This window comes from Stenotrophomonas maltophilia group sp. LNF247 (assembly GCF_054083135.1).
In genome coordinates this window covers 56,389-111,937 of sequence record NZ_JBSRQL010000017.1, presented here as the reverse complement: position 1 = coordinate 111,937, position 55,549 = coordinate 56,389, and the positions used below count along the sequence as shown (strand labels likewise).

The 55,549-nt window shown below is 66.9% G+C and carries 48 protein-coding genes and 1 pseudogene (1 of these 49 cut by a window edge); 28 read left to right on the top strand and 21 right to left on the bottom strand.

The genetic code is table 11. The features are described from left to right. Nucleotides 1-225 precede the first annotated feature (225 nt). Genes ACTXG9_RS16090 through ACTXG9_RS16080 form a run of 3 tightly spaced genes read left to right on the top strand, consistent with a single transcriptional unit; the run spans nt 226 to nt 1,762 of the window. Nucleotides 226-855, top strand: coding sequence for a superoxide dismutase (locus ACTXG9_RS16090; RefSeq protein ID WP_206621420.1), 630 nt, complete (start codon nt 226-228; stop codon nt 853-855). Further along, nucleotides 852-1,430: a flavin reductase family protein gene (locus ACTXG9_RS16085; RefSeq protein ID WP_021204258.1), complete on the top strand. Its 579-nt coding sequence runs from the start codon at nt 852-854 to the stop codon at nt 1,428-1,430. Before ACTXG9_RS16090 ends, ACTXG9_RS16085 begins: the two co-directional genes overlap by 4 nt. Then, nucleotides 1,427-1,762 carry a tetratricopeptide repeat protein gene (locus ACTXG9_RS16080; RefSeq protein WP_021204259.1) on the top strand — a complete coding sequence of 112 codons (336 nt, stop codon included), beginning with the start codon at nt 1,427-1,429 and terminating at the stop codon, nt 1,760-1,762. Before ACTXG9_RS16085 ends, ACTXG9_RS16080 begins: the two co-directional genes overlap by 4 nt. Before the next feature lie 5 nt (nt 1,763-1,767). On the opposite strand, the gene ACTXG9_RS16075 is transcribed toward ACTXG9_RS16080, so the two are convergent. Together ACTXG9_RS16075 and ACTXG9_RS16070 are read right to left on the bottom strand one after the other, a co-directional pair. Beyond that, complete coding sequence (locus ACTXG9_RS16075) at nt 1,768-2,916, bottom strand: fatty acid desaturase family protein (protein ID WP_021204260.1); 1,149 nt, start codon at nt 2,914-2,916, stop codon at nt 1,768-1,770. Nucleotides 2,917-2,927: 11 nt separating this feature from the next. Continuing rightward, complete coding sequence (locus ACTXG9_RS16070; RefSeq protein WP_050563255.1) at nt 2,928-3,998, bottom strand: ferredoxin reductase; 1,071 nt, start codon at nt 3,996-3,998, stop codon at nt 2,928-2,930. A gap of 92 nt (nt 3,999-4,090) precedes the next feature. On the opposite strand from ACTXG9_RS16070, the gene fabR reads away from it, so the two are divergent. The 3 genes from fabR to ACTXG9_RS16055 all read left to right on the top strand — a co-directional run bounded on the left by fabR (nt 4,091) and on the right by ACTXG9_RS16055 (nt 7,675). Then, nucleotides 4,091-4,747, top strand: coding sequence for an HTH-type transcriptional repressor FabR (gene fabR, locus ACTXG9_RS16065; protein WP_021204261.1), 657 nt, complete (start codon nt 4,091-4,093; stop codon nt 4,745-4,747). A 230-nt stretch (nt 4,748-4,977) separates the two neighbouring features. Then, entirely contained in the window at nt 4,978-7,137 is a 2,160-nt protein-coding gene (locus ACTXG9_RS16060; RefSeq protein ID WP_456115691.1) for a TonB-dependent receptor plug domain-containing protein, read from the top strand. Next, nucleotides 7,127-7,675, top strand: coding sequence for a thioredoxin-like domain-containing protein (locus ACTXG9_RS16055; RefSeq protein ID WP_456115690.1), 549 nt, complete (start codon nt 7,127-7,129; stop codon nt 7,673-7,675). Before ACTXG9_RS16060 ends, ACTXG9_RS16055 begins: the two co-directional genes overlap by 11 nt. Nucleotides 7,676-7,782: 107 nt before the next feature. On the opposite strand, the gene mntR is transcribed toward ACTXG9_RS16055, so the two are convergent. Next, nucleotides 7,783-8,259: a manganese-binding transcriptional regulator MntR gene (mntR, locus tag ACTXG9_RS16050; protein ID WP_021204264.1), complete on the bottom strand. Its 477-nt coding sequence runs from the start codon at nt 8,257-8,259 to the stop codon at nt 7,783-7,785. 117 nt (nt 8,260-8,376) lie between these two features. On the opposite strand from mntR, the gene ACTXG9_RS16045 reads away from it, so the two are divergent. After that, nucleotides 8,377-9,708 (top strand): Nramp family divalent metal transporter, encoded by a 1,332-nt coding sequence (locus ACTXG9_RS16045; protein ID WP_235649253.1) that lies wholly within the window; start codon nt 8,377-8,379, stop codon nt 9,706-9,708. 117 nt (nt 9,709-9,825) lie between these two features. Here the strand turns inward: ACTXG9_RS16045 and ACTXG9_RS16040 are convergent, their stop codons facing one another. The 4 genes from ACTXG9_RS16040 to ACTXG9_RS16025 all read right to left on the bottom strand — a co-directional run bounded on the left by ACTXG9_RS16040 (nt 9,826) and on the right by ACTXG9_RS16025 (nt 14,120). Further along, nucleotides 9,826-10,152, bottom strand: a complete 327-nt coding sequence (locus ACTXG9_RS16040; RefSeq protein ID WP_005409967.1) for a thioredoxin family protein — start codon at nt 10,150-10,152, stop codon at nt 9,826-9,828. Continuing rightward, nucleotides 10,124-10,603, bottom strand: a complete 480-nt coding sequence (locus ACTXG9_RS16035; protein ID WP_031270765.1) for a flavodoxin — start codon at nt 10,601-10,603, stop codon at nt 10,124-10,126. Before ACTXG9_RS16035 ends, ACTXG9_RS16040 begins: the two co-directional genes overlap by 29 nt. A 13-nt stretch (nt 10,604-10,616) precedes the next feature. Further along, nucleotides 10,617-11,657: a ribonucleotide-diphosphate reductase subunit beta gene (locus ACTXG9_RS16030; protein ID WP_206621417.1), complete on the bottom strand. Its 1,041-nt coding sequence runs from the start codon at nt 11,655-11,657 to the stop codon at nt 10,617-10,619. Nucleotides 11,658-11,756: 99 nt separating this feature from the next. After that, on the bottom strand, nt 11,757-14,120 hold the full coding sequence (locus tag ACTXG9_RS16025) for a ribonucleoside-diphosphate reductase subunit alpha (protein WP_206621416.1): 2,364 nt from the start codon (nt 14,118-14,120) through the stop codon (nt 11,757-11,759). A gap of 431 nt (nt 14,121-14,551) precedes the next feature. Between ACTXG9_RS16025 and ACTXG9_RS16020 the strand changes: the two genes are divergently transcribed. Further along, nucleotides 14,552-15,529 (top strand): zinc-binding dehydrogenase, encoded by a 978-nt coding sequence (locus tag ACTXG9_RS16020; RefSeq protein ID WP_111098134.1) that lies wholly within the window; start codon nt 14,552-14,554, stop codon nt 15,527-15,529. Nucleotides 15,530-15,807: 278 nt separating this feature from the next. Beyond that, nucleotides 15,808-18,435: a TonB-dependent receptor gene (locus ACTXG9_RS16015; protein WP_111102435.1), complete on the top strand. Its 2,628-nt coding sequence runs from the start codon at nt 15,808-15,810 to the stop codon at nt 18,433-18,435. 76 nt (nt 18,436-18,511) lie between these two features. Here ACTXG9_RS16015 and betT read toward each other — a convergent pair whose 3' ends face one another. From betT to ACTXG9_RS15995, 4 genes are all read right to left on the bottom strand, one after another. Continuing rightward, nucleotides 18,512-20,491 carry a choline BCCT transporter BetT gene (gene betT, locus ACTXG9_RS16010; RefSeq protein ID WP_111098135.1) on the bottom strand — a complete coding sequence of 660 codons (1,980 nt, stop codon included), beginning with the start codon at nt 20,489-20,491 and terminating at the stop codon, nt 18,512-18,514. 196 nt (nt 20,492-20,687) lie between these two features. Next, nucleotides 20,688-21,068: a VOC family protein gene (locus ACTXG9_RS16005; protein WP_021204273.1), complete on the bottom strand. Its 381-nt coding sequence runs from the start codon at nt 21,066-21,068 to the stop codon at nt 20,688-20,690. Between the two features lie 96 nt (nt 21,069-21,164). Beyond that, the gene (locus tag ACTXG9_RS16000; protein ID WP_021204274.1) at nt 21,165-21,488 is read right to left on the bottom strand and encodes a DMT family transporter; all 324 of its coding nucleotides are present in this window, start codon (nt 21,486-21,488) and stop codon (nt 21,165-21,167) included. Beyond that, the gene (locus tag ACTXG9_RS15995; RefSeq protein ID WP_019659945.1) at nt 21,488-21,841 is read right to left on the bottom strand and encodes an SMR family transporter; all 354 of its coding nucleotides are present in this window, start codon (nt 21,839-21,841) and stop codon (nt 21,488-21,490) included. The genes ACTXG9_RS16000 and ACTXG9_RS15995 overlap by 1 nt, the downstream gene beginning before the upstream one ends. 150 nt (nt 21,842-21,991) lie before the next feature. On the opposite strand from ACTXG9_RS15995, the gene ACTXG9_RS15990 reads away from it, so the two are divergent. Then, nucleotides 21,992-22,843, top strand: a complete 852-nt coding sequence (locus ACTXG9_RS15990) for a LysR family transcriptional regulator (RefSeq protein ID WP_021204275.1) — start codon at nt 21,992-21,994, stop codon at nt 22,841-22,843. A gap of 68 nt (nt 22,844-22,911) precedes the next feature. Here the strand turns inward: ACTXG9_RS15990 and ACTXG9_RS15985 are convergent, their stop codons facing one another. Further along, entirely contained in the window at nt 22,912-23,832 is a 921-nt protein-coding gene (locus tag ACTXG9_RS15985; protein ID WP_021204276.1) for a M14 family metallopeptidase, read from the bottom strand. A 131-nt stretch (nt 23,833-23,963) separates the two neighbouring features. Between ACTXG9_RS15985 and ACTXG9_RS15980 the strand changes: the two genes are divergently transcribed. The 3 genes and pseudogenes from ACTXG9_RS15980 to ACTXG9_RS15970 all read left to right on the top strand — a co-directional run bounded on the left by ACTXG9_RS15980 (nt 23,964) and on the right by ACTXG9_RS15970 (nt 28,725). Beyond that, a complete protein-coding gene (locus ACTXG9_RS15980; protein WP_197575851.1) occupies nt 23,964-26,045 on the top strand; it encodes a TonB-dependent receptor family protein in 2,082 nt (693 codons plus the stop codon). A 62-nt stretch (nt 26,046-26,107) separates the two neighbouring features. Then, nucleotides 26,108-27,880: a chloride channel protein gene (locus tag ACTXG9_RS15975; RefSeq protein ID WP_050584657.1), complete on the top strand. Its 1,773-nt coding sequence runs from the start codon at nt 26,108-26,110 to the stop codon at nt 27,878-27,880. 128 nt (nt 27,881-28,008) lie between these two features. Continuing rightward, nucleotides 28,009-28,725: pseudogene (locus ACTXG9_RS15970) on the top strand (MgtC/SapB family protein). A gap of 72 nt (nt 28,726-28,797) precedes the next feature. On the opposite strand, the gene ACTXG9_RS15965 reads toward ACTXG9_RS15970, so the two are convergent. Then, on the bottom strand, nt 28,798-29,205 hold the full coding sequence (locus ACTXG9_RS15965) for a MerR family transcriptional regulator (protein ID WP_019659950.1): 408 nt from the start codon (nt 29,203-29,205) through the stop codon (nt 28,798-28,800). A gap of 35 nt (nt 29,206-29,240) precedes the next feature. Here ACTXG9_RS15965 and ACTXG9_RS15960 point away from each other — a divergent pair, with 35 nt between their 5' ends. Further along, nucleotides 29,241-30,095: a class I SAM-dependent methyltransferase gene (locus tag ACTXG9_RS15960; protein WP_456115689.1), complete on the top strand. Its 855-nt coding sequence runs from the start codon at nt 29,241-29,243 to the stop codon at nt 30,093-30,095. An 85-nt stretch (nt 30,096-30,180) separates the two neighbouring features. Here ACTXG9_RS15960 and ACTXG9_RS15955 read toward each other — a convergent pair whose 3' ends face one another. The 4 genes from ACTXG9_RS15955 to ACTXG9_RS15940 all read right to left on the bottom strand — a co-directional run bounded on the left by ACTXG9_RS15955 (nt 30,181) and on the right by ACTXG9_RS15940 (nt 37,714). Continuing rightward, nucleotides 30,181-30,471, bottom strand: a complete 291-nt coding sequence (locus ACTXG9_RS15955) for a DUF6959 family protein (protein ID WP_019659952.1) — start codon at nt 30,469-30,471, stop codon at nt 30,181-30,183. A 119-nt stretch (nt 30,472-30,590) separates the two neighbouring features. Continuing rightward, nucleotides 30,591-31,427: an OmpA family protein gene (locus ACTXG9_RS15950; protein WP_188250236.1), complete on the bottom strand. Its 837-nt coding sequence runs from the start codon at nt 31,425-31,427 to the stop codon at nt 30,591-30,593. A gap of 63 nt (nt 31,428-31,490) precedes the next feature. Further along, nucleotides 31,491-36,497: a YadA-like family protein gene (locus ACTXG9_RS15945; protein ID WP_456115688.1), complete on the bottom strand. Its 5,007-nt coding sequence runs from the start codon at nt 36,495-36,497 to the stop codon at nt 31,491-31,493. Between the two features lie 236 nt (nt 36,498-36,733). Further along, nucleotides 36,734-37,714, bottom strand: a complete 981-nt coding sequence (locus ACTXG9_RS15940) for an AraC family transcriptional regulator (RefSeq protein ID WP_021204283.1) — start codon at nt 37,712-37,714, stop codon at nt 36,734-36,736. 684 nt (nt 37,715-38,398) lie between these two features. Between ACTXG9_RS15940 and ACTXG9_RS15935 the strand changes: the two genes are divergently transcribed. The 13 genes from ACTXG9_RS15935 to ACTXG9_RS15875 all read left to right on the top strand — a co-directional run bounded on the left by ACTXG9_RS15935 (nt 38,399) and on the right by ACTXG9_RS15875 (nt 50,978). Further along, nucleotides 38,399-38,590 carry a Flp family type IVb pilin gene (locus ACTXG9_RS15935; RefSeq protein WP_021204284.1) on the top strand — a complete coding sequence of 64 codons (192 nt, stop codon included), beginning with the start codon at nt 38,399-38,401 and terminating at the stop codon, nt 38,588-38,590. Between the two features lie 67 nt (nt 38,591-38,657). Next, a complete protein-coding gene (locus ACTXG9_RS15930; protein WP_456115687.1) occupies nt 38,658-39,203 on the top strand; it encodes an A24 family peptidase in 546 nt (181 codons plus the stop codon). Beyond that, nucleotides 39,200-39,676, top strand: coding sequence for a TadE/TadG family type IV pilus assembly protein (locus ACTXG9_RS15925; RefSeq protein WP_058982316.1), 477 nt, complete (start codon nt 39,200-39,202; stop codon nt 39,674-39,676). Before ACTXG9_RS15930 ends, ACTXG9_RS15925 begins: the two co-directional genes overlap by 4 nt. 23 nt (nt 39,677-39,699) lie before the next feature. Next, entirely contained in the window at nt 39,700-40,737 is a 1,038-nt protein-coding gene (gene cpaB / locus ACTXG9_RS15920) for a Flp pilus assembly protein CpaB (RefSeq protein ID WP_111102425.1), read from the top strand. An 18-nt stretch (nt 40,738-40,755) separates the two neighbouring features. Beyond that, entirely contained in the window at nt 40,756-42,114 is a 1,359-nt protein-coding gene (locus ACTXG9_RS15915) for a type II and III secretion system protein family protein (RefSeq protein WP_111102426.1), read from the top strand. Nucleotides 42,115-42,141: 27 nt separating this feature from the next. Beyond that, on the top strand, nt 42,142-43,398 hold the full coding sequence (locus ACTXG9_RS15910; RefSeq protein WP_019659961.1) for an AAA family ATPase: 1,257 nt from the start codon (nt 42,142-42,144) through the stop codon (nt 43,396-43,398). Further along, complete coding sequence (locus ACTXG9_RS15905; protein WP_019659962.1) at nt 43,383-44,732, top strand: CpaF family protein; 1,350 nt, start codon at nt 43,383-43,385, stop codon at nt 44,730-44,732. The genes ACTXG9_RS15910 and ACTXG9_RS15905 overlap by 16 nt, the downstream gene beginning before the upstream one ends. Before the next feature lie 2 nt (nt 44,733-44,734). Next, entirely contained in the window at nt 44,735-45,691 is a 957-nt protein-coding gene (locus ACTXG9_RS15900; protein ID WP_019659963.1) for a type II secretion system F family protein, read from the top strand. Nucleotides 45,692-45,716: 25 nt separating this feature from the next. Further along, the gene (locus tag ACTXG9_RS15895) at nt 45,717-46,652 is read left to right on the top strand and encodes a type II secretion system F family protein (protein ID WP_111102427.1); all 936 of its coding nucleotides are present in this window, start codon (nt 45,717-45,719) and stop codon (nt 46,650-46,652) included. Continuing rightward, complete coding sequence (locus ACTXG9_RS15890) at nt 46,652-47,548, top strand: tetratricopeptide repeat protein (RefSeq protein WP_111102428.1); 897 nt, start codon at nt 46,652-46,654, stop codon at nt 47,546-47,548. The genes ACTXG9_RS15895 and ACTXG9_RS15890 overlap by 1 nt, the downstream gene beginning before the upstream one ends. Next, nucleotides 47,545-48,003, top strand: coding sequence for a DUF3613 domain-containing protein (locus ACTXG9_RS15885; protein WP_019659966.1), 459 nt, complete (start codon nt 47,545-47,547; stop codon nt 48,001-48,003). Before ACTXG9_RS15890 ends, ACTXG9_RS15885 begins: the two co-directional genes overlap by 4 nt. 8 nt (nt 48,004-48,011) lie before the next feature. Then, nucleotides 48,012-50,165: a TadG family pilus assembly protein gene (locus tag ACTXG9_RS15880; protein ID WP_206621386.1), complete on the top strand. Its 2,154-nt coding sequence runs from the start codon at nt 48,012-48,014 to the stop codon at nt 50,163-50,165. A 99-nt stretch (nt 50,166-50,264) separates the two neighbouring features. Then, nucleotides 50,265-50,978, top strand: a complete 714-nt coding sequence (locus tag ACTXG9_RS15875) for a DUF2968 domain-containing protein (protein ID WP_019659968.1) — start codon at nt 50,265-50,267, stop codon at nt 50,976-50,978. 67 nt (nt 50,979-51,045) lie between these two features. Here the strand turns inward: ACTXG9_RS15875 and ACTXG9_RS15870 are convergent, their stop codons facing one another. Further along, nucleotides 51,046-51,432 carry a hypothetical protein gene (locus tag ACTXG9_RS15870; protein WP_197575858.1) on the bottom strand — a complete coding sequence of 129 codons (387 nt, stop codon included), beginning with the start codon at nt 51,430-51,432 and terminating at the stop codon, nt 51,046-51,048. Between the two features lie 186 nt (nt 51,433-51,618). On the opposite strand from ACTXG9_RS15870, the gene ACTXG9_RS15865 reads away from it, so the two are divergent. Continuing rightward, nucleotides 51,619-52,443 carry an alpha/beta fold hydrolase gene (locus ACTXG9_RS15865; protein WP_197575859.1) on the top strand — a complete coding sequence of 275 codons (825 nt, stop codon included), beginning with the start codon at nt 51,619-51,621 and terminating at the stop codon, nt 52,441-52,443. Nucleotides 52,444-52,565: 122 nt separating this feature from the next. On the opposite strand, the gene ACTXG9_RS15860 is transcribed toward ACTXG9_RS15865, so the two are convergent. The 3 genes in view from ACTXG9_RS15860 to ACTXG9_RS15850 are tightly spaced (each overlapping or abutting the next) and all read right to left on the bottom strand, a layout consistent with a single transcriptional unit that may run on beyond the window. Further along, entirely contained in the window at nt 52,566-54,212 is a 1,647-nt protein-coding gene (locus ACTXG9_RS15860; protein WP_111098149.1) for an MFS transporter, read from the bottom strand. Continuing rightward, nucleotides 54,206-55,489 (bottom strand): alginate export family protein, encoded by a 1,284-nt coding sequence (locus tag ACTXG9_RS15855; RefSeq protein ID WP_021204295.1) that lies wholly within the window; start codon nt 55,487-55,489, stop codon nt 54,206-54,208. The genes ACTXG9_RS15860 and ACTXG9_RS15855 overlap by 7 nt, the downstream gene beginning before the upstream one ends. Next, nucleotides 55,468-55,549 carry the final stretch of an amidohydrolase gene (locus tag ACTXG9_RS15850; protein WP_456115700.1) on the bottom strand. Its footprint extends 1,766 nt past the window's final position, so only the last 82 of its 1,848 coding nucleotides appear in the window; the start codon falls outside the window, past its right edge; it ends in the stop codon at nt 55,468-55,470. Before ACTXG9_RS15850 ends, ACTXG9_RS15855 begins: the two co-directional genes overlap by 22 nt.

Sequence of the window (55,549 nt, the reverse complement as noted above, 5' to 3'; positions counted from 1 at the left end):
GAAAAGCGGGTTCGGGTAGTGCCGGCCGCTGGCCGGCACCCCGACCTTGCCGGCATGCCGGCCAGCGGCCGGCACTACCATTTCGCTCGTGCTGTCCTGCAGGAAGAATCAAAGCGATGAACGCGCACGCACCTCAATCCCGCCCCTTGACCTCAACCAATGTTGAGGTGCGATAACAGTCTCCCCACGGCCAGCCCTCTGGCCTTCCCCACGGAGATTGCTTCGATGTCGTACTCGCTTCCCCCGCTCCCCTACGCCTACGACGCCCTTGAGCCGCATTTCGATGCGCGCACGATGGACATCCACCACAGCAAGCACCACCAGGCCTACGTCAACAACCTCAACGCCGCCATCGAGCAGGCCGGCATCGCCGAGCAGCCGGTCGAGGCGCTGATCGCCAACCTCGATGCCGTGCCCGAGGCGCAGCGCGGCGCCATCCGCAACAACGGCGGCGGCCACGCCAACCACAGCCTGTTCTGGACCGTGCTCAGCACCAACGGTGGTGCGCCCGATGACGAACTGGCCGCCGTCATCGACCGTGACCTCGGCGGTTTCGATGCTTTCAAGGAGGCCTTCACCAAGGCGGCGCAGACCCGCTTCGGCAGCGGCTGGGCCTGGCTGACCAGCGATCGCGATGGCCGCCTGCAGGTGGAAAGCAGCGCCAACCAGGACAGCCCGCTGATGGGTGCAGCCGTAGGCCTGTCGGGCAACACCCCGATCCTCGCACTGGATGTCTGGGAACACGCCTACTACCTGCACTACCAGAACCGTCGCCCGGACTACATCGGTGCGTTCTTCAACATCATCAACTGGGCCGAGGTCGGCCGGCGCTACCGCCAGGCCAGGGCCTCATGAGCGGCGAAACGCTGCCGTACGCCGGGCCGTGGGCGGGGGTTTTCCCCGCCCCGGCCCCGGTGCCGTCGGTCGAGATGCCGCCGCGGGCCCTGCGGCGGCTGCTCGGCCACTTTCCTACCGGCGTGGCCATCGTCTGCACCCGCGATGCGCAGGGCAAACCCATCGGCCTGACCATCAATTCGTTCGTGCCGGTGTCATTGCAGCCGCCACTGGTGCTGTGGAACCTGGCGTTGCATGCGCAGAGCCTGTCCACCTTCCAGCGCGCCACCCGCTTTGCGATCAGCGTGCTGGCGGCCGACCAGGAAGCGCTGGCCCGGCGCTTTGCCGATCCGCAGGTCCGCAACCGCTTCGACGGCCTGGCATTGCTGGATGATGACGAGGATGCCCCACCACGCATCGCCGGTGCGGTCGCCCACCTCACCTGTACCCGCCACGCACAGTGGCCGGTGGGTGATCATCTGCTGCTGGCTGGCCGCATCATCGAAGTGCACGAGAACGGCGGCGCGCCGCTGCTGTTCCATCGTGGCCGCTTCCAGCCCGGCCCCACCGAACTGCTGGTGGAGGTGCGCGGATGAACATCGAAGCCCTGGAATGCATGCTTGCCAACGGCAAGGACGGCGCGCTGCTGCGCTTCGGCCTGGGCAAGGGTTGGCTGGATGCGGGCAACCCGGTGCGCGCGGCCACCCATCTGGGCCGGTGCGTGGTGCTTGATCCGCAGTATTCCGCGGCGTGGAAGCTGCTGGGCAAAGCCTGGCTGGCCAGTGGCCAGCCGCAGGCGGCGCGCGAAGCATGGCAACGCGGCTTGAGCGTGGCCGGCAGCAAGGGTGACCAGCAGGCACACAAGGAAATGCAGGTGTTCCTGCGCCGCCTGGACCGCGAACAGGCGGCCCTGGCGAAGGCGGGCTGAGTCGATCAGCCCGCGTTGGCCGATGCCGGTGCGGACATGATGTCCGGCATCGGCAGGCGGCGCGGCTTGCTCGGGAAAGCGTGGCGCAGGATGCGCCAGACCACCTGGCCGAACTGCTTCGGCAGCGAGCCGTTGTTGTAATGCTGGCCGTAGCGCCGGCAGATCTCCTTCACTTCCTTGGCGATGGCCGCATAGCGGTTGGCCGGCAGGTCCGGGTAGAAGTGGTGCTCGATCTGGTGGCTGAGGTTGCCCGACAGCACATTGATCAGGAAGCCGCCGCTGATGTTGGACGATCCGCGCAGCTGGCGCAGGTACCAGTGACCGCGCGATTCATTGCGCAGGCATTCCTTCGGGAAGGTTTCCGACTCGGCGGTGAAGTGGCCGCAGAAGATGATCACGTAGGTCCAGATGTTGCGCAGGCCGTTGGCCACCATGTTGCCCAGCATCACGGTGAGGAAGAACGGGCCGGCCAGCAGCGGGAAGAACACGTAGTCCTTCAGCACCTGGCGGGCCATTTTCCGCGCCACCGGGCGGGTCTGCATCCACATCGCACGGCCACTGATGCGGCCCTTCAGCCAACGGCCCAGGCGCAGGTCCTGCGCGGCCACGCCCCACTGGAACAGCAGCGCGAAGATCGGCGCGATGATCGGCTGCAGCAGGTAGAACGGCTTCCAGCGCTGTTCCGGGAAGATGCGCAGCAGGCCGTAGCCGATGTCATCGTCCATGCCACGCACGTTGGTATAGGTGTGGTGGCGGAAATTGTGGGTCTTGCGCCAGTTGTCGGCGGTGGCAACGATATCCCACTCGTAGGTGTTGCCATTGAGCTTGGGGTCGCCGGTCCAGTCGAACTGGCCGTGCATGACGTTGTGGCCCAGCTCCATGTTCTCCAGGATCTTCGACAACGCCAGCAGCAGCGTGCCAGTGATCGCGGCCGGCCACAGCAGCGGCATCCAGAACAGCGGCGAGAATGCTGCCAGGAACAGCAGGCCACGGCCACCCACGCCGAACCATCGCACGGCGGCAGCCACGCGGCGGATGTAGCGGGTATCGGAGGCGCCGAGGCTGCCGATCACACGGTCGCGGATCGCATCGAGTTCCTCACCGAAGGCATGCATCTCGGCGGTGCTCAGGGCACGGTCGGTAGCGCGGGTCATGGCAGGCGTCCTCAGAGATCCAGAGTCAGGTCGGTGGTCGGTGCGCTCACGCAGATCCGCACCGGCTGTGCCGATTCGGACTGCAGGTCGCCGGTGCGAAGGTGGCGGGTGGCGCCACTGACGCGATCACAGGTGCAGGTGTTGCAGATGCCCATGCGGCAACCGTGCTTGGGCTTGATGCCATGCGCTTCCAGGCTTTCCAGCAGCGAGCGGCCTCGCGGCACGCTCAGCTGGCGGCCACTGCGCGCAAGCGTCAGCGACACCTCGCCTTCGCTGCTGGCATCGCGCAGCGGCGCCGGCGGGGTGAAGGCTTCGGCCTGGAAGCCAGCCACCTGGTGCGCCAGGCGTTCACGCGCAGCGGCAACGAAGCCATCCGGACCGCAGGCCAACACATGGCGCTGCGCCAGCGGCGTGTCATCGCCGGCCACCTGCAGATCATGGGTATCGATGCGCGCGGCCGGCGCCTCACCCTCGCGGGTGGTCAGCAGATGTACGCGCAGGTTCGGATGCGCCGCGGCCAGCGCCTGCAGTTCATCACGGAACTGCAGATGGGCGGCGGTGCGCTCCCAATAGAACAGGTCCACCGGTGCTGCCAGCGGGCGCTGGCAGGCGTCGCGCAACAGGCTGCGCATCGGCGTGATGCCACTGCCGGCAGCCAGCAGCAGCACCGGCGCCGCGGCCGGCATATGGAACTCGCCGAAGGCGGCATCGAGGCGGAACAGTTCGCCCGGCTGTGCATGGTTTACCAGATGCTGGCTGACCCGGCCGCCATCGATCGCCTTGACGGTGATCGCCAGCTCGCGCCGACCCAGTGCGGTAGGGCTGTAGCTGCGCTGCCACAGGCGCCCCTCAATCTCGACGCCCAGGGTGACGTGCTGGCCGGCGCGCATGCCGGCCCAGTGCCGGTTGGTGCGCAGGACCAGGGTCGCCGCGCCCTCGCCGGCCGGCTCGCGCCGGACCAGTCGGGCCACCGGCTCGCGCAGGGTCCACAGGGGATTGAGCTGGCCCGCCCAGAAATCGAACAGCGACGGCGAGACCCAGCGGTACGGAGAGAACAGGGACGGACGGACGACAGCGCTCATGGGCGCACTATACGGGCGCACATACACCTGTGTATACATGTGTATATTGAACCGGATTGGGTATGATTCAGCCTCGCCCCACCGGAACCCCCATGGCCGCCGCCACTGCCTTGTCGACGTCTGAAGATGCCAACAGCCCGGCCCGCCGTACGGTGAGCCGCGAGGATCTGCTGGCCGCCGCCCTGAAGCTGATCGGGCCGCACCGCAGCCTGTCCACGCTCAGCCTGCGCGAAGTGGCACGTGAGGCCGGCATTGCGCCGAACAGCTTCTACCGGCAGTTCCGCGACATGGACGAACTGGCCGTGGCGCTGATCGACGCCGCCGGCCGCTCGCTGCGCACCATCATCGGCGAGGCCCGCCAGCGCGCCACGTCTACCGCCACCAGCGTGGTGCGCGTTTCCGTGGAGACCTTCATGGAACAGCTGCGCGCCGACGACAAGCTGCTGCACGTGCTGCTGCGCGAAGGCGCGGTCGGCTCGGACGACTTCAAGCATGCGGTCGAACGCGAACTGCACTATTTCGAAGAAGAGCTGCAGCACGACCTGGTGCGCCTGGCTGCACTGGACGGCGCCGTGCTGCATGCCCCCGAACTGGTGGCCAAGGCCATCACCCGGCTGGTGTTCGCGATGGGTGCCACCGCCATGGACCTGCCGCCGGAGAAGGATCCGGAACTGGTCGAACAGATCTCCACGATGATCCGCATGATCATCGTCGGCGCCCGGACCCCCGCCGCATTCCGCCGCGGCTGACGATCCGACCGCGCCTACACGGCAACTCCATCCTATGGACATGACCACCGGCAGGGTTGCGGTCGTTTTATGTAATGTTATAACACATGCATGATCTGACTCGACTGGTACCCAAAGCGTAATTGCCTCAGCCTCGTTATATAGCACTTGCTATATTAATAAGCCACCGCTTTCATATGCGTCAGCCAGGTCGCCCTCGCCGCCTTTCTTCTCCCAAGGACGACGCCCTCATGCCCGTTGCCACGCCCCTCTTCCATCGGCTGCCCCTGGCCGCCGCCATTGCCCTGACCGTGCCGCTGCCTGCACTGGCCGCCACCTCGAAGCCCACCGAGCTGGACCGCGTGCAGGTCAAGGTCAGCACCGCCACCCGCAGCGAACGCCTGCTATCCGATGTCCCGATCCGCACCGAAGTGCTGCGCAAGGAAGACATCGCGCTGCGCGCGGCCACCGACTTCTCGCGCGCCGCCGAGCTGATCAACGGCCTGCGCGTGGAAAGCAACTGCCAGAACTGCAACACCAGCGAAGTGCAGCTGCTGGGCCTGCCCGGTGCCTACAACCAGCTGTTGTTCGATGGCATCCCGCTGTTGTCCACGCTGGGCAGCGTGTACGGCCTGGAACAGATCCCGGCCGGGTTCGTCGACCGCGTCGAAGTGGTCAAGGGCGGCGGCTCGGCGCTGTACGGCCCGGATGCGGTGGCCGGTGTGATCAACCTGATTCCGCCGCTGCCGGCGCGCAGCGGCGGCCATGTGCAGGCCGGCGTGGATGTCCTGAAGGGCACACCGCAGAAGAATGCCGACGTGCGCCTCGACCTGGTGGCGAAAGATGCCGACGCCGGGCTTTCAGTGATTGCCCAGCGCAACTGGAACAGTGGCATCGACTACAACGGTGACGGCTACACCGAGATCACCCGCAAGAACCTCAAGGCCGGCGGGCTGCAGGCCTGGTACGCGCCCACGCCGGGCACGCGGCTGCGCCTGGACCTGCAGGTGACCGATGAAACCCGGCGTGGCGGCAATCGACTGGATCAGCCCGAATACCTGGCCAACATCGCCGAATCGCTGGATACGAAATACCGGCGCGGCAGCGTATCGTGGGATCAGGAAGTCAATGCCGACGTCGATTTCCGCCTGGCCTACGCCTTCGCCGACATCGACCGCGACAGTTTCTACGGCGGTCTTGGCGACGTGGTTACCGATCCGTCTGCACCCGGCCATGACCCGTCGCAGCTGGATCCCAACGTGGCCGGCAGCGCGGCCTCGCGTTCGTGGCGCCAATACGGCCGCACCCACAACCCGCTGCACTACATCGACAGCCAGTTGAACTGGCGGCTGGGCGCGCACGCGCTGGCCTTCGGCGTGCAGTACAAGCACGAGGCGCTGCGCGACGACAACCGCACCGGTGACGGGCAGCGCCTGGCGGTGCTGGAAGATGCAACCTTCCACAACCTGGGCACCTTCATCCAGGACGAATGGAGCCTGCGTGACAACGTCGACCTGGTACTGGGCGCACGCGTGGACAAGAGCTCGGAACTGGACAGCGCGGTGTTCTCGCCGCGCATCGCCCTGGCCTGGCAGGCCACGCCCAACCTGAAATGGCGCGCCGGCATCGCCACCGGCTTCCGTGCACCGGAGATCTTCGTCGAGGACGTGCACGTCGATACGCTGGGTGGCGAGCAGGTGCGCGTGCGCAACACCGATGGCCTGAAGGAAGAGCGCGCGTTGACCACCCTGTTCGGCTTCGACTGGCGCTCGGACCCGGCCAATCCAGTGTGGAGCTGGGATGCTACCGCCTCCTATGCACGCATCCGCGACACCTTCGCGCTGGGCGAGATCCAGCGCGGCGATGACGGACAACTGAGCCAGCTGCGCTACAACGCCTCCGGCTCCAACGTGCTGGGGGCGGAAACCAACCTCGGCTGGCAGCCGTCGCCGCAGTGGCGCCTGACCGCCGGTGCCTCGTGGTACCGCTCGCGCTTCCGCGAACCGCAGCGCATCTTCGACGACACCGGCGACGGTGGCGACACCATCATCGAAAGCCGCGACTACCTGAAGACCCCGCGCTGGACCGGCCTGGCGCAGCTCAGCTGGATGCCCGCCGAGCCGTGGGAAACCTTCGTCGCGCTGCGCCATACCGGGCCGATGTCGGTGCTGAACAACCGGTTGGGCGAGCTGCACCGTACGCGTTCCTTCCTGGTCACCGATCTTGGTGCTCGCTGGCACCGCCATCTGGGCGCGCAGGCGCAGCAGGAAGTGTCGGTGGCCGCGGGTGTCAAGAACGTGTTCGATCAGCGCCAGAAAGATCTGGAAGTGGGCGCGCTGCGTGACAGCGACTATGTCTACGGGCCGCGCTTCGCGCGTTCGTGGTACGTCAACCTGCGCTATGCGTTCTGAAGCTCTGCGAGCGTTGTTGCTGGCCTGTGCCGTGCTGCTGGCCGCACCCGCAATGGCTGCGGACCTGCACGCGCAGGTCTCGGCCTCGCTGATGCGGCCGGAACAGCGCTCGCTGCGACCGATGCAATGGACACAGCCGCCGAAACTGGTGGCGCTGTACTTCGGTGCCGACTGGTGTGCACCGTGCCATGCCTTCGTACCCACGCTGCGCAGCGTGCGTGATGCCCTGCGCCAAGCCGGCGCCGATACCGAAGCGGTGTACGTCAGCCAGGATGAGAGCGAGAGCGCGCTGCGCCGCTACATGCACGCGCAGGACATGCCGTGGCCGGTGCTTGACCCGCGCCGCGCTGCGCGCATGCCGGCCCTGCAGGCATTGGCCGGGCTGGCACCGCCGAATCTGGTATTGATCGATGCCGGCGGCACGGTGCTGGCCAATGGCTGGCAAGGCCGGCGTTACCAAGGCCTGCAGCCGGTGTTGAAGGAATGGACGAAACGGGCGTGCGCGCAGGTACAGGCCCGCTGCCCGCCTGACCTGTAGCGTCGAGCCATGCTCGACGCATTCCATCACCGTGCGAACGGCAGCCGAGCATGGCTCGGCTCTACAAAAACCGGATCGCGCGAACGGCCGCCGGGCATGGCCCGGTGCTACCGATACGGCGCCTCGCCCTCGGCCTTGCGCACGAACGCCTCGAACAGCGCCAGCGTCTGCTCGCTCACATGGTGCTCGATACCCTCCGCATCACGCCGTGCCGTGTCAGGGTCCACGCCCAGCGCCAGCAGGAAACGCTCCACGGTCTGGTGCCGCTGGCGGCTGGCATGGGCCAGCGCCTCGCCTTCCGGGGTCAGGAACACGCCGCGGTACGGCCGCTGCACCACCCAACCATCACGGGCCAGGCGCCGCAGCATCTTCGCCACGGTGGGCTGGGCCACACCCAGGCGCGTGGCAATGTCGACCTGGCGGGCCTCGCCGCCATCGGCCAGCAGGTCCGAAATCAGCTCGACATAGTCCTCCACCAGTTCCATCCGGTGCGCCTCGCGCACTTGCCGGAAGCTCTCGACCTGGCGCTCGGCCTCGATCAAGGGGGTGCTTTTCAGCGATGTCGAATCGTCGGTCTTGCCCACGCCTGCGCCTGTCCTTCCGGGGTGATCCAGTGTTGAACCTGAATTCTGGACCAGTAACGCGATAAAGACGATTGTTTCACATTGCTAATGACTATAGCAGGAGCTATATTCGAACCCATGAACACCCTGGCGCCCCGCGACCCTTCGGCCTCCACCCCGGCCAGCCTGGGTGCGCTCAACGCCTCGGTTGCGGTGCCCGACAAGGGCCATTGGTGGTTCCGCCTGCTGGCCTTCCTTGGCCCGGGCTACATGATCTCGGTCGGCTACATGGACCCTGGCAACTGGGCCACCGACCTCGCCGGCGGTTCGCGCTTCGGCTACCTGCTGCTGTCGGTCATCCTCATTTCCAACCTGATGGCGGTGATCCTGCAGGCGCTGTCGGCGCGGCTCGGCATCGCCACCGGCATGGACCTGGCGCAGGCCTGCCGCGCGCGGTACCCGAAGCCGGTGAACCTGGCGCTGTGGGCGCTGTGCGAGGCAGCGATCATCGCCTGCGACCTGGCCGAGGTGATCGGCACCGCGATCGCATTGAAGCTGCTGTTCGACCTGCCGCTGCTGTGGGGCGCGGTGATCACCGCGCTGGATACGCTGCTGGTCCTGCTGCTGATGAACCGCGGCTTCCGTGCGCTGGAAGCCTTCGTGATCGCGCTGCTGATGGTGATCTTCGCCTGCTTCATGGTGCAGATCGCGATGGCTGCGCCGCCAGTGATGGCGGTGCTGGGCGGCTTCATTCCGCGCGCGCAGGTGGTGACCGATCCGCACGCGCTGTACATCGCGATCGGCATCATCGGTGCCACGGTGATGCCGCACAATCTCTACCTGCATTCGTCCATCGTGCAGACCCGCGCCTACCCGCGTACCAATGAAGGCCGTCGCAGCGCGCTGCGCTGGGCGGTGACCGACAGCACCCTCGCGCTGACGCTGGCACTGTTCATCAACGCCAGCATCCTGATCCTGGCGGCGGCGGTGTTCCATGCCAATGGCCGTTTCGATGTGGAAGACATCGAGCAGGCGCACCAGCTGCTGGCGCCGATGCTGGGCGTGGGCGCGGCGGCGACGTTGTTTGCGATCGCGTTGCTGGCCTCCGGCCTGAACTCGACGGTGACCGCGACGCTGGCCGGCCAGATCGTGATGGAAGGTTTCCTGCACCTGCGAATGCCGCCGTGGCTGCGACGGCTGATCACCCGCGCACTGGCGATCATTCCGGTGGTGGTGGTGATCCTGCTGTTTGGCGACCAGGGCGCGGTGAAGCTGCTGGTGCTGAGCCAGGTGGTGCTGTCAATGCAGCTGCCGTTCGCGATCATCCCGCTGGTGCGGATCGTGACCGACAAGGTGACGATGGGGGCGCTGGTGGCACCGCGCTGGCTGGGCGCGATCGCCTGGGTGATCGCGCTGGTGATCGTGGTTTTGAACGTGAAGCTGCTGGTGGATACCTTCAGCGGAGCCTGACGCCAAACCACGGACCCTGCCCCGGTAGATCCACGCCATGCGTGGATACCTTGTAGAGTCGAGCCATGTTCGACTCATCGCTCACCGTGCGAACGGCAGCCGAGCATGGGCTCGGCTCTACAAATGCAACGCGATCGCGGCCTCGATCTGCTGCGGTGACTGGAACCCTGCCAGGCGCGTGCGCTCATCACCGTCACGGAACAGGGACAGCGTCGGCGTCTGCCGCAGTCCCAGCTCCCTGAAGAACGCCTCACCCAGCACCTCCAGCTGCACGCGCAGCAGGGTCGTGCCCTGCCCCGCCACGCTGTTGGCCACGCGATGCAACGACATCTCCAGCATCCGGCAGCCCGGGCACTGGTCCTTGTGGAAATCCACCAGCACCCGCGGATGTTCGGCCAGCAGCTGCTGGAACTGCTCAGGCGTGGTGGCGTCGATGATCTGCATCGGTGTTGCTCCAGTAGTGGGCCAGGACCGTATCGGTCCAGGCGTCGATGGCTGCGGCGTGACGCTCGCCATGCGGCATCTGCTCGATCTCGAGCGGCGGATAGTCGCTGCGGAAATAGCGGATCAGCCGGTGCACGGCGCCGCAGTAGTACTCCTGCCCCCACTGCGTTTCACCGGTGCCGAACACCGCCAGCTGCCGTGGCCGCTCGCCGCGCTCGGCGATGCCGGCCACCCATGCCTTCATCTCCGCCGGCGTGCGGCCGGCGTTGTCGGTCCAGCAGCCCAGCAGCACCAGGTCGGCCTCATCGGCCGCCAGCGGCGGTGCCTGGCGCAGGTCGTCGGCCTCCTGCCAGTACACCGCATGACCGGCAACGCGGCAGCGTTCGGCAATCTGCCGGCCGAGTTCGCGGGTGTTGCCGCTCAGGGAGGCGACCACCACCAGGATGCTCAGCACGGCGCCAGGCTCAGAGATCGTCGAAGCCGTTGTCGACGTTGGTCTTCTTGTAACTTGCATTGCGCATCTCGAAGAAGTCGGTCTTGGTCTCGGTGAAGTTGTCGGCGTAGGCCTTGATCCACGGCATCACGTTGTCGGTGGTGTCGATGTACAGGCGCTCGATGCCGAGCATGCCGGCCATCTTGTTGGCGCGGTACTTCACGTAGCGCACCATCTCGTCCACGTCGATGCCGTCGATACCATCCAGCACCTCCGACGACCACTGCGTCTCCAGCTCGATGGCATGCTCGAACGATTGGTGTACGTAGGCGGTCAGCTCGTTGGTCTGCAGCTCCGGGTTTTCGCCGACGATGGCGCGGATCACCTCGCTGATGAACTTGGTGTGGGCCAGCTCGTCGCGGTTGATGAAGCTGATGATCTTGCCGGTGCCGTTCATGCGGTTCTGCCGCACCATGTTGTAGAAGTACGCGAACCCGGAATAGAAATTGATGCCCTCCAGGATCGAGGACTGGATCAACGACTTGAGCAGGGTCTCGGCGGTCTTCTCGCGCATGAAATCGTCATACGCCCCCATGATCGGCGCATTGCGCTTGATGATGGTCGGGTGGGTGCGGGCGATCTCGAAGATGCGGTTCTGGTTCGGCAGGTCGGTGATCGAGGCCAGCACATAGCTGTAACTCTCGTTGTGGATCACTTCCTGCTGGCCGATGATCGCGGCATTGGCGTGCGCGGCCGGGTCGGTGATGTACTCGGCGACGTTGTAGATGAAACGGGTCTGCGGTGAGTCGAGCGTGGCCAGCAGGCCGATGATCGAATCGTAGGCGTTCTTTTCACGTGCGTTGAGCTCGCCGTACTGGCGGGCATCGAGCTTCATGTCGACCTCGTCGGGAATCCAGAAGTTGGTCGACAGCTCCTTGTAGGCCCGATAGAAGGACGGATACGGGATATCGTTCCAGTTGAGGATGCCGCTGGTACGGCCGTTGATGATGCCGGTGCTGCGGTTGGGATGGCGCGGTTCGAGGATCTTGATGCGGTCGAGGGGGGTTGCCATGGTCTTACCTGCAGGGGGTAGCGCCGGGCCATGCCCGGCGGAATGTGCGACGGCCGCGCGATGCGCTCGCCGGGCGTGGCCCGGCGCTACCGTGGATGGTCAGCTGGCGCACCACTCGCAATCGCTGATGTCGATGTCGTTGGAGCGCACGTAGTAGGTGGTCTTCAGGCCTTCGCGCCAGGCGCTCAGGTGCAGCTCCAGCAGGGTGCTAGCGCGGATCGTGCTCGGCACATACAGGTTGAAGCTGATCGACTGGTCGACATGGCGCTGGCGGCGCGCGTTCTGGCGCACGCTGGCGAACTGGTCGACCTTGTACGCCCCCTTCTCGTAGTACGGCCAGGTTTCCAGCGACAGGCCCGGAGCCGCCACCGGCCGCCGGAAGTCCTTCTTTTCCTCGTAGTAGAACGCGCTGTAGATAGGGTCGATCGACGCGGTGGAACCGGCAATCTGCGCGGTGCTCATGTTCGGCGCGACGGCCAGCAGCCAGCCGTTACGCAGGCCGTGCGTGGCAACCTCGCGGGCCAGGCTGTCCCACGCGGCGCCGCTGTAGCCGCGGTCACTGAAATAGCGTCCGTTGTGCCAATCGCTGCCGGCGAACATCGGGTAGCTGCCCTTCTCCTTCGCCAGCTGCGCGCTGGCCTGGATGGTCAGGAAGTTGATGCGCTCGTAGAGACGGTCGGCCAAATCCTCGGCATCCGGTGACTCCCACTGGATCGCCTGCTGCGCCAGCAGGTGGTGCCAACCGAACGTGCCCAGGCCGATGGCGCGGTACTTGCGGTTGGTGATGGTGGCCTGCGGCACCGGCAGCGCGTTGAGGTCAATCACGTTGTCGAGCATGCGCACCTGGATCGGGATCAGGCGCTCCAGCACGTCGGTGGCCAGCAGGTCATCCGGCGCACTGATTGCCCGGCCGAGGTTGATCGAGGACAGGTTGCAGACCACGAAGTCACCGGCGCGGCGCGTGGTGACGATCTGGTCGCCGCTGACGATCTCCTGGATCATCCGCGTCGGGCTCATGTTCTGCAGGATCTCGGTGCATAGATTGCTGGAATAGATCATGCCCGCGTGCTTGTTCGGGTTCCGGCGGTTGACCTCGTCGCGGTAGAACAGGAACGGATTGCCGGTCTCCAACTGGCTGAGCATGATCCGCTTGAACAGATCGATCGCCTTCACCGTTCGGCGGCTGATGCGCTCATCGGCCACCAGTTCGGCATAGCGGTCGCGGAAGCTGCCCGCGCCGCGCGTCTCATCGTAGAAGTCCTGCAGGTACCAGCCCTTGGCCTGCTTCACCTCGTGCGGGTCGAACAGGTACCAGTCGGCGCGGCGCTCGACCGCTTCCATGAACAGGTCGGGCACGCACACCGAGGTGAACACATCGTGCGCGCGCAGGCGCTGGTCGCCGTTGTTCAGGCGCAGATCCAGGAAGGCCTCGATATCGCGGTGCCAGATGTCCAGGTACACCGCCACCGCGCCCTTGCGCTGGCCAAGCTGGTCGACCGACACCGCGGTGTTGTTGAGCTGCTTGATCCACGGCACCACGCCGCCGGAGGAATTGGCCACGCCCCGTATCGGCGCGCCGCTGCTGCGCACATAGCCCAGGTAGGCGCCGACGCCGCCACCGTGCTTGGACACGCGGGCGATATCGGTGTTGGAGTCATAGATGCCCTGCAGGCTGTCGTCCACCGTGTCGATGAAGCAGCTGGACAGCTGGCCGCCGACCTTGCCGGCGTTGGCCAGGGTCGGCGTGGCCACCGTCATGTACAGGTTGGACAGCGCCCAGTACGCCTCACCGACCAGCTGCATGCGCCGTTCGCGCGGCTTTTCCTCCTGCATCAGGTACAGCGCAATGGTCAGCCAGCGCTCCTGCGGCAGTTCGTAGACCTCGCGGCTGCGATCGCTGGCCAGGTAGCGCGTGGCCAGCAGGTACAGGCCGTTGTACGCGAACAGGCGGTCGCGTTCCGGGTCGATCATCTCGCCGGCCTGCTGCAGCTCTTCCTTGGAATAGCAGCGCAGGATGTCGTTGCTGTAGATGCCGCGGTCAGCCAGGCTCTCCTGCAGGCCCACATACGAACCGTACTTCAGGCCGACATCGTAGAAGCGGTTGCGGCTGGCGCGCTTGTACAGGCGACGCAGGTAGATGCGCGCGGCAAACTGTTCCCACTCGGGTGCAACCAGGTCCACCCGCGATTCGGCCTCACGGATCAGCAGATCGACCAGGTCGTCGGCGCTGATGCTCGGTTTGCGCTCGACCATCGCCTGCACCACGCGGCGATAGTCGCTCACGTCCAGCTGCGGGAACTCGGCATGCACGGCGTCGATGCTGCGCTGCAGGCGCTCGGCCTCGAACGGCAGGCGGCGGTTGCCGGCCTCCTTGGTGATCCAGGTCGGCACGCGCTCGCCACCGGCGCGCAAGGCGTCGCCGGCGCCGGCCAGATCGGCCACGCGGAAGGTACTGTCGGTCATGGTGGTGAAACTCCAGGCTCGCACGCGCGTTGGCGGTCGATGCCATGGCGGCCCTGAACGCGATACCGGCGCACGGGGCGAACGGGTGGATTGCCAGGGCACGGGAACGTAGGTCGTCGGCATCTGCCTGCGCCTGCGGCCGGTATCCGGGCCGTGGGGGCGACCTGCGTCCGCACGATGGCGGCCGCGTCGACACGGCGAGCCTTCAGGGGCGGGCCGCGGGACGTTTGCTGCATGTCCGGCGGCGGCGGCTGACCGGGAGTGACGGCCACAACATAGTGGGGACATCTCGAACCGTCAACACAAGATGCGGTAATCAGCACATGTCGCGACGATCAGTCGCAGGATGCCGTGTTGCAGCAGCGACGCCTTGTCGACATGCCCTGCGTCCCCAGTTCGGTACAACATCCACTTTCCCCGGAACACCGCCCATGCGCGCTGCCCAGTACTCCTCCTTCGGCAACCCGGCCGACGTCCTCGCCATTGCCGATGCCGCCCTGCCCGAGCCTGGTCCCGGCGAGGTGCGCATCCGCACCGTGCTGGCCTCGATCCACAATCACGACCTGCTGACCGTGCGCGGGCTGTATGGCTACAAGCCGACGCTGCCGGCGATTGGCGGCAGCGAAGCATTGGGCGTGGTCGACGCACTGGGCGACGGCGTCGACGGCCTGCAGATCGGCCAACGCGTCGCCGCAGCCTCGGTACACGGTACCTGGGCCGAAGCGTTCATTGCACCGGCACGCATGGTCATTCCGATGCCGGAGGCGATTCCGGACGAGATGGCCGCACAGTTGATCGCGATGCCGCTGAGCGCGCTGATGCTGCTGGAATTCCTGCACGTCGAGCCGGGCCAGTGGATCGTGCAGAACACCGCCAACGGCGCGGTCGGCAAGTCGCTGGCCATGTTGGCAAAGGCGCGTGGCGTGCATGTGGCCAACCTGGTGCGCAACGCCGATGCGGTCGCGCAGTTGCAGGCGCTGGGCATCGATCATGTGTTCGACACCTCGGTGGACGGCTGGAAGGATCGCGTTCGTGAAGCGACCGGCGAAGCACAGGCGGCGGCCGCCGTGGATTCCATCGGCGGCGACGCCAGCGGTGACCTGGTCGACCTGCTCGGCCACCACGGCACGCTGGTGTCGTTCGGGGTGATGAGCGGCGAACCGATGCGCATCCCGGCCGGCGGCCTGATCTACAAGGAGGCCACGGTGAAGGGCTTCTGGGGCAGCAAGGTCAGCCAGGCGATGGCCGTGGAGGACAAGCGCCGGCTGGTTGGCGAACTGCTGAAGCGTGCGGCGAGCGGCGAACTGACCTTGCCGGTGGAGCAGATCTTCGCGCTGGACGACATCGCCCAGGCGGCGAAGGCCGGGGCCGGTTCGGGCCGCAACGGCAAGGTGCTGCTGCGGCCTTGATGGGCTGGCATTGCCTTCTGTAGAGCCGAGCCATGCTCGGCTGTTTCCGGCCAGTGTGTGGAGCCGAGCGTAGGCTCGGCTCTACAGGGGCGTGCGGACCAACGGTCCGCACCCACCAAAGATCGGTCCGGCACCCACCGAGTGGGTCTGCTCCAACGGAGGCACCGACTTTCGTTAAGAACCTGTGATGTATAACTGAATGCGCTTTCGTCATTGGAAGGCGCATGTACCTGCATGCGGTACTGACGGCTCCTCCCCCGTTCGGCGTTGTCGCTTCCATGTACCGCACCACCCTGAACCTGCTTGCCGGCGCCATCGCGCTGAGCCTCACCGCTGGCACTGCCAGCGCCGCTGAAACCGCCGATGCCGGCAAGGACAGCACCACCCTCGGCGCCGTGCTGGTGACCGGCTCCAACATCAAGCGCAGCGATACCGCCGGGCCGAACCCGGTGCAGATCGTCAGCCGTGAACAGATCGAGCAGACCGGCCGCTCCACCCTCACCGACGTGCTGCGCAACCTGTCGGCCAATGCCGGCAACAGCTTCGACGAGCAGTACACCGGCAGCTTCGCCGCCGGCTCGGCCTCGATCGGCCTGCGTGGCCTGTCGCCGAAGAACACACTGGTGCTGGTCAACGGCTATCGCGTCTCCAACTTCGGCTTCGCGCTCAATACCCAGGACACCTTCGTTGACCTCAACGCGCTGCCGATCAGCGCGGTCGAACGCATCGAAGTGCTGAAGGACGGTGCCTCGGCGGTGTACGGCTCCGATGCCATCGCCGGCGTCATCAATATCATCCTGCGCAAGAACTTCCAGGGCGTGGAAGTGGGCGGCGGCTTCGGTACCGCCACACAGGGCGGCCTGGACGAACGCAAGGCCAACCTGCTGGCCGGCTTCGGCGACCTGGAGCAGCAGGGCTGGAACGTGCTGTTCGGGCTGGACCTGCTCAAGCGTGATCGCCTCGACGCCGACCAGCGCGCCTATACCCGCAGCGGCGATTTCCGCGACAAGCCCGGCGGACGCCTGGCCGGCTGGTCCACCGCCGGTGGCAATTGGCTGTCCAACCCGCGCGCGCCGCAACCGTTCGCCAACTGCCCGGATGGCAGCCAGCTGCGTCCCTACAGCGATTTCGGCAGCACCCTGCCCGGCCAGGCCTGCGCCTTCAATGCACAACCATTCAAGACCCTGCAACCCGGCGCCGAGCGCCTGCAGGCCTCGTTGAGCGCGACCTACCGCTTCAATGACAGCGTGGAGGCCTTCGCCGATGTGCTGTACAGCCACAACGAGGCCGACCAGATCTTCAGCGCGCCGCTGACCGTCGGCCCCGGCCTGCGCGCCTACAACCCGGCCACCGGCACGCTGATCGACGTGCCGGCGGTGCTGCCGGTCGGCCATCCCAACAACCCTGGCAGCACGCCACTGCCGTTCGAGTACACCTTCTTCGACCTCGGCCCGCGCCTGAAGGACAACACGCAGGTTTTCTACCGTGCCCTGGCGGGCGTGCGCGGCAGCGGCGAACGCTGGGACTGGGAAGTGGCAGCGCTGACCTCGCAGAGTGCACAGCGCGAGTACGTCGACAACTTCGTCAATCGCTATGCGTTCGAGCAGATCCTGCGCGATGGCAGCTACAACTTCCTCAACCCGTCCAGCACACCGGGCGCGCTGGATGCACTGCGCCTGCAGACCAAGCGCCCCGGCTGGTACAAGCTGCACGCGTTGAATGTGAAGGCCTCGACCTCGCTGTGGGAGATGCCGGCCGGTGCGGTCGGCTTCGCCTGGGGTGCCGAGTTCCGCAAGGAATCGCTGGACGCGCGCACCAGTGCGCAGGTGCTGTCGGGCACCGAACTGCGTCCGGCCATCAACGTGGTCAATGGCGAGCGCCAGGTCAGCGCCGCCTATGCCGAACTGAGCGTGCCGCTGCACCGCACGCTGGAACTGCAGGTTGCGGGCCGCGGCGACCACTACGATGACTTCGGCAAGGCGTTCTCGCCGAAGGTGGCATTGCGCTGGCAGCCGCTGGACAGCCTGCTGCTGCGTGGTTCGTTCTCGCGTGGCTTCCGCGCCCCCTCGCTGCCGGAGATCGCGCCGGGCCAGACCGTCAGCTACGGCTCGGTGATCGATCCGCTGGATCCGCTGCAACCGGGCGGCAGCCGTGGCGTGACCAATATCCGCACCGGCAACCCGGATCTGAAGGCGGAGCGCTCGCGCAATTTCAACGTGGGTGCAGTGTGGTCGCCGGATGGTGATACCAGCATCGGCGTGGACTGGTACCGCATCGAGCAGGACAACCTGGTCAAGCCGGACAGCGCGCAGTTCATCGTCGACAACCCGACGCTGTTCCCCGGTCGCGTGCAACGTGATGCGCAGGGACGCATCCAGTTCATCACCAACCAGTACGCCAACCAGGGCGAACTGACCACCTCGGGCCTGGATCTGGACGCCAGCCGCATCTTCCGTACCGACGGCTGGGGCAACTTCACCGTGGCCGGCAGCTGGACCCACCTGCTCAGTTTCAAGCAGCCGCTGGTGGCCGGCCAGTCGCCCTATGACGGGGCCGGCAACAACCGCCACGGCGCGCTGCCGCGCACCCGCGGCACCACGTCGCTGAACTGGGCGGTCGGTGACTGGAGCAGCACGCTGAGCCTGCAGTACGTGAGCGGCTACGACCAGCGCGTGGCGACGGCGACCAGCAACCCGGGCCTGCGCGACCGCGTCAAGCCGTACCACCAGCTGGACCTGTACGTGGCGTACGAAGGGATTGCCAACACCACGCTGTCGCTGTCGGTGCTGAACCTGACCGACAAGGACCCGCCGTTCGACCCGGCCGGTGGCTCCAACGGCTTCGACATCAGCCAGTACAACCTGCGCGGGCAGTTCGTCTCGCTGGGCGCGCGCTACCGGTTCTGATGCACCAACGGGGCGGCGGTGATGCGCCGCCCCGTACGCGTTGCCGGCCAGCGGCCGGCACTACCATCAATGTGCATCACCGGCTCAGGTGCAGGAACTGCAGGTGCCGTTCGTACTGGCTGATGATGTCGTTGATGATCTGCTTGCGGCTGTAGCCCACCAGGTCGTAGTCCTGGCTGCCTTCGAACAGGTGCACCTCGGCGCGGTAGTAGCGCTGGTTGCGCAGCTGCTGTGCGGCGAACGACGGGGTCAGGTAACCGCTCAGGATCACCCGGTACAGGAAGTCCTGCTGCTCGCCATGGTTGACCGTCAACTCCATGTCGCCCGCCTCGAAGCGCGTGGCCACGTCCCAGCCCTGCCCGCGCAGCTGCTCGGCCACCGCTTCCATCGCCGGCTTCACCGTGTCATCCATGAAGCGGTAGACCTGGTCGCGCACCGGGAAATGCATCGCCTGGCTCAGGCGCTGGCGCCAGCCCTGGTGATGGCGATCGTCTCCGATCAACGGCGATGGCCGGTACTGCAGCGCGCGCTTGCGGTGCGATTCGTCACTGAAGGCGCGGGTCAGCCCCCACATCATCAACAACAGGATCGCCGAGAACGGCAACGACGCCAGCACCACCGCCGATTTCAGTGCGTCGATACTGCCGGCCAGCAACAGGCCCGCGGTCAGCACCGCGATCACCGTGCCCCAGAACACCCGCAGCCAACGCGGACCATCATCCTCGGGTGCGCCGCCATGCGAGGACAGCGTGGACAACACCACCGCCCCCGAGTCAGCGGAGGTCACGAAGAAGATGAAGCTGACCAGCACTGTCACCGTGATCACCGCGCGGCTCCAGGGGTAGCCGTCCAGCAGCGCATACAGCACGGTCGGTGGATCATCCACCGCCAGCTGCGCCAACTGTTGCTGGCCGTGGTGCAGCACCTGGTCCAGCGCGCTGTTGCCGAAGATCGACAGCCACGCCAGGGTGAAACCCAGCGGGATCAGCAGCACGCCGAACACGAATTCGCGGATGGTGCGGCCGCGCGAGATGCGCGCGATGAACAGCCCGACAAAGGGCGCCCAGCCGATCCACCAGGCCCAGTAGAACACCGTCCAGCCGCCCAGCCATTCCGGTCGGCCGCCGTAGGCATACACATCGAAACTCTTGCCGACCACGCTGCCGAGGTAGTCGCCCAGGTTCTGCATCAGCGTGCCGAACAGGTACTGCGTCGGCCCGGCGAACAGCATGAACAGCACCAGCGCGATCGCCAGCAGCATGTTGATGTTGGCCATCCAGCGCACGCCCTTCTCGACGCCGGACACGGCCACGGCCACGGCCGCGCCCATCATGCTGACCACCAGGATGATCTGCACCAGGTTGGAGTGCGGAATGTCGAACAGGTGCGAGAGGCCGGCATTGAGGTGCAGCACACCGAAGCCCATGTCGGCACCGATGCCGAATACGGTGGCGACGATGCCCAGCGCGTCCACGGTGTAGCCGATCGGGCCATTGATGCGCTTGCCGATCAGCGGGTACAGCGCCGAGCGCAGGGCCAGTGGCAGGTTGTGGCGATAGGCGAAGTAGGCCATCGCCATCGCCGCCAGCGCGAACACGCCCCAGCCGTGCAGGCCCCAGTGCAGGAACAGCAGCTGCATGGCCTGGCGCGCGCCAGCCTCGCCTGCGGCCGGATCGCCCTGCGGCGGCTGCAGGTAGTGGGTCAGCGGTTCGGATACGCAGAAGAAGAACAGGGTGATGCTGATGCCGGCGGCGAACAGCATGCCGGCCCATGAGAGGTAACTGAACTCCGGCTCGTCATGGTCGGCACCCAGCTTGATGCCACCGTACTTGGACAGCGCCACGCCCACCACGAACACCAGGTACAGGGTCATGGCCAGCAGGTAGTACCAGCCGACGTTGAGGGCGGCCCAGTCCTGTGCCTTGAGCAGAAGGCGGCCCGCGCCGAGCGGAAACAGGCTGACGAACAGCGCGAACGCCACGACAACGATCGCCGCGAAGGCGAACACAGGCCGAAGGGTGCGCACCGGGGATTGTTGCGGCTCCAGTACTTCCATGGGGCGGCGTTCTCCGGTAGATCAAAGGGTTAGCCGACCGATTCTGGCTGAACCGCAGTGGACAGAGCATGAAGTTGCGGCCTGTGGTCGCAGGCCCGTCCGCTCATTCCGTGGTATCACGCGCGCGCTGCGACGCACCCTTGCTTGCGCGGGCCGCGCGCACCGCCTGCGGCGCGGCCACGCGCATCCTGTCCGATCACGACATTACATGCACCGCACACAGCTTGTTGCCATCCGGGTCACGCAGATAGGCCAGGAACACCTGCCGACCGGACATGTTGCGGACGCCGGGCGGATCTTCGATGGCGGTACCACCGTGAGCCACTCCAGCTTCCTGCCAGGCACGCACGGCCTCTGCACTGCCCAGACTGAAACCGATGGTGCCACCGTTGGCATGGCACGCTGGCTGCCCATCGATCGGCGCGGTTACACCGAACATCCGTCCATCCTTGAAGTACAGCAGCCGTCCCTTCTCGTCGAATACGCCCGCACGCGCGGCCATCGCAGCGAACAGGGCGTCGTAGAAGCGACGCGCGGCATCCATGTCGTTCGTTCCTACGGTGATGTGGCTGAACATGCGGGCACTCCATGTGGAAAACCGCAGTGTCGATGAGCGCGGGCGACTTCGCAAATCGCTGCATCATCGCCGCCCCGCTCGCGACCGGGCGTGCTGCTACTTGGCGGTGCTGAGCAGCAGTACCGCCGCCGTGACCAGGGCGATGCCAACCCAGCCGATCAGCCGCAGGCGGTTACCGAACAGCAGGCGGCCGCAAGTGGCGGTACCGATCACGCCGATTGCACCCCACATCGCATAGGCGGTGGCCAGGTCCATGTAGCGCACCGCCTGGCCCAGCAGGGCGAAGGCGATCCAGACCATGACGACCGCGCCGACGCCCCAGCGCCAGCGGCGGAAGCCCTCCGACTTGGCGACCATCATGTTGGCGGCAACGTCGATCAGCGCGGAACAGATCACGAAAAACAGGGCCAGGGTATTCATCAGTGCGCCTCCCCGAGGGTGACACAGACGATGCCGACCACCGCCAGCACGAGGCCGGCCAGCTGCTGCAGCGACAGACTCTCGCCAAACACGGTGAGGCCGACCACGGTCAGCAGGGTCAGGCCCAGGCCTTCCCACACCGCATAGGCGACACCGACCGCGATGCGGCGGACCGACAGGGCCAGGAAGTAATAGGACAGCGCCAACGCGCCGGCCATGATCAGGTAGCCGGTCCAGCCACCATCGCGGGCGGCATGGGCCATGAACGAGGTGCCGACCACTTCGGCAACGATCGCCACGGTCAGGCAGGCCCAGGCGACCAGCGCGCCACGGGCGGGAACAGTACGGGACATGTGAAACTCCTTGCGGGACGCGGACAGCGCCCCGCCCTCAGTAGATCCACGCCATGCGTGGATGCCCCGCAGACAGGGGCGACGGCGGACAGTATCATCGCCTTTTACGGTCGATTCAAAATGGATACCATCGATAGGAGCGATGGATCAATGCCCTATTCCCCTGAATCCCTGCAGGCGTTCGTCGAAGCGGCCGCGCTCGGATCGTTCTCGGCGGCGGCGCGTCGCCTGCGCAAGACCCAATCGACGGTCAGCACCGCCATCGCCCACCTGGAGGCGGACCTGGGCGTCAGCCTGTTCGACCGCAGTGGACGCTACCCGCAGCTGACCGAAGCCGGGCGCCAGGTGCTCGCCCATGCCCAGGAAATCCTCGCCGCCGATACCCGCCTGCAGCAGTTGAGCGTGCGGCTGGCCGCCCCGGTCGAAGCGCGGCTGACCGTGGTGTTCTCCGACGTGTATCAGCTCGACCCGGAGCAGCGCGTGTTGCAGCGCTTTGCCGAAGCGTTCCCCGAGATCGAACTGGAATGGCTGGATGCCGAAGGCGAAGACGTGCTGGAACTGGTCGGCAGTGGTCGCGCAGCGCTGGGCCTGCTGCCGCGCCAGGAAAGCTACCCGGACGGTCTGGTGGCACGGCCGTTGGCCCATCACAGCGAACTGTCGGTGTATGTGGCGCGCGACCATGCGCTGGCCGACGCCGGCCGTCGCGCAGCTTCCCAGCTGGCACGGTACCGGCAGGTGCGATTGAGCGCGGAGGTCGACCATGCGCGGGCGGTTACCGGGCTGGCGTGGACCGCCACCGACTACCTGATGGTGATGGAGATGGCCGAGGATGGCATCGGCTGGGCCGAGCTGCCCCGCGCATTGGTGCAGCGCTACGACCGCGGGCAACTGGTGGAACTGACCCTGCCCGGGTGGCCGCGGCGCATCCACAGCGACCTGCTGTGGCGCCGCGACACGCCGCCGGGGCCAGCGGCGCTGTGGTGGGCCGACGCGTTGGGGTGAGGTAGCGCCGGCCGCTGGCCGGCAATCCTGTTGTCGCGTGGTTGCCGGCCAGCGGCCGGCACTACCGGTCAACGATGGGCGAGCGCGTAATCCAGCGACGCGCACACCGCTGCCACCTGGGCGTCGTTGCACTGCTGCGGGGTCGCCCGCGGGCTGTCCGGGTAGACCTCGGTGGTGGTGGTGTAGGTCGCACCGGTGATGCCGGCACACAGGCCCAGCTTCACCAGCGGGTACTCGATCACGCCGTGGGCCACCACCGGCGAACCGATGATCTCGCCCTTGTCGTCGGCCGGCGCGATGTGGGTGACCTTCTCCACCGCGGCGATGACTGCCTGCTGGAACGCCGCCTGCGGGTTCTCGCTGTCGTCCACCAAGTAGAAGCCATCGGGAATCAGGCCCGGCTCGAACGGTTTGCCGTCACGCGCGGCCAGCGCCGGGCGGAACTCGCTCTCGTCGCTGTCGGTGGTCTCGTGGAGGTCGATGTGCAGCACGAACTGGTCCTTGATCGGTGCGATCAGCTCCATCAGCGCGGTCGACTCGCGGGCCGGGCCATCGGCGCGGAAATTGCGGTTCGGGTCGATCGCATCGAAGTTCCAGCGGTTGATGCGCTCGAAGCCCCACGGATTCACGCACGGCGCCACCAGCAGATTGGCCTTGCCGGCGTAGTCGGCGGCGTGCTTTTCGAGGAATTCCAGCGCGCCCATCACGCCGCTGGTCTCATAACCGTGCACGCCACCGGTAACCAGGGCAGCCGGCAGCACCGGGTTCCAATCGCGGCTGCGCAGGGCGAACAGAGTGTAGGTCTCGCCAGCGTAGTCGAGCTGGCCATAGGCCACCTTGTCGAAGCGCGATGCCAGCGCCTCGATGCGGGGCAGCACCTCCTCGTCATAGCGACGCAGGCGCTGCTGGCGGCCACGCCACACCTCCCGTTCCGCCGCTCCCCACGGCTGGCCAGGGGTTCCGACGGGGTAGAAAGCGGCTTGGGACATGGCAGATCTCAGCGAGTCAGTAAGCAATCGCCCACTCTATCACCGGGGCATCGGCATGAACCGGAGGCGCATTCCAATAGCGAATGGAATCAGCAATAATTCTCATTTACGACCTTCCACAGCCTGCACCGATGCCCATCCTCGCCCTGCAACCGCCCCGCCTGCCCCTGGCCGCCGCCCTCGCCCTGTGCCTGCTCCCGACCACCCGTGCCTTCGCCCAGGACGGCGCCACCACGCTGGACAGCATCCAGGTCGCCGGCAGCTGGCTGGGTACCGGCCTGCATGACAGCGTCAAGCGCTTTGCCGGCGCGCGCACCGTGGTCGACCGCCAGCGCATCGAGGCCAGCGGCGCGGCCAGCATCGGCGATGCCATGCGCCGTATTCCGGGTGTGCAGGTCACCGACAACTCCGGCACGGCCGGCAGCTCGGTCTCGCTCAACATCGGCGTGCGCGGACTGACCGGGCGCTACTCGCCGCGCTCGACCGTACTGCTGGACGGCGTTCCGCTGGCGGTGGCGCCGTATGGCCAGCCACAGCTGTCGTTCGCACCGACCAGCCTGTCCAACATCGAATCGATCGACGTGGTGCGCGGCGGCGGCGCGGTGCGCTACGGGCCGCAGAACGTCGGTGGCATCATCAACTTCAGCACCCGCGCCATTCCCACCGAGGCCGGCCTGCACGGCGAAGCCGGCGTGCGCTACACCGCCTACGACCATGGCGGCGGCGACAGCGCCCAGTACAACGCCTTCCTCGGCGGCACCGGCGACAACGGCTTGGGCGCAGCCCTGCTGTACTCCGGCCAGGACGGCCGCGGCTGGCGCCAGGGCAGCGATGACCGCTTCAACGATCTCGCACTGAAGTTCGCCTACGCCATCGACGAACAGCAGGAGCTGCGTGCCAAGCTGTCCTACTACGACGTGCGCTCGTTGACCCCGGGCGGCCTGACCCGTGCGCAGTACGAGGCCGATCCGTTCCAGAACACCCGGCCGACCGATTTCTGGAAGGGCCACCGCACCGGCATCGACCTGGGCTACACCAACACGCTGTCGGCCAACAGCGAGTTCGAGGTGCTGGCCTATTACAACGAGAGCACCCGTGCCAGCTCGCTGATCAACGCCGCCAACACCCAGTTGACCGTGCAGCCGCGCGACTACCGCGTGCTTGGCATCGAGCCGCGCTATACCCAGCGCCTGCACTGGGGCAGCGCGGTGCATGACATCACCGCCGGCTACCGCTTCCTGCGCGAGCGCGGCAACGACCGCAGCTACACCGTCGCCCGCCGCACCGGCGCGGCCAGTGCCACCACCCGCTTCGACAACGCCACCGACGCGCACGCCTTCTACATCGACGACCGCATTGCGATCGGCCAGTGGCGGATCACGCCGGGCGTGCGCATGGAATGGATCGACATGGACCGCCGCCAGGCCGGAGGCACGGCGACCTTCAGCAGCCGCAACGACAAGGCCCTGCCCTCGCTCAACATCGCCTACCTGCTGACGCCGCAGCTGACCGTGTTCGGCAACTACACCACCTCGTTCGGACCGGTACAGAACATCCAGCTCAATTCGCAGACCGCCAGCAATCCGCTGAACCCGGAAGTGGCCAAGACCACCGAGCTGGGCGCACGCTGGCAGGATGGGGCACTGCGCGCGGAAGTGACCGTGTTCAAGATGCGCTTCGACAACCAGATCCTGCAGGTGCCGGGCATCACCCCGCCCACCTTCCAGAACATTGGTGCCACCGACCACAAGGGTGTGGAGAGCGCACTGGAGTACCACTTCGCCGAGGACGGCGCGCTGGCCGGGCTGGAGCTGTACGCCAACTACACCTGGACCAAGGCGATCCAGCAGTCCGGCGACAACCGTGGCCTGGACGTGCCGTTCTACTCGCGCGACACCGACAGCATCGGCGCCCGCTACGCGCTGGCCGGCTGGACCTTCAACGTCTCCAGCACCCACCAGAGCGGCCAGTTCTCCGACGCCGCCAACACCTGGGCCGAGAGCGCTGACGCGCGCGTGGGACGCGTGCCGGGCGTACGCCTGTGGAATGCCCAAGTGGCCTGGCAGGTGCCGGGGCTGGGTAACAGCGAGATCGCGCTGGGCGTGAACAACCTGGCCGACAAGCGCTGGTACACCCGCAACGTCGATGGCAACGCAGGCCGCATGGTGGCCGCGCCGCGCACCTTCTACGTACAGGGCCGCTACCGCTTCTGAGCCGGTAGCCGCCCGATGCGGTGACGGTGGCGCTCACGGTGGCGGCGTATCATGCCGCCACCATGTCTTCGCCCGTTCCGCCATCGCGCCTGCATCTGGCCTTCCAGGGCCTGCGCCTGCGGCTGCGCGGCAGCGACCTGTGGTTCATCGCGCTGGCGCTGCTGGTTGGCCTGATCGCCGGCTACCTGACCCTGCTGCAGTCGGGCATCGCGCGCTGGCTGCAGGGCACGTTGTATGGGCTGGACGACGGCATGCGGCTGAGCTCCCTGCCCTCGCTGACCTGGACCGCGCTACTGGTGCTGCCACTGGGCGGGCTGCTGGTCGGCCTGGTCAGCCTGGCGGCGACGCGACTGAAACGGCCACTGCTCGATGCGGTGGAAGCCAATGCGCTGCACGGCGGCCGCATGTCGATGCGCGACAACCTGATCGTGCTGACCCAGACCCTGCTGTCCAACGGCTGCGGCGCGTCGGTCGGCCTTGAGGCTTCGTATACGCAGATGGGCGCGGGCAGCGGCTCGCAGCTGGGCCGGGTGATGCGCCTGCGTCGCAACGACGTGCGCATCCTGGTCGGTGCCGGTGCCGCCGGTGCCATCGCCGCTGCGTTTGGTGCGCCGCTAGCCGGTGCGTTCTACGCCTTCGAGATCGTCATCGGCGCCTACACCCCCGCTGCGCTGGCACCGGTGGCCGTGGCCGCACTGGCCGGTGCGTTCGTGGCCGATCAGGCCGGCATCGAGGCTTACCTGCTGCCCGCCGCTTCGACCATAGACGTACGCGCCGCCGACTACGCCATTTACGGACTGCTGGGCTGCTGCTGCGCGATGGTCGGCATTGTCATCATGCGCCTGATCGCGTCCATTGAAGGGAGGGTCAAGCGCAGCCCGTTGCCGCTGTGGGGCCGCCCGGTGGTGGGTGGCCTGCTGCTGATCCCGCTGGCCCTGGCCAGTCCGCAGGTGCTGTCGTCCGGCCATGGCGCGCTGCACCTGGACCTGACTACCCACCTGCCGTTGATCTGGATCGGCGGCCTGCTGACCCTGAAGTGCCTGGCCTCGGGCATCTCGCTGGGCTTCGGCTTCCGTGGCGGCCTGTTCTTCGCCTCGCTGTTCATGGGCACCCTGGTCGGCGCCCTGTTCGCCGGCCTGCTGGCGATGGCCACCGGCGTGCCGGTAATCGACGCCACGTCCGCCGCGCTGGCCGGCATGGCAGCGTTGGCCGCGGCGGTGGTCGGCGCGCCAATGACCATGGCCATGCTGGTGCTGGAAGGCACGCACGATTTCCTGCTGACCAGCGTGGTGATGAGCGCGGTACTGGTGTCCAGCACGCTGGTGCGGCAGTGGTTCGGCTACTCGTTCTCGACCTGGCGCATGCACCTGCGCGGCGAGACCATCAAGAGCGCCCGCGACGTGGGCTGGGTGCAGAACCTCAACGCCGGCCGGCTGATGCGCAAGGGCGTGGCCACTACTCCGGCCGATCTCGATGCCGCCGCGTTCCGCCAGCGCTTCCCGCTGGGCTCGGGCAGCCGGGTGATCCTGATCGACAGCGAGGGCCACTACGCTGGCATCGTGCAGATTCCACGGGTCTACGGCGATGGCGTGAAACCGGAGACCATGATCGGCGAGCTGGCCGAGAACCGTGACGTTTCACTGTCGCCGGCCGCGGACGTGGTCAGCGTGATGCAGCGTTTCGACCAGACCCAGGCCGACGAACTGGCGGTGGTCGGCGCCGACGGCCAGGTGCTGGGCGTCGTCTCCGAAGCCTTCGTGCGCAAGCGCTACGCCGAGGAACTGGACAAGCGCCAGCGCGAGCTGATGGGCGAGCGCGTCGAGGACACCGACTGACCCCGCAAAAAGGGGACGGAGGGGATTAAGTCGTTTCTGGCACGCTGACTAACCACGCGTGGCGTGGACCGCTGGAAATCCACGCATGGCGTGGATCTACTGTCACCTCGACCGGGTAGACTCCGGCCATGCGCTTCATTGAGACCTTCCAGGCCGGTCCCTTCGCCGACACCGTGGTCAGCCTGCTGGCCGCTTTCGTACTGGGCACGCTCATCGGCGCCGAACGCCAGTACCGGCAGCGCACCGCCGGCCTGCGCACCAACGTGCTGGTGGCCGTCGGCGCCGCTGCCTTCGTCGACCTGGGCATGCGCATCGCCGGCAGCGCCGAGGCGGTGCGGGTGATCTCCTACGTGGTCTCCGGCGTCGGCTTCCTTGGCGCCGGCGTGATCATGAAGGAAGGCATGAACGTGCGCGGCCTGAACACCGCCGCCACCCTGTGATGCTCTGCGGCGGTAGGCAGCTGCACCGGCGCGGACATGCTGGCCGAAGGCGTGCTGCTGACCGTGCTGATCATCGCCGGAAACACCCTGCTGCGGCCGCTGGTGAATGCGATCAACCGCATTCCGATCAATGAGGCCGCCACCGAGGCGACCTACGAAGTGCGCCTGAGCGTGGATGCCGAAGCCGTGCCGCGCGTGCGCGAGCGCCTGGTCGATGCGCTGGAAGCGGCGCAGTATCCGGTGGGCGATGTGCAGTTGGTCGAGCATGCCGACGCGCCTACCGATGTGATCGCGGTGCTGGTCAGTACGGCGGTGAGTGCCGATGAACTGGACGTGGTGCTGGCACGGATGGAGCAGGTGCCGGGCGTGCTGCATGCCACCTGGGAAGTCAGTACCCGCGATTGATTCCATCCACGCATGGCGTGGATCTACCGAGGTCGTGGTGAAGTAGATCCACGCCATGCGTGGATGCTTCTCTCACCGACCCGCCATGCGCTGCTGCGCACGTAGCAGTTTCTGGAACGAACCGCACTTCCGGGCGTCCTCCGCCTGCGGGCAGGCCGCCGCGCGCTGCAGGTGCCGGCGCACCCGTTGCAGCCGGGTGATCTGCCGCTGCAGCACATCGGCCTGCGCCAGCAGGGCCTCCCGGTCCAGGGAGATGCACCCGCGCTGCAGTGGCAGCGATGCCCCGATCTGCTGCAGCGACAGACCGGCCGCCTGGCCGAGGCCGATCAACGCGAGCCGTTCCAGCACCTGCTCGTCGTACTGCCGGCGCAGGCCGCGACGGCCCAGTGCCTGCAGCAGCCCAAGTTGTTCGTAGTAGCGCAGGGTCGAGGCCGGCACGCCGCTGCGCTTGACCACCTCGCCAATATCCAGTTCGCGCACGGGCTTGACCTCAAGTGACCTTCAAGCGCCAACCTATGGGCAACTACCCACCGAGGCAAGGCCATGGCCAGCCCCCCCCCCTTGATCAGAACGCCCTGTGGAACGGCCCTGGCGGCCAGGTCTGGGTTGCGCAGCAGGCCCTTCTCGATGGCCTGTTTCAGCCGATGGCCGACCTGCTCGTGGCCGAACTTCCGGAAACCGTCACGCAACTGCTCGACATCGGCTGCGGTACCGGGGCCAGCCTGCTGGCATCAGCCGCCGCACGCCCGTCGGCGCACTGCACCGGCCTGGACATCTCCGCGCCGATGCTGGCGCTGGCCCGTCAACGCGCCGAGGCGGCAGGGCTGGACGCAGACTTCATCGTCGCCGACGCACAGCAGCATCCGTTGCCCACCGCGCACTTCGACTGGATCCAATCTCGGTTGGGCGTGATGTTCTTCGAGGATACCGGTGCGGCCTTCGCCAACCTGCACCGCGCCACGCGGCCCGGTGCCGGCCTGCGTTTCATTGCCTGGCGCAGCGCTGACGAGAATCCATTCATGACCACGGCCGAGCGCGCGATCGGCGATGCGCTTGAGCTTCCGCCGCGCGCACCCGGTGCCCCGGGACAGTTCGCCTTCGCAGATGGCCAACGCGTGCAGCGCCTGTTGCAGGCTGCCGGCTGGAAGGATGTGGAGGTGGTTGCGGTGGACCTTCCGTGTTCGATCGCACGCGATGAGCTGCCGACCTACGTCGGCCAGCTGGGCCCGGTGGGCCAGGCGCTGCGGGCGCTGCCCGAAGCGGAGGCCGCCGGGCTGCGCGACCAGGCGCTGGCAGCATTCACACCATTCATCGAGGGCGATCGGGTCCGCGTGGGTGCTGCCTGCTGGTTGATCCGCGCACGCGCATGACACAGAAAAGGGAACGGAGGGGATTAAGTCGTCCATGTCCCTGCCGTGCCGGGAACGACTTAATCCCCTCCGTCCCCTTTTTCTTCTACAGTGCCTCGCCGGCGTCGGCCAGGCGCGATTCGATCAGCGCATACCACTGCTGCAACACGTCGATGAGCATGTCCAGTTCGGCGTCGGTGCGCTGTGCGCGACCACTGCGCAGGCAGGCCTGGGCTTCCTGCAGCTGGGCAAGGAAGCCGGCCACGGTGTCTGCCTGCAGGATCAGGCCTGGCAGGCGCCGCCCGGGAATGCGTACCACGGCATGGTTGCCGAGCTGGCCGTACACGCTGAGTGTGGTTTCCGTCTTCATGGAAAGAGGCAGGAATTGAGCGTTCATCGCGTGCACCGTTAGAAAACCTGAGCCGCAGGCAGGCGTGGACGACGGGGGAGACGTTGCCACGCCTGCCGGCGGTCAGGGGGGACTCGGGACCGGGGCCTGGCCCCGGTGAGGGGATTTCAGCGCGGCTGTGCCACTCCGGCGATCTGCACGCGACGGTTTGGCGCCAGGCAGGCGATCAGCGCGCGCCGATTGCGCTGCTCGCACTGCACGATCGGCTCGGCCGCGCCGCGCCCTTCGGCGCTGATGCTGGCTGCAGGCACGCCGCCCTGCACCAGCGCGCTGCGCACGGCCTCGGCGCGGCGCTGCGACAGGGTCTGGTTGTAGCTGGCACTGCCGATACGGTCGGTGTAGCCGGTCACCCGGATCGACTGCACCTGTGCGGCTTCACGCACCTGCGCCAGGATGCCCTGCACCGCCTGCTGGCCCTCGGCGCTGAGTACAGCGCTGTCGAAGCCGAACAGCGCGTCGGCAGACAGCCGCAGGGGTTGCTCCGGCAGCGGTGCCGGTGCAAGCGGCGCCGGTGGCCGCGGCGGCTCCAGCACGGCCGCGCACGATTCCGGCTTCCAGTACCCCGCCTGGGCAATGCCCTTGCTGTCAAAGCGGACCTGGAACTGGCAGGTGAAGTACTCCGCGCCCTGCGCGGTGCGGAAGTTGAACAGGTAGTTCCACTCGCGCACGCCCCACATGCCTTCATTGAAATGCGGCGTGCCCAGCAGCGTGTACAACTGCCGCTTGCTCATGCCCGGCGCGAAGCGGCGCAGGTCGGCGACGTCCGGATAGATGCCTTCCTTCAACGAGGCCCTGGAGGCCTCCGGGAACTGCACGGCGGTGGCTTCGGCAGGACCGTCCGTGGCCGGCGCATGGCTGCGGCAGGCGGCCAGCAGGCCCATCCCCAGGATCAGGCCCAGCGTAGCGGCATGTTGGCCGGCGCGGGCGATACGATGCTGTTTCATGTCATTCCCCCTGTAGACGTTTCCGCGGTACCGGGCCGCGCGTGCGGCCCGGCGGCGGAGATATCACCACTGGATGCCGGCACCGACGGCCACGCCGGCCTCGCCACGGCTGTTGGTGGAGCCGCTGAACTTGTAGATCCAGCGCCCTCCCTCGGAGACACCGGAGATACCGACCGCCACGCCCGACTCGCCGTTGTAGCTGCCGGCAGCGACCGAGGCCATGTTGCGGCCCGCTTCGCTGGGCTGCGGCAGGGCTGCGGTGGCCATCGCCGAGGCGATACCGGCCGAAGCACGGTTGTCGGTCTTGCGCAGGTCGCGCTCGAAGCCACCCATGCGCTCGTCGGTGTAGGCCTTGGACCAGTCCAGGGTCTGCGCCATCCCCGACTTCAGCTGATCCACGTTGACCGCGTCGGTACCGGCGGTGCCGGCGGCGACGTTGCGCACCGTGGTCGGGCCGCTGTTGGTGCTGCCCAGCGTGACACTGTTGTAGTTGGTCGCACCGTTCACCGTGGTGTCGTAGCGGATCGTGCCCTGCTGCGAGGCCTGCAGCTGGCGCACGTTGACCGCATCGGTGGCCTGCGAACCGTCAGCCACGTTGACGACCTGGCGTTCGGCGCCGCTGGCACCGACCGAGACCGTGTTGGCCCGGTTCGCCACCGAACCCGCCCCCAGCGCCACCGAGTTGTCGGCCTGCGCCTGCGAACCATTGCCCAGCGCGGTCGAGTTGGCACCGGCGGCGGTGGAGCCTGCACCACCGGCGGCCGAGTTGGCACCGCTGGCGGACGGATCGGCCAGGTTGTTGGTGTTGTTGGCGCGGAAGCTGCCGGCCACGTTGGTGATGTTCTGGATCTTCTGGTCGGTGTACTTCTTCGACTCATCGATGGCGTAGTTCACACCATTCTTCAGCTGGCCGACATTGGTTGCGTCGTAGGTGTCGGAGCCATCGGCAACGTGGGTGATCTTGCGCTCGCTGCCGGTGCTGCCGACCGAGACCTCACCGGCCGAGTTGCTGGCGCCGGTCTGGCCGTAGGCACCGGTGTAGCCGCTCTGCGCACCAACGCTGGCCACCGAACCGGCACCCAGGGCGACGCTGTTGCCTGCACTGGCGCTGGCACCGTTGCCGACCGCCACGCTGTTGGCACCGGCCGCACTGGCCTGCGGGCCGACCGCCACCGCTTCCGCACCGGCCGCGGTGGCTGCGGCCGCCGTCGAGTTCACCGCCAGGTAGGCACTGCCACCGCCACCGTTGGTGATGCGCTGGTTGAGGACCTTCAGCGAGCCATCGACGGCAGTGAAGGCGGCGGTGACGTTGTTGTAATCGCCGCTGCTGAAGGTGCCATCGGTGGCGATGCTGGAGATGCTGAACGTCGGCGCGGTCCACGCGTTGGTGGTGCCGTTGTAGGCAGTGGTGCCGCCGAAGTAGTTGGCGATGGTGCTGTGGGTGCTGAACAGCTGGTCGCCGGTGATGGCGTCGCTGCTGCCGGCCAGGATGCTGCCGGCGGCGACGTTGGTGATCTTCACCGCACCGCTGCCGGTGCCCGTCAGCGTCACGCTGTTGAGCACGTTGCCGCTGCCGTCGACGTCGTACTTCACGGCCAGCTTGTCGATCTCGCCGGTCTGGTCGGCCACATTGGCCAGTGAATTGCTGACCGCGTCGAAGGCGGTACCGACGTCGTTGTAGCTGCCCTTGGTCACGGTGCCGTTGGCGGCAACGTTGTTGATCGAATAGGTCGGCGCGGTCAGTACGCCGCTGGCGTTGACCGCCGCGCCACCTCCGAGGTGGGTGGCAACGGCCTGGTTGGCCGCAAACAGCTGGGCACCGTTGATGGCCTCGCTGCTGGTGGCACTGACCTGGCCCGGGCCCAGGTTGCGCAGCGTGGTGGCGGTGCCGCTCTGGCCCAGCGTGGCACTGGCGTAGTTGACGCTGCCGTCGCCGTTGAGGTCATAGCGCAGGGCGCCCTGCTCCGAGGCCTGCAGCTGGCCCAGGTTGACCGCATCGGTCGCTGCGGTACCGGCCGCCATGTTGGTGACCTGGCGCTCGGCACCGGCGGCACCGATGGATACGCTGTTGGCACGGTCAGCCAGGCTGCCGGCGCCCACCGCGATGCTGTTGGAGGCGGTGGCGCGGGCATTGGTACCAACCGCGATCGAGTCGGCGCCGGTGGCCACGGCCTCGGTACCGGTCGAGTTCACCCGCAGGTACTTGGTACCGCCGTTGCGGATATCGGTGATCTGCGTGTTGAGGTTGACCAGCGAACCATCCACCGCCGCGAAGGCATCGGTGGCGTTGGTGTACAGGCCCTGGGCGATGGCGCCGGTGGTGGAGATCGTGCTGATCTCGAACAGCGGCGCAGTGAAGGCACCGCTGGCCGGATCGAACGCGGCGCGGCCACCGAAGAAGCTGGCGATGGCGGCGTTGGTCGCAGCCAGTTGGCCACCGTTGACTGCTTCCAGGCTGCCCGCGGTGACCGCGCCGCCGGCCAGGTTGCCGATGGTGGTGGTGCCAGTGCCCGCGCCAAGCGTCACCCGACGGTAGTTCGGGTTGCCGGCACCGTCCAGGTCGTAGGTCACCGCAGCTGCCGCCACATCATCGATCAGGCTGATGGCGCCCTTCAACTGGGCCACATTGACCGCATCGGTGTTGACGCTGCCGGCAGCCACGTTGGTGATCTGGCGCTCGCCGCCACCGGCGGTGCCCACCGATACTTCGCCGGCCGAGACCTGCGGTGCAGTGAGGCCATAAGCGCTGTAGCTGGCCTGCGCGCCGCGCAGTGCAGCCGAACGGTAGCCCAGTGCGACCGAGTTCGCCTGGTTGGAGGTGGCTTCAGCACCCAGCAGGGTCTGGCCGTTGGCGGTACCGACGGCACTGTCACCGACGATCACCGAATGGCCCATGCGCGCAGCGTAGTCTGCGGTCGGGACGCCGGTCGGGTTGGTGGGATCGTTCACGCCATCGCCCGGGAAGGCAACGTTGGCATCGACCCTGGGCAGTTCGTGCCGTGCATTGGCGCCGATCACCACTTCCTTCGAACCGTTGGCGAAGGCGCCGTCACCCATCAGCACCTGGTAGTCCTGTGCCGCGTTGACGGCCCAGCAGGAGATGTCGGCCAGCGCGATGTCCAGGCACTTCGCCGCCCATTCCGGCGAATCCGTTGGCAGCAGCAGCCCGAGCAGGCCACCCGGATTGCCGTTGTTGATGTTGTAGATGTAACTGTCCGAGGTAACGCCGCCAATAAGCGTCAGGTGCGAGCTGCCGCCAGTGACGGCGCCGCCGAGGCCATTGAGGGTGCTACCGACCGGCGACAGGTTGACCACCGGCAGGCCCAGCACATTGACCGTCGAGTAGGTCTGCATCACGTTGGCGTTGCTGAGCTTGAGATTGCCGTTGCTCAGGTAGCCGTCGCCGCCGAACAGGCTGCTGGTGGTCGGCCCGATGAGCTGGCCGACATTGCCGACCAGGCCACCGGTGCCGATGATCAGGCCCGCGTTCGGGTCGGCCGGCGCCGGCGCCTTTGGGCTGGTGGGCGGTATGGCCGAGGGTTGGGTCAGGCCGAGCCCGCCAAGCGTGCCGCCGACCAGGCCGCCTACGGCACTGCCGAGATTGCCGATGGTGCCGTTGAGGTTGCCGTTGAGCAGGTTGCCTACGGCACTGCCGACATTGCCCAGCGTATCGCCCAGCAGGCCACCCAGGCCGCCGAGGCTGCCACCTGTAGCGCCGTTGAGTACACCGCCGACGGTGCTGCCCACTGCACCCGCTGTACTGTTGAGCGTGCCGCCCACGGCACCGCCAACGGCACCGACGGTGCCAACTGCATCGTTGAGCGCGCCACCGACGGTGCTGCCGACCGAACCGACCGTGCCGTTGAGTGCACCACCCACGGTTCCGCCGACTGCACCAACCGTACCAACGGCGCCGTTCACTGCACCACCCACCGCGCTACCGACAGTTCCAACGGTGCCATCGAGCGTGCTGCCCAGTGCTTCGCCTACCGTTCCAACCGTGCCGTGCAAGGCGCCGCCGACCGCACCAACCGTGTTGCCTACGGTGCCATCAAGCACGCCACCTACGGCGCCGCCTGCCGCGCCGACAACGCCGCCCACCAGGCCATCGACGCCCAGCGCGCTGTTCTGCGCCGCCACGGTCGCTTGGCCGGCCAGCTTCAGATTGCGGTCGGCCACGACTTCGTGGCCACCCGGCGCCTGCACGCGCACGTTGCCGGCAACACCGGTATCGAAGGCCGCGGTGATCGCACGATCATGAGTCTCGCCCGGCAGCTCCTCCTTGGCCGGCAGCGTGACCGCCGCCGTCGCCTTGACCTGCCCCTGGCCGTCGATATGGTGGCCCGCCAGCTTCAGCTGCGAATCCACCTTGCCGTCAACGGACGCCTTGAGGCCGGACAGCGAGCCAGCCGGTGCGCCAGCAACAGCGGCGGCCGCCTTGGCACCGGTATCGATCGAGGCCACCTCGGTACCGGCGATGCCAACGCCGGCCTTCGCCTGGGCATCCGCAGCCACACCGAGCGGCGCATGCGCGGACGGCGCAACGTTGGCCGCCAGCGATGCATCAATCTTCGCCACATGGGACGCTGCATGACCCAGCCCGACATTGGCGCGGACATCGGCAGCCAGCGCAGGAACCGCGACCTGCTTCGGCGCAGCGCTCGCCGCCAGCTTCACCTGCACGGTGGCCGGCAGCACGTCGCGTACGATCGGCAGCGAGTTCGTACTCAGCTGCAGGCCGACACGCGCGTCAGCGCTGATCGCCGGACTGCTCTGCGCCTGGCGCGATGCGGCAGCCAGCGCCACTTCCGCGTCGACCTTGACCGGCATCGGCTGCGCGTACTTCGCGGCCAGTGCCTGCAGGTCACGTAGAGACTGATTGGATTCGGACGCGCCTGCATGCCCGCTGGCCAGCGCACACAGCAGGGCCAGGGCCAGTGCGGTCGGCATCAGCAGTGCACTGCGCGGATCGCGGGCGGCGCTGCCGCCGCTGTCGCCGGTGGCCAGTTCCGAGGCCACAACCAGAGCATTGAGCTGGCGGTTCCATACACGCCGGTAGATGCGGTTCATGAGCATTTCCCCCGTAGGCGAACAACTGGAATGTCAGTGGACTTGCCGTTAGGCAGGTGACTGACATTTCAGCGTTTGCAACGGCGGTGGCGCACTTCAATCCGGCACGGCAATCGCGCATTCCGGCAAATCCACGGCCGGAATCGGCAGCCGTCTATGCAGAAGCGGCAGCATGATCGGCAAACGGATGCGCAATTCCGGCATGAATGCCGTGGAAACCCTTGCGGGACCTTGGCTCAGGCCGGCTGGCCGATCTGCGCGGGCGCGCGCATCAGGGTATCGCGCGGCAGTTCGCCGAATACCTTGCGATAATTATCAGCGAAGCGCGAGAGGTCCCAAAGCCCGCAGCTGAGCGCGATGGCCTTCACCGAGCGGCGGCTGGAATCGGCCATCGACAGGCTCCGGCAGGCGGCACACAGGCGCAGCATGGAGAGGTACCGGTTCGGCGAAGTGCCGAACAGGTCCTCGAATGCATAACGTAGGCCGCGCTCGCTGACGCCAGCGGCATCGCAGATCTCATTCATGTAGATGTTGCGGCGCAGGTTGAGCCGCATGAAATTCTCGGCACGCTGAGCAATCAGATAATGTGTGCGCCGCGCACGGCTGCAGCCCGGGCGGTCGGCGGTACCCGCGCCCAGCAGTGCCTGCACATGCTCATGCAGCAGCCGCTCGGCTTCTTCCGGCTGCAGGCCGGAACCCTGCCCCAGCTGCAGGTGCAGCTGCTGATAATGGCGCGCCAACGGCGCTGCTTCGTTGGCCAGGCTGAACAACGAAAGTGCCTGCCCAGCCGGTGGCGTGCTGCGCAGGCTCAGTTCGGTCAGCTTGCGCTGCACGCGCGCCGCCGGCACCAGCATCAGCGTCATGTGCGTGCCCGGGCTCAGGGTGAACTCGCTGATGCCCTCCGGCATCACGGTCAACGCCATACCCGCCGCAAGCGGTACACCATGGCACCAGCTCAGCGTCTCATCGGTGGCGTGCAGATAGCCGAGCATCGCCCAGTCCGGCGGCAGCATGAATCGTCCACGGCAATGGAATCCACAGCTGATGCTGCAGAACAACGCCTCCTCGTGCACGCGTGAAGCGAAGGCCGCCCGTGGCCCATTGCCATCGAGCAGTAGCAGTTCAACATCACATACACGAAGCACGCCGCTCAGCGTCGCCAGGTCGATCGACCGCAGGCCGCTGTCGTCGCTGTCTCCTACCCCACCATCGACCATGACAGTGTCGTCCCCCGATTATCCGTCGTGCGATACGGCCCCCACTGCCTGACAGGGCGCGCACCTCTCATGGAATCTCTTCCATCACCGGGATGCGCGCCGCCAACGCACGCACCCCAAAAGAAACGCGAGTACTTGAATACGAGTATGCCCGATAATTCAGCGGGGTAAACATCTGCCCCGCGTTGAACAGGATGGATACAGACGTGAAAATCATGCTGACGTGATTGGCACAGTTCTCGCATTCGACTGAAACCAAAATCACATTATCTGCACGTCGATGAATCGTTGTGCGAGCGAACGGATTTCCGTCACAGAACCCGCGTGAAAAATTAAGGACCGAAGGGATTCTGCCGAATTTGCATATAGGTTCCGGTTGCAGCCGGCCGCCATTCAGGCAAAGTCGATAACACGGTGATCCGGTCTTTGATAATGACCGCACCCAGGGGGACAGCATGACCATGCACGTATCGCTCGACACGTCGACCACCGGCCCCGCGCCGCGCGGTCGCGGTTGTGCGAACGGCGTCCCGCCTGGAAGCGATCACCCTGCTTGAGCACAGCGGGTCCATCCCGCCTTGCCTCCTCCGCCAGGACGTGCGGAGGTCCACGGACGATCCCGGCGGAGCCGGGCCACCGCCCAACAGGTGTCCTGTAGCAGACAGGTAGAGGGAGACAATCGTCATGAACGCATCGATCCGCAAGTTCCTGAAGGAAGAAGATGGTGTCACCGCGCTCGAGTACGGGCTGCTGGCCGCTGTGATTGCGGGAGTGCTGATCGCACTGGGCAGTACGCAGATCCAGACATTCTTCAGCACGCTCTTTGAGAATCTCACCAAGCTTGCCAACAAGGCTTCAGGCAGCACGCCCGCCTGAGCCGCCTCCTGGATTGGATCAGGGACAGCAACTGCTGAGCGTCCACTGACGGGCGACGGAGTGTGCGATGACACTGCTGGGTTTATTGGCCATCGGCGTATGCCTGCGGATCGCGATCAGCGATCTGTACGCCCGGCGGGTGCCCAACGCCTGGCTGCTGTCCGCATGCGCGATCACCGTTGTCGTGCTCATCGCCGGACAGTTCAACGCGCCGCGCCTGCCGTGGGCTTCCCACGTTGCCGGCGCGGCGCTCGGCCTGGTCGCATTGCTGCCGTTCCATGCGTTGCGCTGGATGGGCGCCGGGGATGTCAAGTTCTTTTCCATGCTGGGATTGATGCTGGGCTGGCAGACACTGCTGCCGATCTGGATCGCGGCCAGCCTCGCAGCGGGCGCACATGCCGCGTTGGTGCTGGCGTCACGCCGGGTGGGTCCAGTACTGCCCGTCGGCCTGCAAGCCCAGCTGAACCGGGCCAGTTCGCAGTGGCATTCACACCCGGCGCTGCGCGACATGCAGAACGCCCGCCAGGGACGCCATGGCATTCCCTATGCAGCCTACCTGGCCGTGTCGGCCATCGCCTGGATCCTCATCACTACGTATGGAGGTGTGCCATGAACACCCCCAACCCGCGCCGGCAACGTGGTGCGGCCAGCATCGAGTTCGCCTTGATGCTCATGCTGGGCCTGCTGCCACTGCTGCTGTTTACGTTCTCCGGCGTGATGATCATGGCGGCCCAGCAGACGCTGGCAACCGCTTCGGCCGAGGGTGCGCGCGCATCGCTGCGCTATGGCAGCGCCAATGAACGTCGTACCGCGGCGTGTATTGCGGCGCGCAGCTCGATGCAGTGGCTGCTGAACTTCTCCGGGCAGTCCGTCGACTGCAGCAATGGGGGAAGCAACGCCATCCTGGTTTCCGCGCAGGCGCCCTGCGCCGGACTGGCCAGCGCCCAGTGCATGACCGTGACCGTCAGCTACGACTACGCAAGCCATCCCTTCCTGCCCGGCACCGCCACGCTCTACAAGTGGGTAATGCGGGCTCCCATCCGCAGCGTGGCGGTCGCGCAACTCGACCTCGGCAGCGGCAACTGACGATCGCTACAGGAGACGGTTCCATGCTCAAGTTGACCCGCATCGCCGCCGTCGCCCTGATCGGGTTGGCCGTGCTGCTGGCGGTCATCGCCCTGATGATCGGGCGCAGGCAAGCCGCGCCGGCCACGGCTGCCCCGGCCGCGCAGAGCGAAGCCCAGGCAATCACCGTGGTGGAGGCGGTGGCGCGACTGCCGGCCGGCGAACCCATTTCTGCCAATGGACTGCGCCTGGCGCAGCGCAGCGCCCCGATTGCCGGTGCCGCCTCCAGCATTTCCGCCGTGGTGGGAAAGGTGCCGGTGCAGGACATTGCCGAAGGCACGGCAATCAGCAGCAATGCGCTTGCGCAGGGATTCTCGCTGCAGCTGCGCCCCGGAGAGCGCGCACTCGCGGTACCGGTTGACGAGTTGGTGGGTGCCGGCAACCGCATCGTGCCGGGCGATTTTGTCGACGTGTTCCTCAACCTGCGCAACGCCCAACCCAACGCCAGCGGGCCGGCCGATGCAGCACAGACGCGCCTGCTGTTGTCGCGCCTGCGCGTGCTCAGCTATGGCCAGCAGGACATCGCCCTGGCCAACGCTGGCGCTGTCGCCAGCACTGAAGCCGATGCGCGCAACGATCCACGCGCCGCCGACATCACCGGAAGCAGCAGCACCCAGAGCACGGGCAGCGAGACCACCCAGCCGGCACGCAGCGCGGTACTGGCGGTACCGGTGGCCGACGCCAACCGGCTGTTGCTGGGTGCGCAGCAGGGCAAACTGTTCCTGGCCCTGCGCAACCCTGCCGATCCCGGCCAGCCCGATCTGGCGCTGTTCCCGCAGGCACGCGGTGTGATCGATCCGCTGCGGGGGCTGGATGCGGAACAGCAGCTTGCGCTGCAACGGCCGGAGAATCACGCCTACGCCGGCATCGACGGTGATGCATTGGCCGGCCGCAGCAACACGCCGGCCCGCAGCACCCAGGATGCCCCGGCACGCATACCCGCCCCCCGGCGCAGCGCCCCGCGCGCATCGGGTATCGAAATCATCCGGGGTGACAGCTCCGCCCCCCGTGGTTCCCTTTGACCTGCATCGAGCGCATCCATGACCGAACGTCGCCGCAGTCCACGCCCTTCCCCCCGCCAGCGCTGGCTGGCCCTGCTGCTGGTGCTGCTGGCACCGGCGACGAGCGTGGCCGCCGACGACCTGGTACTGCAGACGCGCGAGCAGCGCCCCTGGCCCCTGCCGGGTGACCTGGAGCGGGTGGCCATTGCCGACCCGGGCGTGGCCGATATCGTGATGCTGCGCGGCCAGCGCCAGGCACTGCTGGTCGGCAAGGCACCGGGCACCACCACGCTCCTGCTCTGGCACCGCAAGCAGGCCGAGCCACAGCGCCTGCAGGTGCGGGTACAAAGCGCGGTGCAGGGCGCGGCCGACGCGGGCGCGAACGGACTGGTGTTCACCCAGCAGGACAATCAGGGCCTGCTGCAGGGAAGCACCGACAGTGTGCTGTCGCACATGCAGGAACAGAAGACCGCCGCGATGGCCCTGGGCAAGGACGGACTGCTTGCCGACGCATCGACGGTAAGCAGCGGCGGCGTCGTGCAGGTCGAGGTCAAGGTGGTCGAATTCAACAAGACCGCTCTGAAGCAGATCGGCATCAGCTTCCAGAACCGCAATGGCAACTTCGCCTACGGATTCGCCCGCCCGGGCGGCCAGCTGCCGGGCAACACCGGCATCCTGCCCGGCATGCAGGAAGGCAACTCCAGCAACGAAGCCGAATCGCCCATTTCTTCGGCGTTCCGCCTGGTGTTCGGCTCGACCAAGGGCCTGTGGAATGCCGACGTCGACCTGCTGCAGAGCAATGGCATGGCGCGCGTGCTGGCCGAACCTACCCTCGTCGCATTGTCCGGCCAGAGCGCCAGCTTCCTTGCCGGCGGCGAGCTGCCAATCCTGGAGCCGCAGGGGCTGGGCACCACCACGATCACCTACAAGCCCTTCGGCATCGGCCTGACCGTGACACCGACGGTACTGGCGCCGAACCGCATCGCCTTGAAAGTCGCGCCGGAAGCCAGCGACCTGGACTACAGCAACGCCATCGCGCTCAATGGCGTGCAGATTCCATCGATCACCACCCGCCGCGCCGACACCACGGTCGAGCTGGGCGATGGCGAGAGCTTCGTGATCGGTGGCCTGGTCAGTTCCAACGTGGTTTCCAGCGTCGGCAAGATTCCGCTGCTGGGTGACCTGCCGGTCATCGGCTCGTTCTTCCGCAACTTCGACTACAAGCGCCAGGACAAGGAGCTGGTGATCATCGTCACGCCACGCCTGGTGAAGCCGCTGGCCCGCAACACCGAACTGCCACTGCCCGGCGACCGCGAAGCCAAGCCGCACATGCCCGAATGGGGCGCCTGGCTGCTGGGTCCAATCAGCCAGGACCCGGTACCCGGCTTCTCACGCTGATTCCATGATGCCTGCGATACCACGCCCATGCCCTACGCCACTGCCCAGCCGCTGCATCCGCAAGGACCGCCGATGAACCTGGTCCTGTACGGAATGGATCGCGAACTGCTGCCCCGGCTGGCGGCCAAACTGCCGCCGACCACCACCCTGCACTGGCAGGACAGCAGCGCCCCGACCTCCGCCCAGGACCTGCACCGCGGGCCGCAGAACCTTGTGCTGCTCGACTTCCGCCCCGAGCATGCCGCCGCCTCCAGCGTGCTGGCGCAGCAACTGCAACAGACAGAACCGGACCTCGCACTGGTTGCCGTCGGTGCCACCAGTGCCGGACAGGTAGAGGGCGTCGTCATCGCACTGCGGGCGGGCCTGCGTGACGTACTGGACCTGGACAGCGACAACGCCGGTGTCGAGGCCGCACTGCGTCGTGCCCTGTCACCACGACCAGCTGCCGCCGCGCAACACGCGCACAAGGCGCGCCTGATCGTCCTGCTGGGCGTGCGCGCCGGGGTCGGCACCAGTACGATGGCCGCGCACCTTTCGGTGCTGGCACAGCAGACCCGTGCGCTGGCACAGGGCGAGGCAGTGCAGCAGGACGGCCTGCTGATGGAACTGGCCCAGCCTTCGGGTGACCTTGCGCTGTACCTCAACCTGGACAGCCGCTTCCATTACGAAGACGCGCTGCGCAACGCCAGCCGCATCGACGCCACCCTCGCCCGCACGGCCATGGCCCGGCACGATTCCGGGCTGGTGCTGCTGGACCGCGCCAGCGGAAGCGACGCGGTGCCGCCGTCCGATCCGGGTGCGCTGCTGCAGCGCCTGCGCACCGTGTTCGCCAGCGTGCTGTGTGATGCCGGCGGCTGCCCGGTGCGCCAGCTGCCACCGCTGCTGCTGGACCAGGCCGACGAGATCTGGCTGGTCACAGATGCCTCGATCGCCACGCTGGTGTCGCTCGATCAGGCACTGAAGCACCTTGCCGGGCAACGCGAACGCGAGAAGCGGCTGCAGCTGGTGATCAACCGCCACGATGACAGCAGCGGAATGAGCCCGGAGCAGATTGCGCGCCGCTTCGAGGTGCCCCTGCTGGCCACGCTTCCCGAGCGCCCCCGCGTGCGCCTGTCAGCGAGCCAGGGCCACCTGCTGCTGCAGGATGCGCCGCGTGACCCCTATCTGCGTGCCCTCGCCCCACTGGTTTCGCGCCTGGACCCGGCCGCTTGCCGGGTGCAGGCGCAGGGCCTGCGGGAAAGACTCTCCCTTGCCCTGGGTGGATCGCAATGGAAGACAAGGTAACCCCTTTCCCGCATGCCGTTGCCCGGCCGGTGCTGCCCGAAAGCACGCCGGGCCATCAGCCGTTCGCGCAGACCGAGCAGTACCAGAAGGTGCTGTCGGCAGCGCATGAGCACCTGCTCAACAGCATCGAGGACGAGCGCATCGACATCGATTCCTGGGCGCCCGACACCATCGCCCGCTGGGTGCAGGTGCAGACGGTGGGCTTCATCCAGGAGTGGCGCATCCCGATCAACGAAGAAGAGATGCAGGTGGTCGCCGACGGCCTGGTCAAGGAGCTGACCGGCTTTGGCCCGCTGGACGACCTGCTGCACGACCCGTCCATCGAAGACATCCTGATCAACGGTTTCAAGGATGTGCATGTTTCCCAGGGTGGCCAGCTCAAGCGGGCCACCCAGCGATTCACCGACGATACGCACCTGCTGCGCATCCTGCGACGTATCCTGGCCCCGCTCGGGCGCCGCCTGGATGACTCCAACCCGATGGTCGATGCGCGTTTGCCCAACGGCGGCCGTCTCAACGCGATCATCTCGCCGCTGGCCGTGGACGGACCGATGGTGTCCATCCGCAAGTTCCGCAAGGATCCATTCACTCCCGATGAACTGCTGGCCAAGGGCACCTTCGACGAACCGATGCACGCCCTGCTGAAGGCGATGGTGCTGGGCCGCTGCAACATCCTGGTATCCGGCGGCACCAGCTCCGGCAAGACCTCGCTGCTGAACGCCCTGGCCAGCTACGTCCCCGCGAACGAGCGCGTGATCACCGTCGAGGACACCGCAGAACTTTCGCTCAACCACCCGCATGTGGTCCGCCTGGAAAGCCGCATCGGTGGCGCCGAAGGCCATGGCGCGGTGAGCATCCGCGATCTGGTCCGCAACAGCCTGCGCATGCGCCCTGATCGCATCGTGGTGGGCGAGGTGCGTGGCGCCGAGGTGCTGGAAATGCTGCAGGCCATGAACACCGGCCACGACGGTTCGATGGCCACCATCCACGCCAATTCACCACGCGACTGCCTGTACCGGATCGAGATGCTTGCTGGATTTGCCGGCTTCCAGGGCAGCGAGGACAGCCTGCGCCGGCAGATCGCCAGTGCCATCGACTTCATCGTGCAGATCTCGCGCCTGGGCAGCGGCCGCCGCGTGCTGGTATCGATCACCGAGATCACCGGTGTCAGCGACAACCTGATCACCACCCAGGAAATGTTCCGCCACGAACTGCAGATCGACGGCAACGGCAAAGAGATCGATCGCTGGGTCGGGCTGGGCTTCCATCCACACTCGCACAAGCTGGAGCCGTTCCGCCAACAGCTGCGCGAATCGCTCTACGGAGACTTCTGAGCATGGGAACCGGCGCGCTGCTGGGCATGTTGAGCATCATCGCGGTGCTGCTGGCGCTGGCAGCCTGGCTGTGGGGCACGGCCAGCAGCCGTGAACAACGCCAGGTTTCAATGCGGCACGCCGAGCAGCAGCTTTCGCGCGGAAGCGCCACGGGCGGGGCACCCGCCGGGCCGTCCGTCACCGCTGCCAACGATCCGGCGCGGCCCGCCAGCACCGGGCGCCGCGTGCTGCCGCTGGATGGCCTGCTGCAGCGCGCAGGGCTGCAGACCGGCTGGAAAATCCCCATCATGCTGCTGGTACCGGGGCTGGTACTGTCGGTGGTAGCGATGGCGCGGCTGGGCACCGCGTGGATGTTTCCGCTGACCCTGCTGCTGTACCTGCTTGGCTGCTGGCTGTGGGTGATGCGGCGGACCACGAAGCTGCGTGCGCAACTGCTGCATCAGCTGCCGGACTTCCTCGACAACCTGGTGCGGCTGACTGCACTAGGCAACAGCCTGCAGGCCGCGTTCCAGGTTGCGTCGATGCAGACCAGCGCGCCGTTGCGCGGGCTGCTGGACACCACGGTGCGCTTTGCGCGCAGCGGCATGGAGTTGGACCGTGCACTCGCGCAGGCCGCGCAACCCTATCGCATGGAGGTGCTGAAGGTGTTGTCGGTGGTGATCGGTGTCAGCGTGCGCATCGGCGGGCGCTCCGACCAGATCCTGCAGCGCATGGGTGATTTCATGCGCGACCTGGAACAGGCGCAGCAGGAGCTTTCGGCGACGACCTCCGAGACACGCATGTCTGCGTGGGTGCTGGGCCTGCTGCCACCGGCCTGCGCGGTGCTGATGGCGATCGCCAGCCCGGACTTCTTCCAGCCGGTGCTGCACGATCCGCTTGGCCACAAGATCCTGCTGCTTGCACTGGGCATGGAGCTTGTCGGCGGCTTCCTGCTGTATCGCCTGGCCAAATCGCTATGAACCCCCGCCCCGCCGGAGACGACCGATGAGCGCCAGCGTCTGGTTCGCCCTCTCCCTGCTCGTGCTGGCTGCCGGCATCGCCCTGCTGGGTATCGGCGGCTGGATACGCAGCCATCGTGAGCAGCGTACAACGGCCACGTTGAAGACCGCCCTGCAGCCGCGCGAGACGTCCCGTGACACCGAACCTGCACGGCACGATTCGCTGGGCTGGCTCGAACGCTTCGGCCGTGCCCTCAGCGGCGGCCGCCTGGAAACGGTATTGCTGGCCAATGAAGATCGGCTGCTGTTGGATCTGGCCGGGTGGAACACCCGTCGCGGTACGGCCATCTACCTCGGCCTGCGCCTGCTGCTGGCCGTGCTGGTGCTGGCACTGGTGCTGACATTCAGCAGCGTCACCGGGCTGGCCAGGATCATGGTGATCATCGGTGCCTTGGCCGCTGGACTGCTGTTGCCCAAATTCGTTCTCTGTTCCTGGGTGAAGCGGCGCCGGCGTGCAGTCGAAACCGAGCTGCCGCTGCTGGTCGACCTGCTGCGCCTGCTGCAGGGCGTAGGCTTCAGCATGGACCAGAGCCTGCAGACGCTCGGCGACAAGCTTCGCGATGCATTGCCGGTACTCGGCAGCGAACTTCAGGAGGCCAATGTCGCCTATACCCATGGCCGCACGCGCGCGCAGTCCCTGCGGCGGCTGAGCGAGGTCTATGCCGACGATGACCTGACCAGCCTGATGCAGCTGATCCTGCAGGTGCATGCCCATGGCGGTGCGGTGCAGGAGCCCTTGCGGCAGTTCAGCCTCCGCCTGCGTGAGCAGCGTCGCAACACGTTGAAGGAAAAGGTCGGCAAGCTCTCGGTGAAGATGACCGTGGTGATGATGCTGACCCTGCTGCCAGCGTTGATGCTGGTGCTCGCCGGGCCGGCGCTGGTCGCGCTGGCCACTACCCTGTCCAAGATGGGATCGCCCTGATGGCTGCCCTGCGCACTTCCTGCCTGATTGTTGCCCTGGCCGCCGTTGCCGGCGCCAGCGGCTGTGCATCGACCACACCGAAGTACCTGCGCGCGCCCAGCCTGGCCGCGCCCGAACCGGCGCCGCAGGACAGCCGCAATGCCTACCTGGAACTGATCGAACGCATGCAGCAGCAAGGCGCATGGTATGCCTCGCTCGCCCACGTCGACGCCTTCCGTCAGCGCTACGGCGATCCGCCGGCATTGCGTCTGCTGCAGGCCGACGCGCTGCGCGAGACCGGCCAGGCCGATGCCGCGATCGCACTGTACCGCGCGCTTTCCAGCGGCCCCCAGGCCGCCGCGGCCGCACATGGCCTGGGCCTGATTGCCGCGCGCCGCGACGACGACGCCGGCAGTGAGCAGGCACTGGCGCGGGCGACCGAGCTGCAGCCATTGAATACAAGCTATCTCGGCGACCTCGGCTATGCGCGGCTGCGCGCCGGACAGTTCGAGCGCGCGCGCGAACCCCTCGCCAAGGCGCTGGAGCTGTCGCCGGGCAATGCCAAGGCCACTGCCAACCTCGCGCTGTGGGCGGTGCTGCGTGGCGACACCACCACCGCCGAACGCCTCGCCCAGCAGGCCAACCTCAACGACGAGACCCGGCTCAGCATCCAGCAGCAGGCGGCGCAGATCCGTGCCCGCCTGCAGCAACGCCAGGCCGCATCGGCCGCTGCCGCAGCCGTGCCGGCCACCGCGCGTGCTCTCGCCAGAGATGCCGTCGGCAACCCGCCCGCCGCCACGCGACTGGCGGCGGAACCACGCCGCGACAGCCGCGACGAACGCGATCCGCAGCGCCTGCCGCCCTCGATGCTGGAACGCTTCAGCGCCTCCGACCATCCGAACGGAAACACACCATGACCGCGACGCCCCTGGCCCGACGCCTGCTGCCCGCTCTGATCTGCCTGCTGCCGGCCGCCGCAGTGCAGGCGCAGCAACAGCCGCTCACCGGACAGATGCTTGGCCGCAGCACACCGGCAGCGCCGGCTGCGCAGCCGCTGCAGTCCGAGTCATTGCCCGCCGTGGACCTGGCGGCCCGGCCCGCACCAGTGCCGCAGGCGGCGCCTGCCGCAGTGGACATCACCGACGGCAACGCTGCAACCGCGCGACCCGGCCGCAGCCAGATCGGTGATACCGCGCGCAACCTGTTCCGCCTGCAGGCGTCCGGACAGCAGGCCGGGCAGCACCTGCCGATCCTCGGCGACCAGGCGACGCTGAGCTACGCACGCTACATGAAGAGCTTCGAACACGAGATCCCGGACTTTTTTGAAACCGATGTCGCCAAGTCCAAGGGATCATCCTCATCCGGACGCTGAGGTAGGCCATGAAACGCCCACGCCAGTTCAGTTTCAGCCGCGCACGGGGCGGCATGTCGATCACCATGATGCTGGTCATGCTGGCGTTGCTGGCGATGCTGGGCCTGATCGAGATCGGCTACCTGTTCTGGGCCAAGCGCGATGCGCAGAAAGTTGCTGATCTGGCCGCACTGGCCGGAGCGCAACGACTGGAGCTGTGCACCTCGGACAACAGCGACAACAGCGCTGCGCGGCACAGCGCACTCACCCAGAACACGTTCGAAGGGAGCCTGCAGATCCGCTGCGGCAACTGGAGCGCCAACCGCACCACCGCCAACCGCTTCGTCACCACCATCGATGCCAGCAACCCGCGCAATGCCGTGCAGGTCGTCGCGCAGCGCAGCGTGCTGCCGTTCTTCGGGCAGAACACCACCCTGCCCACCGTCAGCGTGGAGGCCGTGGCCCGCCGTTCCGAACCGACTGCGGTGTTCGCGGTCGGTTCGCAGCTACTGCGCACCAATGGCGACTCGGTACTGTTGTCGACCCTGCGCCTGGTCGGCCTGGATGTGACCAACGCCACCGTGCTCTCCTATGACGGCCTCGCCCAGGCCAACATCACGCCATCGGGCCTGCTCAAGGCGTTGAAAATCCCGGTCAGCGCCAACCTCAGCGTGGCCGACTTCAACCGCCTGCTGTCGGTCAACAAGGTTTCGCTGGCGCAGCTGGTCGACGCCACCGCCACCGTGGTCGGCCGCGACTCCACGGTGGGCGTGCAGCTGCGCGCCCTGTCCGACCTGGTTGCCACCCAGCTGGACATCAACAAGCTCAACATCGTGCTGGGCAGCCAGTCCGGCGGCGGCGGCCTTTTCGCCGAAGTCGTCTCGCCCGACGGCACGGTCGGCAGTGCACTGGAGTCACAGATCAACGTGCTCAACCTGATCAACACTGCGATCTCCATCGCCAACGATGGCAACGGCGTGGCGGTCAAGGGGCTGGACCTGCTGGGCATCAAGATCCAGGCCGGCGTGGTCGAGCCGCCATCGATCGCCATCGGCGGTGTCGGCAGCCGCGCCTACAACGCGCAGGTAAGGCTGGTGGCAGACGTGGACAGCAACAACCTGTTCGCACTGGGGCCACTTCTGAACCTGCTGGGCACGCGCCTGCACCTGCCGCTGCATGTCGATGTCGCCAACGGAATGGGAACGCTGACCGGAATCCAGTGTGGCGCCAATCCACCCAGGGCCACCATCCAGGTGGATTCGTCGGTCCTGCGGGCCTGCGTCGGCAACGTCGATCCATCGCAGCGTTTCTCGAAGAACAATGTCTGCGACGCGACGCTGAACAACGAACAGCTGCTGAAACTGCTCGGACAACCCCTGATCAACGACAAGATCACGCTGCCGGCCCTGACCAGCTCGCAGAACCTCACCCTGGCCGCTGGCGAAACCGGCTCGACGCGCATCAATCCACTTGCTCTCGGCAACGCAGTATCCGACCTTGTCAATGAGCTGCTGCGCGTGCTGTCGGGCATGCTCAGTTCACCCAAGCAGGGCATGAGTGCCAACGACACAGCCAAGGCCCTGGCCGACCGTTACCTGCAGGCCACCTTCCCGCCGAACACCCGGTATGAGGTGGACAAGTTGATTCCACTGCTGCGCGATGGCGACGCCAGCCGGCAACTGGCCCCGCTCAACAGCTGGACCGTACCCGGAGGCCTGCCCTACGCCTGTGGCCTGCTGAACCTGTCCACCTGCCACAAGGACGGTCCGGTCTGGGATGCGTTCAAGGTGACGGTCACCGGTCAAGGACTGGGCGTGCTCGATGGACTGCTCGGCTCGCTGGTGGGCGGCCTGCTGATCAACCGCTGCGACAGCCTGCTGGGCAACCTGATCGACTACAACGGCTGCGTGCGCAACAACCTGGCCTCGTACATACAGACCGCGCCGGCCGGGTTCCTTGACGGCACCGGCGGCACCGGCGTCACCAACCCCGATGGCACGGTCAGCTGCAGTGGCCTGCTGTGCACGCTGCTGAAGCCGATCCTGTCCGCCTTGCGCCCGGTCCTCAACAGCGTCGGCACCTTGCTGACCAACCTGCTGGCCAGCGTGCTGGGCCTGGAGCTGGGGCGCACCGACGTCAACGTGCAGTCGATCCAGTGCAGCGCCGCACAGCTGGTCTACTGACCCGTGACGGGCGCCCTTGGCGGCGCCCGCGCACATGCTAGACTCCCGGCGGGGAACCACTTTCATCTCAACCCACACTCATCCGTGGATGGTCTAGACATGCGAGAAACTTCAGGGGGCGCGGTCTTCGCCCGGCGCGCGTACGGCGCGGCACTGCTGGCCGTGAGCATGATGCTGGTGGCACCAGCGGCGATGGCTGCCCGTGGCGACCGCGAAGCTGCCGCAGAGCCGGCCGCTCGTAGCGCACCGGTGGTGCGCAATACCGTTGACGAGCTCAAGCAGCTGATGGATGCCCGCCAGCTGACCGAGCTGCGCACCACCTACAACGGCAATTACGGCGCCAGCCTGCTGTTCAACGCCAACACCCTGACCTACTACGTCGCCCTGTTCCAGGAGAAGAATTTCTGGCGGGTGATCAAGACTGACGCCGTCGACAACGCCGAGCGTGTCTACCGCACCTTCGCGCAACAGTCCGAGCAGCTTGCCCAGGTCTACATCGACACCACCCGCCTGGAAGCCGGCAAGCGCTATACCGAGCGCCTGGTGGCCTACAACGAGGAACGCCTGCGCACCCTGCAGCAGGAAATGGAACAGCAGCAGGCGCAGTCGGCCCAGGTCAGCGCGGCCCTGCAGCAGGCCCAGCAGCAGGCAGTCAGCCTGAGCAGCGACGTGCAGAGCACGAACAGCCAGCTGGACGCCCTGCAGCGCCGCATCCAGATCCTGCAGGCCGAACAGGGCAACCCGGAGCTGAGCCTGCCCAAACCTGACAGCGTGCCCTCGCCGGCACCGGCGACGGCCAGCGACGGTCGCTGAGGTCCGGCACCTGGCATCTGCTCTCAACGGCGCCCTTGGGCGCCGTTGTCGTTTCTGGCACCTGGATTCAACGGCAAGCGTCATGCACCGCATCATCCAGCTGCCGCCGCTGTACGAAGTCCAGGCGCTTGGCCTTGGCGAGCACCTTCCCGCGTTGCTGCCGCGCGTGCTCACAGGCGGCGGGATCGGTGCTGATGGGTATCAGAGCGGCCCGCGCACGCCCCTGCTGCACCACACGCGGACGGCTTGAGGCCGAGCTCGCTGGCTTGGCCACGGTCGCACCTGTCGAAGGCGGCTCCGGCGGCACCTCCCAGCGCCATTCCGCACGCCCCTGGCACGGCGTCTGCTGGTAGACAGGATGCGGCCCGTCCACGCATTTGTAGACGTTGGTCCGGGCGTGCGCCGCCGTGGTCAGCAGCAGGCACACCCACAGGCTCCAGAACGCATGCGACATTGCAGGCTCCTCGACAGGGCAGCCGCCATCGTCAATGCCGGAACGGCTTCGTGCCAGAGCGATATGCGTCACATCCCGCGCAATCCAGCACAGCCGTGCAAGTCGCCGCTCTGGCGCTGCGCTGTACTGCCGGAGGCACCGGCACAACTGCCAGTGCCTTCCCTCCCTTCCGCCAAGGAAACCGCAATGAGCAACTTCGTCACCGTCGCCGACGGCGCCCGCATCTTCTACAAGGATTGGGGTACCGGCCAGCCGATCGTGTTCGCCCACGGCTGGCCGCTGTCGTCCGATGCCTGGGACCCGCAGATGCTGTTCATGGGCCTGAACGGCTTCCGCGTGATCGCTCACGACCGTCGCAGCCACGGCCGCTCCAGCCAGACCTGGGACGGCAACAACATGGACACCTACGCCGATGACCTGGCCGCAGTGATCGAAGCACTGGACCTGAAGGATGCGATCCTGGTCGGCCATTCCACCGGTGGCGGCGAAGTCGCCCACTACATCGGCCGCCACGGCAGCAAGCGCGTGGCCAAGGTGGTGCTGGTCGGCGCGGTGCCACCGCTGATGCTGAAGACCGATGCCAACCCGGCCGGTACGCCGCTGGAGGTGTTCGACGGCATCCGCAAGGGCACGGGCGGTGACCGCTCGCAGTTCTTCAAGGACCTGACCACACCGTTCTTCGGTGCCAACCGCGATGGCAATACCGTCACCCAGGGCATGCGTGATGCGTTCTGGCTGCAGGGCATGCTCGGTGGCGTCAAGGGCCAGTACGACTGCGTGCACGAATTCTCGGAAGTGGACTACACCGAAGACCTGAAGAAGATCGACGTGCCGGCGCTGGTGGTACACGGCGATGACGACCAGATCGTGCCGTTCGATGCTTCGGCCAAGCTGTCCTCGCAGATCATCAAGGACGCCGAGCTGAAGGTGTACACCGGCGCGCCGCATGGCCTGACCATCACCCACGCCGACCAGTTCAACGCCGACCTGCTGGCGTTCGCACGCAAATGATGTCCCGCGGTGGCGCCCCAGGGCGCCGCCGCTCCTTCGGTAGTGCCGGCCGCTGGCCGGCAACCCGATCATCCATCGTGATCACGCGCAACCGGCCAGCGGCCGGCTCTACCACCTGCGGGTCAGATGTCGGTGTGGTGATGCGGCACGGCGGCAGGCAGCGGGTCATGCCCACCCACGAAGTGACGTACCACCGGTGCGCGCTCACCGCGATGCAGTTCCCGCAGCACTTCCTGGATCGCCTTGTCGTCGGCGGTGATGCGCTCGTGCTGGCGCAGGTGCTCCAGCCACGACGGGGTCACGAAATACTCCAGGTGGATGCCCGGGCTGGCCACATCCTCGACCACGCCCCAGACCACGGCCCCATCGCGGCGGCGGATCGTGCCCAGCGCGCGCATCTGCGCCTGGAACGCGGCACGATCAGCATCGTCGATGCGGTACTCGATGGTGACCAGCACCGGGCCGCGATCATTCGACACCGGCACCGACAGCTCTGGTGCCGGCCAGTGCCCGGCCGGACGCAGGTTCAGGTCTTCGGTACCGGCGATGCGCACACGCCACACCAGCAATCCGCCGATCACCGCACCTGCGGCAGCCACCAGCAGCGCCAGCTCCGGCGAGGTGCGCTGTGCGAGCGCGCCCCAGCTCAGGCCACCGGCCGCCATGCCAGCGGAGAACACCATGATGTACAGCGCCAGTGCACGCGCACGTACCCATGCCGGAACCGCAGTCTGCGCAGCGATCTGCAGCGACGACAGCACGGTGATCCACGCAAATCCATTGACCAGCATCACCGCCGGAAGCACGTACCAGCTGCGGGTCAGCGCCAGCCCGACCAGGCTCAGGGCCAGCGACAAGGTCGCCAGCAGTACCAACAGGTCACGATCCAGCTGCGCACGCAGCTTCGGCAGCAGCAGCGCACCGCCCACTGCGCCGATGCCGATGCAGCCCAGCAGCATGCCGTACTGCCCCGCCCCGCCATGCATCTGCCCACGCACCACCACCGGCAACAGCGCGTTCATCGCCGCGGCAAAGAAGAAGAAGCCGACCGACTTGATCAGCACCGCCTGCAGCCGCCCGGCGCGGCTGGCGTAACGCAGGCCCGCCTTCAAGCCGGCACCGAAACCTTCCGGTGGCAGCCTGGACTGCTTGGGATCACGCGTCCAGCCCCACACGACGAACAGCATCGCGGCGAAGGTGATGGCGTTGAAGCCGAATGCCCACACCGCACCCAGCTGCGCCACGATCACGCCACCAATGGCCGGGCCGATCGAGCGCGCGATGTTGATGCCGATCGAGTTCAGCGCCACCGCCGAGGCCAGCATCGGCTGCGGTACCAGCTCGGAGACAATGGCGGCCTGCGCGGGCATTGCCATCGCCGCACCACAGCCCATGCAGAAGGTCAGCAGCACCAGCAACTGCGGGGTCAGCATGTCCATCGCAGTCAGCGCCGCCATCGCTGCCGCGACCAGCAGCATCCAGCCCTGGGTCGCCAGCAGGTACCTGCGGCGATCAACGATGTCGGCCAGCGTTCCGGCGGCCAGCGCCAGCAGCACGATCGGCACCGTGGTGGCCGACTGCACCAGGGCCACCATCAACGGCGAACCGGTGCGTTCGGCCATCACCCAGGCGGCGGCTACATCATTGACCCAGGTGCCGATGTTGCTGGCCAGGATTGCCAGCCAGATCGAACGGAACATCTGGATCTTCAGCGGGGACCAGGCGCCTGCGGCCTGTGTGGAGTGTTGCGACGCGGTTGCGTTCACCATTGCCATGCTCCAACGATCGAGGCGAACAGCGTGTCCTGGCCTCCGGCCTGCTTCAGTGCAGGACCGGCGTCGACCCAGGCCAGCTGCAGCTGCCATTGCCAGTGTTTGCTGGCCTGCCAGCGGGTTTCAGATTTGTACTGGGTGCCGATGCGGCGCGCGCCACCGGCGCTCCCCGGCAACGCCAGCAGCGGTGCCGGTGTGGTGTAGACCGCATCGGCACGACGCTGCTTCCACGCCATCTGTACGCCCAGTTCCGTGGTCACCGCATGATGCAGGCGCAGGGTCAGGGTCGGTTGCAGGTCCATCAGGTTGGCCGGGGCCAGCAGGCTGGCCTCGCTGAAGTAGGCCGATTTAGGGAACAGTGCATTGAAGGTTCCCAGGCGGCCGTCATGCAGCTTGCCGTCGCCACTGGCGATATCCGCCTTCAGCCCCAGCCTCGGTTGCAGCGGCCGCTCGGTCCAGCGCCAGCCGGTGTCGGTGGCGAGCGTCCAGGCGCGGACATCCAGCGTGCCGGCAACCGTCTGCAGTTCACCGCCCTGCGCCACCAGCTCACTGTTCCAGTCCAGCAGACCTGACTGGCCGAACCAGCGCGCACCGAGTGTCTGCCGGCGCTCGGTACCGGAGCCCGCCGCAAAGCGCGCGCCTTCACGACGGTAGTCCAGCAGGTACAGATCCCATTGCCCTGGGCCACGACCCCGCGCGGTGGTCGCATACGCGCCCCACAGGTGGGCACCGCGTTCGCCGCGGTCATCAAAGGCGCCGGGTCGGTTCTCCAGCGGTCGCAGCGCCATCAGGTCCAGCGTGCCGAGGCGGCCTTTCCAGCCTGCACGGGCGCCATCGAATGCCAGCCGGATGTTCGGCCCATCGCGCACCGACAACAGCCGCGAACTGCCATAGCCGGCTTCCTGCCGACCGAGTTGCAGATGGAACCCACCGCGCTGCCAGCGCCAGTAGGCCTGCTGCACGTCCAACGCGCCACTGTCGGTACGGCCCGGGCCGCCTGCCTTGCCATTCTCGGCATGCACGCCCAGCTGCAGCCGTGCCTGCCAGTTGTCCTCGACATAGGTGGCCGACGCCAGTGCACGCAGCAGGCCGTAGCCGTCTTCACTGCCGCCGATACCGAATCGGGCCGGGTCGTAGTACATCCCCCTGAGGCGCAGCGAGGCGTCCCATTGCAGTTGCCCGCCGCCCACGTCGGTGCAGCGGCCGGTGTCACAAGCCAGCGCCATCCATGGCATGGCCAGCAGCGCCAGGCTCAGAACGCGAAGCACGAGCATCCCATCGCACCCCAGAAGGCGCTCAGGTCGTCAGTGGGCGCCGCATGCAGCGCGGCATGG

What these genes read in the sequence shown, in the direction of transcription:
- ACTXG9_RS15865 (WP_197575859.1), top strand. Translation starts at nt 51,619, where the DNA reads ATGAGCAACTTCGTCACCGTCGCCGACGGCGCCCGCATCTTCTACAAG.
- ACTXG9_RS16070 (WP_050563255.1), bottom strand. Translation starts at nt 3,998, where the DNA reads ATGAGCGCTGTCGTCCGTCCGTCCCTGTTCTCTCCGTACCGCTGGGTC.
- ACTXG9_RS16060 (WP_456115691.1), top strand. Translation starts at nt 4,978, where the DNA reads ATGCCCGTTGCCACGCCCCTCTTCCATCGGCTGCCCCTGGCCGCCGCC.
- ACTXG9_RS15880 (WP_206621386.1), top strand. Translation starts at nt 48,012, where the DNA reads ATGAAACGCCCACGCCAGTTCAGTTTCAGCCGCGCACGGGGCGGCATG.
- ACTXG9_RS16005 (WP_021204273.1), bottom strand. Translation starts at nt 21,068, where the DNA reads ATGTTCAGCCACATCACCGTAGGAACGAACGACATGGATGCCGCGCGT.
- ACTXG9_RS15890 (WP_111102428.1), top strand. Translation starts at nt 46,652, where the DNA reads ATGGCTGCCCTGCGCACTTCCTGCCTGATTGTTGCCCTGGCCGCCGTT.
- ACTXG9_RS16055 (WP_456115690.1), top strand. Translation starts at nt 7,127, where the DNA reads ATGCGTTCTGAAGCTCTGCGAGCGTTGTTGCTGGCCTGTGCCGTGCTG.
- ACTXG9_RS15945 (WP_456115688.1), bottom strand. Translation starts at nt 36,497, where the DNA reads ATGAACCGCATCTACCGGCGTGTATGGAACCGCCAGCTCAATGCTCTG.
- ACTXG9_RS15895 (WP_111102427.1), top strand. Translation starts at nt 45,717, where the DNA reads ATGAGCGCCAGCGTCTGGTTCGCCCTCTCCCTGCTCGTGCTGGCTGCC.
- ACTXG9_RS15870 (WP_197575858.1), bottom strand. Translation starts at nt 51,432, where the DNA reads ATGTCGCATGCGTTCTGGAGCCTGTGGGTGTGCCTGCTGCTGACCACG.
- ACTXG9_RS15960 (WP_456115689.1), top strand. Translation starts at nt 29,241, where the DNA reads ATGGGCAACTACCCACCGAGGCAAGGCCATGGCCAGCCCCCCCCCCTT.
- ACTXG9_RS15900 (WP_019659963.1), top strand. Translation starts at nt 44,735, where the DNA reads ATGGGAACCGGCGCGCTGCTGGGCATGTTGAGCATCATCGCGGTGCTG.
- ACTXG9_RS15925 (WP_058982316.1), top strand. Translation starts at nt 39,200, where the DNA reads ATGAACACCCCCAACCCGCGCCGGCAACGTGGTGCGGCCAGCATCGAG.
- ACTXG9_RS15955 (WP_019659952.1), bottom strand. Translation starts at nt 30,471, where the DNA reads ATGAACGCTCAATTCCTGCCTCTTTCCATGAAGACGGAAACCACACTC.
- ACTXG9_RS16040 (WP_005409967.1), bottom strand. Translation starts at nt 10,152, where the DNA reads ATGCAGATCATCGACGCCACCACGCCTGAGCAGTTCCAGCAGCTGCTG.
- ACTXG9_RS15990 (WP_021204275.1), top strand. Translation starts at nt 21,992, where the DNA reads ATGCCCTATTCCCCTGAATCCCTGCAGGCGTTCGTCGAAGCGGCCGCG.
- ACTXG9_RS16030 (WP_206621417.1), bottom strand. Translation starts at nt 11,657, where the DNA reads ATGGCAACCCCCCTCGACCGCATCAAGATCCTCGAACCGCGCCATCCC.
- ACTXG9_RS15875 (WP_019659968.1), top strand. Translation starts at nt 50,265, where the DNA reads ATGCGAGAAACTTCAGGGGGCGCGGTCTTCGCCCGGCGCGCGTACGGC.
- ACTXG9_RS15935 (WP_021204284.1), top strand. Translation starts at nt 38,399, where the DNA reads ATGAACGCATCGATCCGCAAGTTCCTGAAGGAAGAAGATGGTGTCACC.
- ACTXG9_RS16025 (WP_206621416.1), bottom strand. Translation starts at nt 14,120, where the DNA reads ATGACCGACAGTACCTTCCGCGTGGCCGATCTGGCCGGCGCCGGCGAC.
- ACTXG9_RS16015 (WP_111102435.1), top strand. Translation starts at nt 15,808, where the DNA reads ATGTACCGCACCACCCTGAACCTGCTTGCCGGCGCCATCGCGCTGAGC.
- ACTXG9_RS15905 (WP_019659962.1), top strand. Translation starts at nt 43,383, where the DNA reads ATGGAAGACAAGGTAACCCCTTTCCCGCATGCCGTTGCCCGGCCGGTG.
- ACTXG9_RS15985 (WP_021204276.1), bottom strand. Translation starts at nt 23,832, where the DNA reads ATGTCCCAAGCCGCTTTCTACCCCGTCGGAACCCCTGGCCAGCCGTGG.
- fabR (WP_021204261.1), top strand. Translation starts at nt 4,091, where the DNA reads ATGGCCGCCGCCACTGCCTTGTCGACGTCTGAAGATGCCAACAGCCCG.
- ACTXG9_RS16020 (WP_111098134.1), top strand. Translation starts at nt 14,552, where the DNA reads ATGCGCGCTGCCCAGTACTCCTCCTTCGGCAACCCGGCCGACGTCCTC.
- ACTXG9_RS16000 (WP_021204274.1), bottom strand. Translation starts at nt 21,488, where the DNA reads ATGAATACCCTGGCCCTGTTTTTCGTGATCTGTTCCGCGCTGATCGAC.
- ACTXG9_RS15975 (WP_050584657.1), top strand. Translation starts at nt 26,108, where the DNA reads ATGTCTTCGCCCGTTCCGCCATCGCGCCTGCATCTGGCCTTCCAGGGC.
- ACTXG9_RS15885 (WP_019659966.1), top strand. Translation starts at nt 47,545, where the DNA reads ATGACCGCGACGCCCCTGGCCCGACGCCTGCTGCCCGCTCTGATCTGC.
- ACTXG9_RS15950 (WP_188250236.1), bottom strand. Translation starts at nt 31,427, where the DNA reads ATGAAACAGCATCGTATCGCCCGCGCCGGCCAACATGCCGCTACGCTG.
- ACTXG9_RS16085 (WP_021204258.1), top strand. Translation starts at nt 852, where the DNA reads ATGAGCGGCGAAACGCTGCCGTACGCCGGGCCGTGGGCGGGGGTTTTC.
- ACTXG9_RS15995 (WP_019659945.1), bottom strand. Translation starts at nt 21,841, where the DNA reads ATGTCCCGTACTGTTCCCGCCCGTGGCGCGCTGGTCGCCTGGGCCTGC.
- ACTXG9_RS15930 (WP_456115687.1), top strand. Translation starts at nt 38,658, where the DNA reads ATGACACTGCTGGGTTTATTGGCCATCGGCGTATGCCTGCGGATCGCG.
- ACTXG9_RS15980 (WP_197575851.1), top strand. Translation starts at nt 23,964, where the DNA reads ATGCCCATCCTCGCCCTGCAACCGCCCCGCCTGCCCCTGGCCGCCGCC.
- ACTXG9_RS16080 (WP_021204259.1), top strand. Translation starts at nt 1,427, where the DNA reads ATGAACATCGAAGCCCTGGAATGCATGCTTGCCAACGGCAAGGACGGC.
- cpaB (WP_111102425.1), top strand. Translation starts at nt 39,700, where the DNA reads ATGCTCAAGTTGACCCGCATCGCCGCCGTCGCCCTGATCGGGTTGGCC.
- betT (WP_111098135.1), bottom strand. Translation starts at nt 20,491, where the DNA reads ATGGAAGTACTGGAGCCGCAACAATCCCCGGTGCGCACCCTTCGGCCT.
- ACTXG9_RS16090 (WP_206621420.1), top strand. Translation starts at nt 226, where the DNA reads ATGTCGTACTCGCTTCCCCCGCTCCCCTACGCCTACGACGCCCTTGAG.
- ACTXG9_RS15910 (WP_019659961.1), top strand. Translation starts at nt 42,142, where the DNA reads ATGCCCTACGCCACTGCCCAGCCGCTGCATCCGCAAGGACCGCCGATG.
- ACTXG9_RS15860 (WP_111098149.1), bottom strand. Translation starts at nt 54,212, where the DNA reads ATGGTGAACGCAACCGCGTCGCAACACTCCACACAGGCCGCAGGCGCC.
- ACTXG9_RS16045 (WP_235649253.1), top strand. Translation starts at nt 8,377, where the DNA reads ATGAACACCCTGGCGCCCCGCGACCCTTCGGCCTCCACCCCGGCCAGC.
- ACTXG9_RS15940 (WP_021204283.1), bottom strand. Translation starts at nt 37,714, where the DNA reads ATGGTCGATGGTGGGGTAGGAGACAGCGACGACAGCGGCCTGCGGTCG.
- ACTXG9_RS16075 (WP_021204260.1), bottom strand. Translation starts at nt 2,916, where the DNA reads ATGACCCGCGCTACCGACCGTGCCCTGAGCACCGCCGAGATGCATGCC.
- ACTXG9_RS15915 (WP_111102426.1), top strand. Translation starts at nt 40,756, where the DNA reads ATGACCGAACGTCGCCGCAGTCCACGCCCTTCCCCCCGCCAGCGCTGG.
- ACTXG9_RS15855 (WP_021204295.1), bottom strand. Translation starts at nt 55,489, where the DNA reads ATGCTCGTGCTTCGCGTTCTGAGCCTGGCGCTGCTGGCCATGCCATGG.